We start from the raw sequence: 57,416 nt of genomic DNA on the forward strand, positions 1-57,416 counted from the left end.
AGAAATTCTCTGCGGGTAAAAAGACTGCGGTGATTTCAACTATCAATGGTGATTCCAATGTTCCTTTCTATCGTGAGTTAGGTAACCAAGGTATTAAGGCTGCTGATATTCCAGTGATGGCTTTCTCAGTTGGTGAAGAAGAGTTACGTGGTATTGATACCAAACCATTAGTGGGTCATTTAGCTTCATGGAACTATTTCATGTCAGTTAAAAATCCGAAAAATACCGAATTTGTCAATAAATTCAAACAGTATGCAGTGGAGTACAAGCTTCCAAATGCTGACAAAGTTGTGACCAACGATCCGATGGAAGCGACCTATGTTGGGATCAATATGTGGAAACAAGCAGTTGAAAAAGCGGGTACAACTGACGTTGATAAAGTTCGTGATGCAATGGCAGGTCAAACTTTTGCAGCACCATCGGGCTATACCCTCAAAATGGATGAAACCAATCACCATTTACATAAACCTGTGATGATCGGGCAAATCCGTGCTGATGGTCAATTTGATGTGGTTTATAAAACACCGCAGACCATCAAAGCTGAGCCTTGGAGCCCATATATTCCTAAATAATTGTTCCATGCAACCTGCTGTTTTGGCAGCAGGTTTTTCTTAGTTTTATTTCTGATTGATTGATTTAAATAGAAAATATAAGGGGAGTCTTATGGCGAAACACTATGTTTTGGCACTGCTCTGCATCATGGCACAGATCATTTTTAATCCTGCATGGGCAGAAGTTACCTCACCAACAACAGTGACGTCTACAACTTCTCAGGATGCCATCCAGACTTTTGTTAAATCCGACTTTACCGCTCGTCGTGCAATGTTGAATCAATGGCCAGCCAGTATTGAGCAATTGGATCAATTGGTCGCGTATATTGATCAAAATGAATTATATACCGATAGTTCTGGCAACACATATATTTTAGAAAATGATGAAAAATTATTAAGTTATCCGCAACAGCAAGTGATCGAAACTTGGCCATCTGACTTGTCTCAAGTGACACTGGTTAATACGCTGCGTAAGGCACTGAACTTTGGACAAGCCAAAGTTAAACTCAATTCAGACGATGCATCACAACGTTTAGCTGCGGTGGACATTTTAGAAAATAATTTAGATGAGCTCGATGTTGCCACAGTTAAGCAACTCTATCTCAATGAAAAAAGTGAAGCGGTTAAAGCACGTTTGGCACAACTGAAAGCACGTTTAGATTTTAATAGCTCGGATGAGTTTACTAAGATCGAAGCGGTAAAAGTTTTGGCAGATTCGAACCGTCCCGATGTATTGGCTTTAATCAGTCAAAGTTTAGAACAACCACAAAATAATCCTGTATTGAAAGCAGCTTTAGTTGAAGCACAAAATAAAATTAAAACGCGTATTCAAATCAGTGAATGGTCAGGGCATGTCTTTTCTGGTCTCAGTACCGCTAGTATTTTACTTTTAGCAGCGCTTGGTCTTGCGATCACATACGGTTTGCTTGGTGTCATCAATATGGCACATGGTGAACTCATCATGATCGGTGCTTATACCACTTACGTTATGCAAAGTTTTTTTAAAACGCACTTTGCAGGCTTGGTTGATTGGTATTTATTGGCTGCGATTCCTGCTGCATTTCTGGTGAGTGCGCTGATTGGCATGTTGATTGAACGCACAGTGATTCGTCCGTTGTATGGTCGCCAACTAGAAACATTATTGGCAACCTTTGGTGTCAGCTTAATCTTGATGCAATCGGTTCGCATGATCTTTGGTGCACAGAACGTTGAAGTGTCGAATGTCGCATGGCTTAGTGGTGGAATTGCCCTGACACCAAGCCTGATGTTGCCGTATAACCGTATTGCGATTATTGGTTTTACTGTGGCGGTCTTACTGCTTTTAGTTTTCTTATTAAATAAAACCCGTTTCGGATTATTTGTCCGTGCTGTTACACAAAACCGTCAAATGGCGCGTGCTGTGGGCATTCGATCTGCACGTATCGATATGCTGGCATTTGGCTTAGGTTCAGGCTTAGCTGGATTGGCAGGTTGTGCGTTGGCACAAGTGGGGAATGTCGGACCTGATCTTGGACAAAACTACATTATCGATGCCTTCCTTGTCGTTGTCGTCGGTGGTGTCGGTCAAGTATGGGGTGCGGTACTTGCAGCCTTAGGCTTAGGGATTAGCGGTACAGTTTTGGAGATTGGTTTAGGTGCGGTTTTAGCAAAAATTATTCTCTTGGTTCTTGTGATTTTGTTTATCCAAAAGCGTCCACAAGGTTTGTTTGCCATCAAAGGTCGTTTCGTGGAGTAAGCCAATGAAAATCACTTCTTTATTTGCAGATAAACCGTATAGCGCAATCGCGATTGCCATTTGTTTTGCAGTGTTATTGAGCTTACCGTGGTTGCATTTGTTATCACCTGATTCCGCATTTTATCTGTCAGCGTATTGGATTACGTTGATTGGCAAAATCATGTGCTTGGCTTTGGTCGCTTTGGCATTGGATTTGGTCTGGGGCTATGCAGGAATTTTAAGCTTGGGGCACGGTTTGTATTTCGCTCTCGGTGGTTATGCTTTTGGTATGTATTTGATGCGTGAATCCGCAGGCGATGGCTTACCTGATTTCATGCGCTTTCTCAGTTGGACAGAATTACCGTGGTATTGGGTCGGGACTGAACATTTTGCATGGGCAATCTGTTTGGTATTACTCATCCCTGCATTGGTTGCCTTTATTTTTGGCTTCTTTGCTTTTCGTTCCAAAATCAAGGGCGTGTATTTCTCAATTATTACTCAAGCCATGACCTTTGCAGCGGCACTCTTGTTCTTCCGCAATGAGACGGGTTTTGGTGGTAACAATGGCTTCACGGGTTTTAAAACCTTATTGGGTTTTGATATCACTTCTGCACCGATGCGTGCCACTTTATGTTTTGTCACTGCTTTGACTTTGATGCTGTGTTTTATTGGTTTACGTCAATTGATGAATCGTCCTTATGGCCGTGTGTTGGGGGCGATTCGTGACAGTGAAAACCGTTTGCAATATTTGGGTTATCGCACACTGTGGTACAAGCTGTCAGCATGGGTATTATCGGCAGTGATTGCAGGTATCGCAGGTGCGTTGTATGTGCCACAAGTGGGCATCATTAATCCAAGTGAAATGAATCCAGTCAACTCAATTGAAATGGCAGTGTGGGTTGCCGCAGGGGGTCGTGGCACTTTGATTGGGGCGATTTTAGGTGCAGGTTTGATTAATGCAGTGAAAACTTATTTCACTGTGGCTGCGCCCGAAGCGTGGTTACTGATCTTAGGTGCCTTATTTATCGTGGTGACGATTTTCTTACCTAAAGGCGTGATTGGTTTATTTGATCGTTTTAAAAAGGAGAGCAATTAAATGAGTGATTTATTCATAGACTCAGCTCAACATGGCGGTCAACTCGGTGAGGGTTATGGTCGTGCCAAAACCCAAGGTGCAGATTTTAGTCACGGGATTGCCTTGTATTTAGAAAAAGTCAGTGTGTGGTTTGATTCGTTTCGTGCCCTCAATGATTTATCGCTGTACATCGCCGAAGGTGAGTTACGCTGCATCATTGGACCAAATGGTGCGGGTAAAACTACCTTAATGGACGTGATCACAGGTAAAACGCGTCCAACCACAGGTACAGCATTTTTTGGACAAAACTATGATCTTGCCAAAATGAGTACCGAGGAAATCGCGGAAGCAGGGATTGGGCGCAAATTCCAAAAACCAACGGTATTTGAAAATTTCACAGTCATGGAAAATTTACTGCTCGCTGCACCACGCAATAAGCGAGTGAAAAAGAGCTTGTTTAGCCGACTTGATCCAGAAGCACAATTGGCATTGGAGGAAAGTTTAGAACAAATTCGCTTAAAGGAATTTGTGAAAAAACCCGCAGGATTATTATCGCATGGTCAAAAGCAGTGGTTAGAAATCGGTATGCTATTGATGCAACGTCCGAAGCTGATTTTATTGGATGAGCCTGTGGCAGGAATGACCGATGCGGAAACAGAACGGACGGCTGAACTGTGTTTGGAATTGAAAAAAAATCATACGCTTGTGGTCGTAGAACATGACATGAGCTTTATTGACACCATCAGCGAAAAAGTTACGGTATTAGCACAGGGCGCAATCTTGGCAGAAGGCACATTGGCAGAGGTACAAGCCAATGAAGATGTGATTGAAAAGTATTTAGGACGCTAGGAGACTGCTATGTTAGAAGTGAAAGAAATTAACCAGTTTTATGGTGGCAGTCATATTCTGCGTGACGTGTCTTTTCAAGCGCCTATAGGTGAATGCAGCGTCATTTTAGGGCGTAATGGCGTAGGTAAAACCACCTTGCTGAAATGCTTGATGGGGATTTTACCGATTAAATCAGGACAGATTTTGCTAGATGGCAAAGATATTGCCAAGATGTCGCCTGAGCAACGTGTGCGTGCTGGCTTGGCATATGTACCGCAAGGACGAGATATTTTTTCAACCTTGACGGTAGAGGAAAATATCTTAATTGGTATGGCGAAATTTTCAGGTGCAAAAACGCGGAAAGTACCGAGTTATCTCTACGAAATTTTTCCTATACTTGATGAAATGAAACATCGCCGTGGTGGAGATTTATCGGGTGGTCAGCAGCAGCAGCTTGCGATTGCTCGAGCGTTGGCTTCTGAGCCTAGTGTCTTGATTTTGGATGAGCCAACTGAGGGTATTCAGCCCTCGATTATTAAAGATATTGGTCGGGTCATTCGTAAATTAGCAGATCAGGGTGAAATGGCGATCGTTTTAGTTGAGCAGTTTTATGATTTTGCTGAAGAATTGGCGGATAACTATACCGTGATGGCTCGTGGACAGGTGATCGCACAGGGGCAAGGTGCGGAAATGCCTGAAAAGGGAATAAGGGAGTTGGTGGCGATTTAGTATCAACCCTATATATCTCATTTTACTATTTAGAGACTAGATATTAAAAAAATGATTATCTTTCGGAGTCATACCTAGTAGTCTTCTAATTTTTAAATACGCCTTTTGCTGTAGTTACTTTGGTTTTGCCCGTAGAAGCGTTTGAAGCTTCGTAAGGGCAAAGGCATTTTCACCTATACGATGAATGATTAAAACTTCTCAATCTTTATTTTGATTGCACTTTTCTTGCGCTTCGCTAAAGCTTTAGTCGCTTTAGCTTGCTCAGGTTGTGAATGACGTTTCCGAGACTCATAAGTTTTCTTAAATTTTTTGTTGAGTTTGAGGGTAAAGATCATTTATTTGCCTTCAACCTTATAGAACGTGCCGCCCGCATAGACGTTATGCCCAAAACCACATCCAGACTCGCCGTTATTTTGTTTCACCTCAATTTTTTGACCATTATTTGTATCATTCGTAAATTGAAGTTTAATCTGGCAGTCTTCATAGCGATAGTTTGCCTGTTTTGCCGTGATCGGCATGGTCGTTTCAAACTGCCCCATATTTGGACCATAAATCAGACCTCGAATCCCAAAGTAATAACCATCAAAAGCGATCTGATACTTATTTTGCTTTTTGCTGACCTTGATGTAATCCCATTGTCCAAAACCATTGGCTCGAACATAAGTGCCTTGTAGGTCTTTAGATATTTGGGGCTTTGCTAGCTGTTTCAGGTTGTATTGGCTAGTTTTAGAGTCTTTATCTTTTAGAAACCACACTCTTGCCCATTGCGGCTTGCCTAATTTTGTATAACTCAATCCCACATTATTATTGGCAATTTCAATGTCTCGGTCAGTCACCTGAATACCACTTTCCTCAGCATTCATTTGGCAGAACTGAGCCCATACAGCTTGATTTTCAAATTGTTTTACTGCTTGGGCATATTGCTTTTGATCATAAAACTTTTTACCTGCTTGGGCATATTGTTTTACTTTGCTACAGCCTTGTTGTAACTCTTGTTCAAATGAATCTTCAGCAAAACTTGAAGCTGAGCCAATTGCTGTTATAACCATTAGGCAAAGTTGCGTTGTTCTCATCATTTTAAATATTTCTAAAGCTGCTTGATACTCATTTTAAACAAGAAGTGAAAATATATGCTGTGAGCAAATTGTTAGCTTGAAAGTTGTAGCTGCATCCAAACCAAGTCACGCCATTGTCCAAATTTCTGTCCAACCTGTGGCATATAACCTGTTTGTACAAAACCAAGCTGTTCATGTAGCACAATTGAACCCGTATTTTCACTATCAATTGCAGCCACCATGATATGCATGTTTTGTTGTATCGCGAGATGGATCAGTTGTTGCATCAAGGCTTTGCCAAGACCTTGACGTGCGTAGCTTGGATCAACAAAGACAGAATGTTCGATACTCTGACGATAGCCGCTAATATTGCGGAATGTTGAATAATACGCATAACCTGCAATTTTATTATTTTGTTGATCTTCAACCACGATCATGGGGAAGTGCTGTTGTTGCATGTCCTGAAAACGTTGTTGATATTGCGCTAAAGTAATGGCCTGATCATTCCAGTTGGCTGTACCTGTCAGGATTTCATAATTATAAATGGCGAGAATCTGTTCCAAATCATCCATCATCGCAAAACGAATTTGATAAGGGGAATTCAGAGAATGTGCTGCAAGCTTAAGATCAAATGACATGAGAAAATAAAAGAAAGTTCACATATCCTGAATATGCGTGATTGCAAAAAAAACAGCAAGACAGAGCTTGCTGTTTTTCAATAGATTGACTGCTTAGAAATGGTATTTCACTAAAGCGCTGACATTGTTTTCGTCGCTGCCTTTAATACCAAACTTGTTATTCCAAACAGAATGTTCAATACCGAGGTATAAACGTGTTTCAGGTGAAATATGTTTACCGACATTCCACTTATATTGTGTTGTCCAGTTGAGTTCGCTCGCATGATCTTTTTCTGCTGTAGACCAGTCAAGGAAACCATCAACCACAAAATCTTCTGTAGAGACTTTAAATGGCAACGCATAAGCGATAGTCATTTGATAGTCATCAGCGGTTTTTTCATTATTGGCACGGTAGAAATTCACGTTTGCATATTGGAAATATGGAATTGCTAAATCAAAGCCTACGCCGTACAAGAAGTTGTCAAAGTTATTGCCATTGGCACTATTGCCTTCCCATGTCGTTGAGATCAACACATCTTTGACTGGGCCGAAAGCAAGTTTTTGACCAGAAATTTCGCCTAAGCTCAAACGAGGAGAAAGTTCGAAATAGGTACTTTTGTTGTCGTCACCACCACGCATACGATCCATAAAGAAGAATACGTCGGCATATTGTACTTTAGCAGCATATTCAACCGTTAAAGTCGTTTGTTTTTCGTCGACAACTTCGTAGTTTTCACCGTATAAACCTGTGAGGCTAAAATCTTGCCAAATAGGCTTTGCCTGAACGAAAGCTGCTGTAGATACCAATAAACAAGTCGCTGCAAGTTGCTTCAATTGCATTTAAAAAAATCCCCCAAAAATGGCGTGTAAATCATACAAGGAATTAAGCAAAAATAAAGCCAAATTTGACCAAATGCTCAAAAGAATTGGACTGAGCCGATCAAAAGAAAAAAGTTCATGAATTTAAAAATCTTTTTGATCAAGTTTTAATAAAAATGTCAAAAATCAGCTTGCATATTTGTTATGAAAGTCAGATATTGGAGTTATAGAAGATCTTCTTAATGACTGAAAAGCAACAGATGTAAGGCAAGGAGACTACACGTATTTACATAATCAAAATATACAACTGCACTGAATGAATGCATGCTCAAAGCGTGCTAAATAAAAAAGTTTCGTAGAACCGTCTCACAGAAAAGAGAGGAAGATATTTATGAATATTGAAATCCGTACAGATAAAAACATTCAAGGTAGCGAACGCTTAATCAGTTATATCCGTGCAGAACTTACGCAAGAATTTCAACGCTATAGCGAGCGTATTACACATTTTTCGGTTCATATTAGTGATGAAAATGGGGAGAAAACGGGCGATCATGATAAACGTTGTATGATCGAAGCTCGTCCAGCAGGTTTGAAGCCACTTGCCGTGACTCATAAAGCTGCGAATATCGATGCATCTATTCATGGTGCGATTGATAAACTAAAACGTAGTCTGGAACATTTATATGAGAAAAAAGAACATCATCGTGGTGGTTTACCAGAGTATGTTGACGTCGATGACGATGTAAAAATTGATGATGAAGCGTAAAATTAGCGCATAAAGAAAGCCCAATTGTGGGCTTTTTTTATGCGTGTATCAAATTTATACATGATTTTTAGATCGTTTTATAAAAACCTGTCGGGATATTCGGCATAATAGAAACATTCAATACAATGTGAGAATTGGTCATGTTAAGCAATCAGCAGCAAGCCTTGGTGCAAGCCATACAACAACTCGATTTAGACCAAGTGCAATCTTTACTTGCTGCAGGACTCGACCCGAACTTTATTGATCCTGAACATGGTTTTCCTGTATCTATTGTATGTGATGGTTTATTTGTGTGGTGGGAAAATGTGTGTGAAGCCTATGAAGCAGGCAAGCCATTGACCGACGTTGAAAAACAACAACAACTGCAAGTTTACCTACACATTTTAGATGCATTGATTCAAGCAAAAGCCAATTTACATTTATGGGATGCAGAAGAATTCTACGGCCCACTTTGGGATGCCGCTAGTGCAGCATGTGTACCTGTTGTACAGCGTTTACTCGATGAAAAAGTAGATCCGAACACACGTGACGAAGAAGGTTTAACGATTTTATCTTCAATCAGCCAACTGTTTTTTGATTGTGATTTCGATGAAATTGACTGGTCAGAATCTTTACCAGAAGAACGTGAAACTCTCGAGTTATTACGCAGCCATGGTGCGAAAATGTCAAAAGAGCTAACGGTATAAGTTCAGCCAATAGAATAGAAAGGGGATAATCATGAAAAAAATTGGAACATTGAGCTTGATTGCTGCATCAATGATGGCAAGCACTGCTTTTGCAGCAGATTTCTCTTTTGACCGCCCAGGCTCAGGTATAGGTACGGGTATTACACCTGTAGGTCACTTGGCGTGGGAGCAAGGACTACCGAGCGTAAGCTATCAAGAAGGGACGGTCGATGGCGTAAAAGATAAAACGCTTACATTGAACGGTGACATGCTGTTACGCACAGGTTTAGCTGATGGTCTAGAACTGCAACTGGGTTGGCAAGGTCCTGTTTGGCAGCAATATAAACATGCTGGCATTAAGAAAGAAACCAATGGTTTAGGTGATGTCAGTATTGGTTTGAAAAAGGCGATTAATTTAAAAGATGATCGTTTAACAATGGCATTGTTAGCAGAAGCGATTATTGCGACTGGCAATGATGAATTCACGAATCACGATGATATTTATAGCCTCACTTCAGCAGTTGCGTATAAGTTCAGCGATTTGGTGGGTACATCAATTACTATGCGTTATGAAGCACAAAACAGTGATTGGGCCGTGACAGCAATTCCAACCATTGATTATAAAATTGCGGGTAAATTATCTGGTTTTTCAGAGTTTGTTTATCGTAAAGCAGAAAGCCAAGACTATGAATATGGTTTAGGAACAGGTTTAGTCTATAGCTTAAATGATCGAGCTCAACTTGATGCCAGTATAGGTGTCGATTTGAATGGCGATCAAAAAAGCTATAACGGTGGTTTAGGTTTATCTGTTTTATTCTAGTCAAAATCTCCGCTAACTTTTGAAATCATTCTACAAAATGAGTCTTAAGTTATCGGGAGAGTTACAGTGAGATGAACATGAGAATGTCTGTTCAGGGTGGGTACCTTAGCCAATTAATGCGCTACTTTTTGGCTACTTTATTGTTGTTATGTACGTCTTTGGTTTACGCTCAAGACAATCTATCAGCACCGTTACTGACTCCTGAACAGGCATTTGCATTTTCAGTTGAATCGACCAAAACCAATCAAGCGCGGTTACACTGGACTATTCAGCCCAATTATTATCTCTATCAACACAAATTTGAGGTTCAACAAGGCAATCAACCTGTTACGTTGAAATTACCCAAAGCAGTTGAACAGTACGATGAAAACTATGGTCATAGCCAAGTTTATTATCAGCAAGCAGAGTTTGAGATTAGCACTCAAGCATCTCAACATTATCGTGTTACATGGCAGGGTTGTGCCAAAGACCGTATTTGCTATCCACCTCAAAATATTGAATTTCAAACCGATGCTGATGGGTTGGTCAGTGTCGAAAATGTCAGTTCTAATTCTCAAAAACGTTTTTTAGATGTTGCTCGTTCTGCGAATAGCTTAAATGCTCAGACCGCAGAGACGGATGAACTTACAACTGAAAAATCTAATGATGTAAAGTTGAATGATTCAACCAATATGGCGCAAGACCAACAGTGGTCAAGCACATTGGCACAGCACTCTCTTGCTTATAGCTTGTTATTATTTCTAGGTTTAGGAATTTTATTGGCATTTACGCCGTGTTCTTTACCAATGTTGCCGATTTTGACCTCATTGATTGTTCGTGAACATAAAGGCGTTAAAGCGTGGACGATTGCACTTACTTTTGTATTTAGTATGGCAATGGTCTATGCCGTATTGGGTTTAATTGCCTCTGTGGCAGGGCTAAATTTCCAACGATGGTTACAGCAACCTGCGACATTAGTTGCATTTAGTCTATTGTTCGTTGTATTCGCTTTAAATCTGTTTGGTTTATTTGAATTGAAACTGCCACAGAAATGGGTGAATCGCCTCGACCAAATGCAGTCAGTACAACAAGGTGGGACTTTGCTTGGTGCAAGTATCATGGGCATGATCTCCGCATTGTTAGTCGGTCCGTGTATGACAGCACCTCTAGCGGGTACATTACTCTTTATTTCACAAACGCAAAATCAGTGGCAAGGTGCTTTACTATTATTCACCTTGGGATTTGGTATGGGTATTCCATTACTGCTTGCCAGTGTTCTAGGTGCAAAGGCACTACCGAAAGCAGGAGAATGGATGCATCAAATTAAGGTTATTTTTGCCTTTTTGATGTTGGCTTTAAGTATTTATTTTATCCGTCCGTTGTTGCCTGAATTAGCGATTCAAATACTTAGTCTTGTATTGGGCATGGCATTTATTGGTTTCGCGATATATCGTCTGTTTGTGAAGAAAGGGCAATTACAGTGGTTATATGCATTGTTGCTGATGATCTCAGTTCCGTTTTTAGCTTTTAACCAATATCAACATATTCAAAATTTAAGCACAGTTCAGGCAGATAAATTAGCCGAGTGGCATGTCGCAACAACCGCTGCTGATTTTCAGCGGATTCTAGCCAACGCACCAAAAGATCGGGCCGTTGTGATTGATGTGTATGCAGACTGGTGTGTGGCTTGTCAGCCGATTGAGCATCGTGTATTAAAAGATGCGGAAGTTCAACAGGCATTATCTCGTTATTATTTGATTAAACTTGATTTAAGTCATTATGATGCGTCGCATCAGGCCTTATTAAATCAATGGGATATTTTAGGACCGCCAACCTATTTATTTTTAGATCAAAAACAACAAGAAGTACGTTCACTGCGTTTAACTGGTGCTTTTCAAAAATCAGAATTATTACAACAACTCACCTTGCTTAAAGGGAAATTATAATCATGTATCAACTGTTTATTGGCAATAAAAATTATTCAACTTGGTCGATGCGACCGTGGATTTTATTAAAACAACTTGGCATTCCATTTCAGGAGCATTTAATTCAATTTGATAGTTTTGAAGCTGATAGCCAATTTAAAACTGAGATTTTAAAATTGAATTCAACGGGCAAAGTTCCAACACTCATTCATGATGATTTGATTATTTGGGATAGTCTGGCGATTTGTGAATATATTGCTGAACAAAATCCAGAGAAGAATGCGCTACCTCAAGATAGAAAGCAACGAGCGAGAGCACGATGCATTAGTGCAGAAATGCATAGTAGTTTTCAAAGCTTACGTAATTTGTGTCCAATGAATGTTGAGGCTGATTTGTCCCAGATTGGAAAAGAACTTTGGGCTGACCATGAGCAATTACGGAATGACGTCGCTCGAATTGATCAAATTTGGTCAGAGCGACCAAGTGAAGAGCAGTTTTTATGTGGTGAGTTTAGTCTAGCCGATGCATTTTATGCGCCTGTGGCGATGCGTTTTGAATGTTATAAATTACCCATCTCTGCTGCTAGCCAAAGTTATATACACAACATATTATCTTTGGCATCAGTTCAAGAGTGGATCGCAGGAGCCAAACAAGAACAGATGTTTGTACCCTTTGATGAGCCTTATCGTAATCATCGTGAAGAATATTTAAAAGACTAAACAACAGATCAAAAATAAAGGCATCTTTGGATGCCTTTATTGAATTAATTTAAGAAAAGTTCAGTAAAAATTTTGACTTGATTTCGACCAGATGCTTTTACCGCATACAATGCTTGATCTGCCTGACTAATAATTAAGTGAGGTTCATCGGCACTGAGTGTGCTACTGATTCCAAAACTGGCACTGATAGAAAACTCTTGATGATCTTCTGAGGTAAATTTTAACTCACTAATCGCTAAGCGACAGCGCTCAGCCACATTTTGTGCTTGTGCAGGCGTAGTATTGGGCAATAATAAAATAAATTCCTCGCCCCCAAAGCGCCCAATCATATCTCGATCACGTAAATTATTCGCCAAACATTTTGCAACATTGACCAACACTTGATCCCCCACGCTATGCCCAAAATGATCGTTAATATTTTTAAAATGATCTAAATCAAGTAATACAATCGAGTACAGTTGATTGGGTTGCTGATGTAAGCGCTCTAAGTGATTGCTAATACTACGACGATTCATCACATTCGTGAGCGGATCTAAACGACTAAGTACTTGAATAGCTGTTTCTCGAATTCGCCATTGTTTGAGTAGACTTTCAAATAGCAGTAAACAAGCAATTAAAATTGGCAATAAGAAGAAAAACATGCTGCCAACCCAAAAAGGATGCATTTGAGCTTGATTCAGGACTTCTAGCTTAAATATCGGTGCATATTGTAGGACACCATACATACTTAAAAAGTTGCAAAACAGCAGTGCGATTGTTGCTGGCACCAGCGCACAATAAATCATTTTACGATCAAACAGAACCAGACCTACTCCCACGACACTGACATAGGCAACCATGGTTGCAGGACTAAAACTGCCAATCAGATAGCCTGTATGACAGAGTAAAACAGTAAAGATCTGTACGCTTAAAATCGGAATGATTTCTTTTACCCAAGATTTATCTTTATAAATAAAGCAGGGCACAATCAAACTTAAAAAGACAAAAAGCATGATTACATTGGTCCAAAGTTTAGATCGAACCAACGGTAAATTTACCCATTGCCATGTAAATGGATTGAGCAAGACAAAACTGTCCCAAATAATTCCAAATAGACTTATAAGTGAGGCTAAGATTAGCAACAAAATACATTTCTTTAACATGTTCCAATTAATTAATGGTTCATGTTCCCAGAACTGCGAGAAATTCCATTTTTCTCTGTCAACTAACCTCTTAAAATGAATCCTCATGATTGGCATGTTTCCTTATATGCAATGAGATTCCTAAGAAACGTTATTAGTGTAAATTCGTTATCAAAAATATTATTAAACGATTATTAAAATAACAATAGCACTTTTAGAATGAGAAGGAAGTCTAGCTATGTGCTTTTTAATGTAAATTAGGAGAGCAAAAATTCTTTAAAAAAGGAAGCTTAATCTAAATATTCGATCAGTTTGTTCTTATAATGACAAAAAGGAATTAAGAATGACAATGGTCAGACATAGCTGACCATTTTCTGCAAAATCATCACATTATGTTTTAATCACGATCAATTGCATGAGCAAAATCCGCAATATCTGCTAAAGCCTGTTTAGCTTCTGGAAACCAAGCATTAAACATTTGGAAGTTATGCCACATGCCTGTGTAAAGTTTAAAGTGTACTTTGACTCCAGCCTTTTCTGCTTTTTCTCTAAAGCGTTTTGAATCATCCAGTAAAATTTCTTTTGAACCGACTTGCACCAGTGTTGGCGGTAAGCCTTTAAGATCATCAAATAGAGGTGAAACACGCGGATCATCCGCTTGTACACCATCTTTTAAGTAATGATTAATTCCTGCTTGTAAGGCTTCAATAGAGAGCAGAGCATCATGTTTTTGGTTAAAGCGTAATGATTCACTGGTGAGGGTCAGGTCTAAATAGGGTGACATTAAAATTAAACCGCTTGGCATGAGGTCAGGTTGTGCTTTTAACCGTAAGCACAATGCTAAAGCGAGATTGGCACCACAAGAATCCCCCGAAATAATAATATCTTTGGGTTGGATACCTTGTACTAATAGTGCTTGATAAACGTCAAAAATCGCATCAATTGCTTCAGGGAAAGCATGTTCAGGAGCTAAAGGATAATCCACATGAACCACTTGCATTTGCGTGCGCGCAGCAATATCAGTCATGAGGGCACGATGAGTATTTAAACTCCCCAAGAAAAAAGCGCCGCCATGAATATGAAAAATAAGTTGTGTGGCAGAAACTTGTGCTTTGATTTCTTCACCACGCACGCCTGCTAAGCGCAATGGTCGAATTTGTACTGTTGGATTTTGGGGGAATAGACGACAAAGTTGGTCTAATAAAGGTCGCAAAGCATTCGGGGCTAAATTAAACTGACTCGGCGTACGAATGGTCGCTTTTAGTAATGATTCAGTAAAATAATATTTCCAAACAGTACCAAATTTCATAATTTTTCCATATTGTTAGGGCAGTATATAACTAAGAGAATTTTGACTCGTGTGCCTTGCGCTGTCATTACAGCAATGTTTTGTTGTTGCTCAGGCTATACCCAATAGTCATAATCAAGAATTGCAATATTGATAGAAATTCTCAATACTCTTAGTCTTGAAAAGACCCCTTAAGGATATTACAAAAATGAAGAAAATTGCTTTAGCATTTGGATTGCTCGGTTTAACAACTTTTGCCAATGCTGCAGATGCATTAAATGGCTCAGTATGGCAAACCATTGATGATGAAACAAAACAACCAAAAGCGATCGTGAAATTTACGGAGCTGAAGGATGGCACGCTTACAGCATCTATTCAAAAATATTTAGTTCCAGGCCAAGAGAATGCATGTTCAAAATGCGAAGGAACATTTCATAATAAGACATTAAAAGGGGTAACGATTGTTCATAGCCTTAAAAATGTTGGTGGCGTAAATTATGATGGTGGTTCGATTCTCGATCCTAAGACTGGCAAAACTTATAAATTGAAAGCTGAAATCATCGAAGGTGGTAAAAAGCTTAAATTACGCGGTTATATTGGTGTAGCGGCGCTTGGTCGTAACCAAACTTGGATTCGTGCAAACTAATTACATTTTAAGCGTAAAAAAACCGAGTCCTGTGACTCGGTTTTTTATTTTATTTCTTTAAGCGGAGAGGTTTTGATAGGTCGCTTCATCAAAGCCAATTACAAAGCCTTCAGGCGTTTGTAAAACGGGACGTTTAATTAAACTCGGCTGAGCAATTAAAGTTTCAATCAAATTTTCCTGATTACTTGTTGCATGAGCCTGTTCTGCTTCGGTTAATTTACGCCAAGTCGTACCTTTTTTATTGAGAACCTTATCTGCGCCAATCTCTTTTAGCCAAATTGCTAAAGTGTCGGCATCAATCCCTTGTTTTTTATAATCATGAAATTCGTAAGAAATTCCTTTTGCTTGTAGTGCATCAAAGGCTTTTTTCATCGAATTACAATTTTTAATTCCATAAATTTTAAACATACTGAAAACCATAACAACACAATGAAAGATATGCGTTAAAGCCTAACTTAAAAGGCAGGGAATGTACCAGTTGAAAATTTTTATCAAGTAAATCGATGTTATGTATTAAGCGTAGATTAAATGACTAAATCTTTCTAATTTTTTGAACTAAATGGCTAAATACAAAGCAGAGGAAAAATATTTAATATCTAAAAAAGAGAAAACCCGCATCTAATCATCCTGATCATGCGGGTCTCATTTCAACGTCCAATGTCTCATCCTTGCAAATAAACTTAATCTAAGTTTATTTTGTCTTCCTACGGCGTCCTATCCTTTTTTGGTCATCCTGACCGCTTCCCTGTGCCGTGGTGCTATAATGCCGTTACAGCTGGTAAATAAAAATACACAAAAAACGACATGTTATGTAAGCTAAAGAGGCGGTCAAAGTGAACATGCGTTCACTTATTCGTGTATTTTATAATCAATAATCACAGGTGCATGGTCACTAAACCATTGTTCTTTATACACCCAAGCATTTGCAGTGCGTGCTTTCCAATCTGGAGAGCAGGCTTGATAGTCGATACGCCAACCGACATTTTTCGCACGTGCTTGCCCACGATTTGACCACCATGAATACAATTCAGCTTCTTTTCGTACCTCACGGAAGGTATCTACATAGCCAAGTTCATCATAAATATGGTCGAGCCATGCACGTTCATGTGGCAAACAGCCAGATGATTTCTGATTGCCTGACCAGTTTTTAATATCAATACGCTTATGCACGATATTGTAATCACCACACACGATGATCGATTTATTTTCATCTCGCCATTGTTTGAGTATTTGGGCGTATTCTTGAAGAAATAAATCTTTACGTGCTTGTGCTTCATCACCGCTTGAACCTGATGGTAAGTATAAGGAAGCAATATGAACAGGGTGTGACAGACCTAAATCGAATTCCGCTGTGATAAAGCGTCCTTGCGAATCCGCCAATTCAAAACCTAAACCATTTTGTACAGAGACAAAGGGTAAGCGACTATAAATGGCTGTGCCTGCATAGCCCGCACGCTCAGCAGGGAATAGATGCGTGTACCAACCTTCTGGTTTAAATTTATGCGTCCATTGTTCATGGGTAATGCGGCTTTCTTGCATACACACCACATCGGCATCTGACTGTTCTAACCACTCAAGCAGACCTTTGGTCACAGATGAACGTAGACCATTTACGTTAATTGAAACCACTCGAAGAATTTTTACATCACTTGGATAGCTATCCTTTGGTATCATACGTCTGTCTAACCTCAATTAAAGAATTTGGAGCACCTTATATGACAACGCCTGTGTCATTTCATCCGCAAGCTTTTATCGAACTCGCATTATCACGTGGTGTGCTTAAATTTGGTGAGTTTACCTTAAAATCAGGTCGTGTCAGTCCTTATTTCTTTAACGCAGGTTTGCTCAATGATGGCGAAGCACTTTCTTTATTAGCAGAAGGCTATGCTGATAAATTAGTTCAGTGTGACAATGTCGGTGTGATTTTCGGTCCTGCTTATAAAGGTATTCCATTTGTTGCGGCAACTGCGGTGGCATTGTCTCAAGTGCATGGCAAGAGCGTTCCTTGGGGCTTTAACCGTAAAGAAGCCAAAGATCATGGTGAAGGCGGTGTGTTGGTTGGTGCATCGGTTGCAGGTCAAAAAGTCTGGATCATTGATGATGTGATCACTGCGGGGACTGCGATTCGTGAAGTTGTAACGATCTTAAAAAATGCGGGTGCGACGATTGCAGGAGTGTTGGTTGCGCTAGACCGTCAAGAACGTGGTCAAGGTGAGCTTTCTGCGATTCAGGAAGTACAAAAAGAACTCGAAATCCCTGTGCATGCTTTAATCACGATGAAAGATTTGATGGATTATTTGGATGCAAAAGGCGAGAAAGACGCTTTAGCCAATATGCAGGCTTATCGTGTGAAGTACGGTATCTAAATTATTCTTTCTTGTATAAAATAGGGTGTTTAATCACCCTTTCTTATTATGTCTGAATTAGAAAAGTATGCATACATACGTTGCCCTGAGTGTGGGCGTGATAATAGGTTAATCATTGACTCTCAAAAAACAGGTCGTTATCAATGCGGTGATTGCCAATCTCATTTAATGTTTTACGGTACAGAAAAACAACACAAGTATAAACATTTGATCTGGGCTACATTAATCGGATTACCAGTAGCTTTTATTGGATACAAAAGTTTGATGGATAACAATTCGTGGACGGATAAAAATTTTAAAAAATTCGAAAAAGCATGTGAGGCTAAAGTATTTCAAACGTCTAATTTAAGTTTGGCGGAAACAGAGCAGTATTGTGGGTGTGTAATGAACAAGCTTGTTCAAATTGATTATGATAAGGTGATTAAATCCACACAATACTATATGAATCGATCAAAAGGAGAATGTCGTAGTGGTATGCAGCAGTATAGGGGTTACTGATAAATTTAATAGTCTTCTAGAGCAATGTTATAAAGGTAATTTGAGAGAATTTTGTTCTGAATTTGATATAAAAGATCGAGGTAAGAGTTTCTACAAACGAGTACAAAAAGCTAGGCATCGTATGATGAGCCAGAGTGTAAATCAGGAAACCATTGATGAGTTTAAAAAATATATCGTATTCATGGAATCAAAATTATTAGAACGTGAATGCTCTTGGGAAGAGAAAAAAGCTCTTATGGAATTTAAGAGCTTTTTATGAAAAGTTACTAAATAATCCTGCTATAACGGGTTATAAATTTTTGGCAATCGAAGTTAATTTGCTGTAAAGCTTTTTCTGCTGATATTTCATGTAATGGTGAACTATAGTGATAACCTTGATCTAGACCATTTTGAAAAAATCTACCTAATGGGTCGATCATCAAATATGATTCGGTCATATCATCATTATTTTCTGCACTAATTATGCATTTAAAATTTGAGTGTTGGATTATAAATTTGGAAAATTCCTCATCCAAAATTTCTAATTTGCTCGAATAAATTGGCAATAGTTTAAAGATTTTCCACTTAGTTGGTTCTATTTGCTTTATAAAAGTACTTAAATCCTCTGAAAAATTTAGTTTACTTACAACAGTATTAATTTTGATTTCAATATTTGGATTGATATTTTTAATTTGACTAATGGCAGTTAGGACATTTGAAGGGTTAAAAATATTTCTTTTAGATGCGCGCCCTATTGATAAATTGGTTTGTTCATTTAAAGAGTCAACACTAACTCCTATAGAGGAAAAATTTTGAGCAATTAGTTCTATATTATTTGAATTAAAGAGACTGCCATTTGTAATAGCTGACAATTTAAAGCCATACTTTTTTGAAAGATTGATAATTGTTTTTAACTGTTTTTCATATAGAAAAGTTTCTCCTCCTACTAAATTTAAGCGTAATGTCTCAAATAAAACAGTGCTAGATTTTTGATTTAACAAATGTCTAATATTTTCAATTTGTCTAAGTAGAGCATCGATTTTCCACTCAGAGTGAATGATATCTTTATCATTACGATTCCATTTTGCAAAGCAATAGTCACATTTGTAGTTGCAGGCTTCCGTAATATGCCAATTGACAACAAGCTCTTTAACTGTATTCAGCATTTCAGTTTCCTTTTTAAATTGTTTCTGATAGAAAAAATTTAATTGAGAAAATTGAGTTATTAGGAGACACTTTGGAGACAATAATTTAGTTAAAATATTATTTCTTACATTCCAACATCACCCCTAACTTTTCTTTACGCCCTTGCTCCGTCAAAACCCAAGGGCGATTTTGCCACGGTGGATCATGGCGTACATGTTGCGTATGACCACATGCGAGATCAGCAACGAAATGTCCTTCGTCATCGAGATGAAAACCAACAATGGCTTGCTGCATTTATTCACTCAAACTTTCGAGTTTAGAATCCTCTAAACCCTTTAAAAAACGATGGCATAGATTATGAATTGCCACCAAATCATTCGGATCAACGCCCAAAGAACAGGCGAGTTTAAAAGGAATTAAGGTAATTTCATCTTTTGCAGCAAGTGCCTTTTCCAGCAAGATCACCTTTTTCATACGCTCATCTTCTTTGACTGCAATGCGCTTTAAAAACTGTTTTTCTTCAAGTTTTTTAATAATTGGCGTCAGCGTGCCCGAATCAAAAAAGGTTTTTTGACCAATTTCAGACAACGTTACATTGTCCTTTTCATACAAAGCCAGTAACACAATAAACTGCGGATAGGTCAGATCGTATTCCTGAAGCAAAGGACGATATTGGCGAATCATTGCATTGGTCGCGGAATACATCGCAAAACACACTTTGTTTTCTAAAAGAGAAAATTCGCTCATGATTCTGTCCTTAACATCGTAATTGCTCATAAGCAGTATAAGTTGAAAAGCCCCAAAAGTATATTGTGCATAATTAACTTGCACACAATATAATTGTGTGCAATATTAATTCGCATAGCTGAACAAATAGACAAAGCTATTAAGCAAATAAGATTGATTGAATCAGAGCGAGATGTTGTATGACCACAATTTATGATTTTCAGGCTGAACTTTTAGAAGGTGAGCAAAAGAACTTTGCAGATTATCAAGGCAAAGTTTTATTGGTGGTGAACACGGCAAGTCAATGTGGCTTAACCCCACAATTCGAAGGACTTGAGAAGCTATATCAGGACTATCAACAACAAGGTTTAGTGATTTTAGGCTTTCCATGTAACCAGTTTGCTAACCAAGACCCATCAAGCAATGAAGAAATTGGCAGCTTCTGTCAGCGCAACTATGGGGTGTCATTTCCAATGTTTGCCAAAGTTGATGTGAATGGCTCAAATGCACATCCGATTTATAAATATCTCACTTCAGAAGCCAAAGGTATTTTAGGTAGTGAAAGCATCAAATGGAATTTCACCAAGTTTTTGATTAACCAAAATGGTGAAGTCATCAAACGCTATTCACCAACCACCAAACCTGAAAAAATTAGCAAAGATATTCAGAAACTCTTGGCATAAGTTGAATATAAAATTGAATGCTTTAGAAATTACTGGTATCGAAATCATCTACCAGTAATTTTTTAATTTTTATCACTCAGAAAGTCATCTATTTAAATAAATCGAATCTAGTGATTTGAATAAATTAGAATTTTTTACATTTAATAATTACATAACTTGTTTAAACATCACCATTAAACTTCGCTATACTTTTTGCCAAGATTAAAAATATGAGCGTCAAACTATGCGTGTACTTGTGGTGATGGACCCAATTGAAACGGTGAATCTCAAGAAAGATTCCACGATGGCAATGTTATGGGCGGCAAGCCGTCGCGGTCATGAATTGGGTTATGCATTACAACACGATTTATATATTGATCAAGGCAAAGCTTTTGGCTTGATTTCACCACTCCAAGTTTTTGAAGATTACGATCATTATTATGAGTTGGGCGAGAAGCGCAAAGAGTCATTGGCGGATTACGATGTGGTGTTGATGCGCAAAGACCCACCTTTTGATATGAATTTTGTTTATACCACTTATATTCTGGAACAAGCAGAGCGTGAAGGGGCGTGGATTATCAATAAACCACAATCGCTACGCGACTGTAATGAAAAGTTGTTCGCGACTCAATTCCCAGAGTTACAAGTACCTACTTTGGTGACTTCACAACAAAGCTTGATTCGTGAATTCATCAAAGAACATGGTGATGTGATTGTGAAACCTTTGGATGGGATGGGTGGGATGGGTATTTTCCGTTTATACCAAGATGGGGTAAATATTGGTTCAACTTTGGAAATGCTCACCGAAATGGGTACATGTCCAATCATGGCACAACGCTATATTCCTGAAATTGTTGAAGGTGATAAGCGTATCTTGATGGTCAATGGTGAACCGATTCCATATTGTTTAGCGCGTATTCCGCAAAATGGTGAAGTACGAGGTAATTTGGCGGCAGGTGGTCTAGGTCAGGCACGTCCACTCACTGAAAATGACAAAATGATTGCGGCGAAAGTTGGACCTTTCCTGCGTGAAAAAGGTTTGGTTTTTGTCGGTCTTGATGTGATTGGCAATTATGTCACTGAAATTAATGTCACCAGTCCGACCTGTATCCGTGAGATTGATGCACAATTTGGAACCTCGATTGCAGACGATTTATTTGATGTGCTAGAAGTGGGGCGAAACAGCTAAGATTACGCTATTTTTTGACCAAACTGCCCGTTTGTATTTCGATTAAATTTATGTGCAAATGGGCGTTTGGATATTGGCAGAACCTTGTTTTCAACAAAGAATTAAAAAAAGCTTAGCTTTCTGTTGTAAACAGGTGAAATTCGCTTTTCGTGAATGAAGCTTTAGGATTAGAATAACTCCCGAAAACAATAGACGATAACCTTCTTTTGAGTTGAAGAATTAGACCGTGACCAATTCACCACAGAACAAAGCTAAACATGTCATGATGATGGCCGCTGGTACAGGTGGGCATGTTTTCCCTGCGCTTGCTGTTGCCAAACAACTGCAACAAGAAGGCTGCCAAGTCTCTTGGTTAGCGACGCCTACAGGAATGGAAAATCGGTTACTTAAAGATCAAAATATTCCGATTTATCAAATTGATATTCAGGGTGTGCGTGGTAATGGTATTTTACGTAAGCTGAGTGCGCCATTTAAAATTCTAAAAGCAACATTAAGCGCGATGCGCTATATGAAGCAATTAAACATTGATGCTGTGGCGGGTTTCGGTGGTTATGTCGCTGGACCAGGTGGCTTGGCTGCACGTTTACTCGGTATTCCTGTGTTAATCCATGAACAGAATGCCATTGCAGGATTTACCAACACCCAATTGGCGCGTATTGCCAAGACCGTGTGTCAGGCTTTTCCAAATACATTTGCAAACAGTGATAAAGTCGTGACCACAGGCAATCCTGTGCGTGCTGAAATTACTGCGATTTTGAACCCATCATGGCGTTATCAAACCCGTGAGCAAGAACGATTACCACTGAATATTTTGATTGTTGGTGGTTCACTGGGTGCACAAGCACTGAATGAGCGTTTGCCTGAAGCTCTGAAAAAGGTCAATGTTCCATTGAATGTGTTTCATCAATGTGGCCAAAATCAGCAAGATACAACGCGTGAGCGTTATCAGGGTGCGCCTGCAAGTTTGAATATTCAAGTTGAGCCATTTATTCATGATATGGCAAAAGCCTACAGTGACGCTGATTTAATTATTTGCCGTGCTGGCGCATTAACGGTTACAGAAGTCGCAACTGCAGGTCTTGCTGCAGTGTTTGTTCCGCTGCCTATCGCAGTGGATGATCACCAGACCGCAAATGCGAAATTTTTAGCAAATGTCGGTGCTGCGAAGATTTGTCAACAAGCAGACATGACACCCGCTGTTTTAGATGAGTTGTTAGCCACATTATTAAATCGCCAACTACTGTCTGAAATGGCAATTAAAGCACGTCAACAAGCACAACCGAATGCAACTCAGCATGTGGTTGATCTGATTAAAAAATTGTAATTCGAGTTTATTTATGTCTCCAAAAAATCCAAACCAAGCCAAAAAGCTCATCAAAGTGCCGGAAATGCGCCGTATTAAACATATCCACTTTGTTGGGATTGGTGGTGCGGGGATGTGTGGTATCGCCGAGGTATTGGCCAATCAAGGTTATAAAATTTCTGGTTCAGACATTAAAGCCTCAAAGACCACAGCGCAACTCGAAAGCAATGGTATTAAAGTTTATATTGGGCATTCGGCTGAAAATATTAAAAATGCCAATGTGCTAGTAGTATCAACTGCGATTGATCCTGAAAATCCAGAAATTAAAGCCGCGATTGAACAACGCACACCGATTGTGCGCCGTGCAGAAATGCTAGGTGAGTTGATGCGTTATCGTCACGGTATTGCAGTTGCAGGGACACATGGTAAAACCACAACAACCAGTTTATTAACGACGATGTTGGCAGAAGAAAATCTAGATCCAACTTACGTGATTGGTGGTTTGCTGAATAGCACAGGTGTCAATGCTGCACTGGGTGAAAGCCGTTTTATCGTTGCAGAAGCCGATGAGTCAGATGCATCTTTCTTGTATTTGCAACCGATGGCTGCGATCGTGACCAATATTGATGCAGATCATATGGATACTTATGAAGGTAGCTTTGATAAGTTAAAAGACACCTTTATTCAGTTCTTACATAATTTACCATTCTATGGTTTGGCAGTCGTCTGTGGTGATGATGCTAATATTCGTGAAATTCTTCCTCGTATTGGTCGTCCAACTTTGACTTACGGTTTTGGTGAAGATAACGATATTCGTGCAGTCGATGTGGTACAAGAAGGTATGCAATCGCACTTTACTGTACTGCGTAAAGATCGTGAGCCATTACGCGTCACTATCAATCAACCAGGTCTGCATAATGTCTTGAATGCATTGGCTGCGATTGGTGTGGCAACTGATGAAGGTGTTTCTGATGGTGCGATTTGCCGTGCTTTAGAAGGCTTCAGTGGAGTGGGTCGTCGCTTCCAAGTTCAAGGTGAATTTGAAGTGGGCGAAGGCTTGGTGAAATTGGTCGATGACTATGGTCACCATCCGAAAGAGGTAGAAGCCACCATTAAAGCAGCGCGTGCCAGCCATCCCGACCGTCGTTTGGTAATGTTGTTCCAACCACACCGTTATAGTCGTACCCGTGATTGTTTTGATGATTTCGTCGATGTGTTATCGCAAGTGGATCAACTGTTATTACTGGAAGTCTATCCAGCAGGTGAAAAACCGATTGTGGGTGCGGATAGCCGTGCTTTGGCACGCAGTATTCGTTTACGTGGTGAAGTTGAACCGATTCTAGTTGATCCAGTTGATGGCAATTTGCCGAATGTTTTACAAAAAGTGTTACAAGCGAATGACTTGCTATTAACACAAGGCGCGGGTAACGTGGGCGCAATTTCGGTAGAATTGGCTCAGCATCGTTTGTATGCCAAATCCCCCTAACCCCCTTTGTTAAAGGGGGAACTCCTCCCTTTGAAAAGGGAGATGGAGAGGAATTTAATAGAATATATGAAGTTTTTTTAAGGATATAAACGTGTCAAATGCTGCAAAATTCGGCAAAGTTGCTGTGTTGTTTGGTGGGAAGTCGGCTGAACGTGCTGTGTCATTGGATAGTGGTCAAGCCGTTTTAGAGGCTTTGTTGCGCTCAGGTGTGCAAGCAGAAGCATTTGATCCACAAGAGCGAAGCGTGACTGAGTTAGTCGGTTATGATCGTGCTTTTATCGTATTGCATGGTCGTGGTGGTGAAGATGGTCAGATCCAAGGTGTGTTGGAGTGGTTAAACCTTCCATACACAGGCACGGGTGTGCAGGGTTCTGCGATTGGGATGGACAAAGTCAAAACCAAACAAATTTGGCAAGGGAGCGATTTACCGACCGCACCATATCGCATTATTACCAAAGATTCTGACCTAGATGCTGTCGTGGCAGACTTAGGATTACCTGTCATTATCAAGCCAGTACATGAGGGCTCAAGTGTTGGCATGAGTAAGGTTGAAAAAGCAGAAGATTTTGCGGCTGCGATTGAGAAAGCGACACAGCATGACGCTATCGTGATGGCGGAAAAGTGGATTACAGGTCGTGAATTCACCATTTCATTCTTGAATGGTCAGCCGTTGCCGGTGATTCGTTTACAACCACCAGCAGACGTTGCTTTCTATGACTATGAGGCAAAGTATCAACGCAATGACGTGGAATATGGCATTCCTTGTGGTTTAAGCGAAGATGAAGAGAAAAGCTTACAAGCATTGTGTCTACGTGCTTTTCAAGCAGTCGGTGCGGAAGGTTGGGGGCGTATTGATGCAATGCAGGATGAGCAAGGCAATTTCTGGTTGTTAGAAGTCAATACCGTACCGGGAATGACCAGTCATTCTTTAGTGCCTAAAGCAGCTCAAGCCGTAGGTTATAGTTTCGATCAGCTCTGTGTTGCAATTTTAGAGCAAACTTTAACCCAATCGGCTTAATGATATATGGCTCAACTCCCTGCTTCTATGCGCCGTAAAATACGGCCAGCCATTAGCTCGATTCATGAGAAACCGCCTTCACAGAAACAAAAAATGATGAATGCGGGTGGCTGGGCGTTGTTGATCATTGCTTTTATTGTATTGGCAATTGGTCTCTATGGCTTATATAAAGTGATGACTGATGCAAAAGTCGCACAATTACAGGTGGTTGGGACTAACTCGGATATTGAAAATCAGCAGTTAGTGCAATATCTAAGTCCAATTATCAAAGATAACTATTTCACTTCCGATTTAGAGCAAATTCGAGATCAGGCGCTAAAAGTGTCTTGGGTTGACCGTGTCGTGGTATCACGAGCTTGGCCGAATGGGATTCGTGTAAGAGTTATGCCGCGTCACGCAATTGCGCGTTGGGGAACAGGGCGTTTGCTCAGTGATAATGGTGATGTCTTTAGTGAAGCTATATTAAAAGTACATCCAAACTTACCACTTTTACATGGGCCAGTCAGCCAATCCAAAATGATGATGCGTCGCTATAATGAAATTAATCAACTGTTTCATCCAGCGAATTTAAGATTAAAAGAATTGTATTTAACAGAGCGAATGACGTGGTTTATGCAGTTTGATTCGGGTCTACGGATTATTGTGGATCAAGATCAAACCATGAACAAGCTTCAACGCTTAAGCCATTTGGCACAAACGGATCTCAAACCTGTATGGTCGAAAATCTCAGCAATTGATTTGCGTTATCGGAATGGCTTGGCCATTCAATGGAAAAACGCAATCCCGCCAAAGATTGTCAACGGTCAGTTAGTTGTAACGATTGATGACACAAGCCTTGCAGGGGCAATTCAGGCAAAGCCATAATACGTGGCTTGAAAATAACAGGCAGTTTGCCCGTACTAAACAACAAAAGATATGGTAATGAAGTAATGAGTGAAGCTGTTTCCTCAGTTGTTGCGATTGATATTGGGACGCATAAAGTCTCAGTTTTGATTGGTAAGGTCCATGCACCGGATAAGATCCAAGTGATTGGCATGGCAACTGCTCGCAACCGAGGCATGGTTAAAGGCAAAATTGTGAGCTTGGATAAGGTGATTGCTGCGATTAAAAATGCAGTCTCTGAAGCCGAAGATATGGCGGAGTGTCGTATCCATAGCGCATGGGTGTCAATTCCAAGTACTGAATTGCAAAGTTTTTATGCATCAGGCCGTACACCAGTAGCTAATCATGATCATATTATTACGACAAATGAAGTGGTTAGAGCATTAGAGTTAGCCAAGGCGAGCCATGTATCGCCAGATTATTATCTTGCGAGTGCTGTTCCATTAGGCTTCGAGTTGGGTGATTCGGCTGAATGGGTGCAGAACCCAGTCAATATGTCGGCTCATAGCATGACCGGGCATTATCAATTGATGATGATGCCGATTAGTACCATGCAAAACCTTGATCGTGCCATGAAAGGTGCGAATATCGGGGTAGAGAAAATGGTGGTATCTAGTTTAGCTACGGCTGAAGCTAGTTTGCTCAAAGATGAAAAAGAATATGGCGTATGCTTAGTTGATATTGGTGCAGGGATTACTAATATCGCAGTATATTTAGATGGTCGTTTAGCTTTAGTACGTACCTTGCAACGTGGTGGTGAAAATGTGACCCGCGATATTGCAGCGGTTTTACAAACGACCACTGAAGAAGCTGAACGTATTAAAATTTTACATGGTTGTGTTGATCTCAGTGTAGTGAAACCTGACCATATGATCCAAGTGCAAGCGATTGATGGACAACAGACCATTAGTCGTATTGAGCTTGCAGAAATTATTATTGCGCGCTATGAAGAAATCTTTACATTAATTCGTGAAGAATTGGAGCATAGTGGGGCAATACATGGTTTATATCATGGGGTTGTACTCACAGGTGATGCTTGTCAAATTGAAGGTATGGTGAATTTGGCACGTCGTATGCTTGGTGTATCTGCACATTTGGGTAATCCACCTTTACAGGTTTATGCTGAAGACCAGCATCTTGCGGCCTTACGTCGTTCAATGTATGCGACAGCTTCAGGATTATTGATGTTTAGCCAAAGTGATTTGCAGGATGCAGTAGAAGAGCCGGAAGAAGCCAATGATCGTAGTTTCATGGATCGTGTTACGAATGGTTGGAATGCATTAAATAGCAAATTAAAAGCCATATTTTAAGTTGTACTTATTTTGGGGAAAATTGTTAGGAAGTTGTAATAGTGAGTCGTTGTACTTGACAAGCTATGTATTATTGAACAGCATCCTAAACATCGGTTGTTTTAAAAATCAGGGCAGTAACGGGCTGAAGTGACTGCCACTTAATATATTAGGAAATTTAAAGGTCATGGCCTCATTTGAATTTATAGAAGATGAACTAGACGATGGCAACGGTCAAGCCCGTTTCACAGTATTTGGTGTTGGTGGTGGTGGTGGTAATGCTGTCCAACATATGGTGCAATCCGATATTCAAGGTGTAAAGTTTGTTTGTGCCAATACTGACAAACAGGCACTTGATAGCATGAATGCCCCTTTTAAAATCCAATTAGGTGAGCAAAGTACGCGTGGATTAGGTGCAGGTGCAAACCCTGAAGTTGGACAAATCGCAGCTGAAGAAAGCCGCGAAGTGATTCGCCAACATCTTGAAGGTACGGATATGGTATTCGTAACCGCGGGGATGGGTGGTGGTACTGGAACAGGTGCTGCGCCAGTTGTGGCTGAAGTTGCTAAAGAAATGGGCATCTTGACCGTAGGTGTAGTAACGACCCCGTTTAATTTCGAAGGTCGTCGCCGTCAAAAATCAGCTGAAAAAGGGATAGATGCATTAGAGGCTCATGTTGACTCACTGATTATCATTCCAAACCAACGCTTACTCAGCGTTTATGGCGATATTTCAATGAAAGATGCCTATAAAAAGGCAGATGACGTATTATTAAATGCCGTTCGTAGTATCTTTGACTTGGTTGTAAATCGTGGTCATATTAACCTCGACTTTGCAGACTTGAAAACAGCCATGAGTACTCGTGGTTATGCTATGATGGGTGCGGGTTTGGGTCGTGGTGAAGACCGTGCGCGCCAAGCTGCTGAACAAGCGATTCGTAGCCCGTTATTGGATAATGTGAATATTATCAATGCGAAAGGTGTATTGATCAATATCACGGGTGGTGATGATATTACCTTGCGTGAAACTGAAATTATTACCGATGTGGTCAACCAAATCGTTGATTTGGATGAAGGTGAAATCTTCTACGGTACGGTATTTGATCCTGATGCACGTGATGAACTTCGTGTCACTGTGATTGCGACTGGTTTGACCCGTAATGCATCTGAAGTTGAACATAAGAAACGTACAGTGACTGCACATCATGCACCTGTTCAAGCAGTTGCTCAGCAGCCAGTTGATGAAGATGATGTTCCAGCGATCAGTAAACGTGCAAATGTAGACGTACCTGCTACAGCAGCGCCAAGTTCTACACCACGTTCATCGCCAATGAGTATTCAAGACTATCTGAAAAATCAGCAGCGTAAATAATAAAATCATATGTTTAGAGAGAGGGGGCAAGTAATTGCTCCCTTTTTTATTTTTTTAAAATGGCAAAATATGCTAACTTATATCGGTTTTTGCAAATGAAGTTGTCATGGTATGGTGAAACAACGTACTCTCAAGCGTGTGGTGAAAGCGAGCGGTATTGGTCTGCATAGTGGTCAAAAGGTGCTGATTAATTTTGTTCCTCACCATATTGATGGAGGTATTATCTTTCGCCGTATTGACCTCAATCCTCCTGTAGAAATTCCTGCGAATGCTTTACTCATTCAAGAAGCATTTATGTGTTCCAATCTTGTGCGAGAAGATATAAAAGTCGGTACGATTGAGCATGTGATGAGTGCTATAGCAGGATTAGGCATTGATAATTTAATCATCGAAGTCTCTGCTTCAGAAGTCCCGATTATGGATGGCAGCGCAGGGCCATTTATTTATTTACTCATGCAAGGTGAGTTAGCGGAACAAGATGCACCAAAGAAATTTATTAGAATTCTAAAACCTGTTGAAGCACTCATTGAAGATAAGCGTGCTATTTTCACCCCGCATTCAGGTTTTCAACTCAACTTTACGATTGATTTTGATCATCCCGCATTTGCTAAAGAATACCAATCCGTGTCGATTGATTTTTCAACGGAAACTTTTGTATACGAAGTCAGTGAAGCGCGAACTTTTGGCTTTATGAAAGATCTTGATTATTTAAAGGCGAATAATCTGGCTTTAGGGGCGAGCTTAGAGAACGCGATTGGTGTTGATGATACAGGTGTGGTTAATGAAGAGGGATTACGCTTTGCTGATGAGTTCGTGCGTCATAAGATTTTAGATGCTGTTGGTGATTTATATTTATTAGGTCATCAGGTAATTGCTAAGTTTGATGGCTATAAATCAGGGCATGCACTCAATAATCAGCTGTTACGCAATGTTCAAAATGATCCGAGCAGTTATGAAATTGTAACATTTAATAACGATAATGATTGTCCGATTTCTTATGTGAGTGTGACATAAGTCATTGTCTTTTATTGGGTATGTTATATTATAACAATAAAAGTTGAGATTTAGTTCACATAAAATAAGTGTATATTTCAATACCTAAGGTAAGTGGTTTACTTTTTATTGCTTGCCAAACGTAGTAAAGCTTGGCTAAGCTTAGGGTCGCTCACATATTCAGCGGCGCTGCGTAACTGCTCTTGGGTTTCTGAAGAAAGTGTTTTAGATGGGGGAGAAGGTTCACGAGGAACATTCATTTTGTTTCTTAGACGAACTTGGATTTTTCGTAAGTCTTTGAGTCCTTCTAATTGAGCTAACTGCGCAACATAGTTGCTTTGTAAATAGCTGAGTTGACTAATCATCGCTTGATTTTCACCAGTTATGATCAAAACACCATGTTGATAACAAACAACCTGCCATTGCTCTGGTTGGGGCAGTATAGGTTGAATAATTTTCGTAAGTTGTTTCCATTGAGTCACTTGCGTAGTCAGAAACGTTAAGTTTCCAGTTTTTATGTGTTGTCCTTTCTGTTGAAAAACGTTGCTAGGTTCAGACATGTTAACTTCCTTCGAGGTTATCTGCTCATCTTAAGCGTTCATTTTAACTGTTATCAAGGAAGAGATGATAAAGGAACTATTTAAGGACGGTTTCAAGAGGTTTTTTATGCATACGCGTCGTATTTTACTTGCATTCTCACTCGCTGCTTCAGCCGCTTCGGTTGCTTTTGCAGATTATCAAAATATTGGTCAAGCAACAGATGGTGACCGCCTAGAGCAATTATCTAAAACCTTAGCACAAGGTTCTTATACCCATCCTGATGATATTGATTTGCCTGCCGTATCGAATGTATCAGTTAAATTGCGCGAAAAAACCATTGAATTGAATAATGCTACGATCGAAAGAAAATATGGTCGTTCAGCGATTTCATCGACTGCCGAAGATAATGCACCATCTTTTTCAGCAAATACAGGTTATTCGTGGCTAGTTAATCATCCACTTCAAGAAGGGCGAGTAAGTTCAACATGGGGCAATCGCACCTTATTAGGAACGACACGTCATCATTCGGGTGTTGATTTAGCAGCACCATCAGGTACACCTATTTATTCAACGGGTTCTGGTGTTGTAACCAAATCAGGTTGGGGGTCAGGTTATGGTCAATATGTTGAAATCGATCATGGCAACGGTTATATCACTCGTTATGCACATGCTTCACGCTTAATGGTGAATGCGGGTGATCGCGTTAGTGCAGGCGAACATATTGCCAATGTAGGCTGTACTGGACGTTGTACAGGACCACATTTGCATTTTGAAGTTGTCAAAGATGGTCAACGTAAAAATCCAACAACTTATCTTGCCATGTTGCCTTAAGCTAATTTGTTAACAGTTGTATATTAATTTTTAAAAGAAAGCGCCTTAATTGGCGTTTTTTTATATTTTTTGTTTCATTTAAGTCAATGACTATTTAGCAAGAAAATATTAAGGGATTTTGTATTCATTTGGGGCGATACCTCCATAGCGCCAAAACATGATAAATATATAAGGTCAAAATAACTTAAGGGAAAAGGTGAATTGTATGGCGTTTTATGGCGACTCAGACGCGCAGGAAACCCAAGAATGGCAAGAAGCATTTGATTCAGTATTACAACATATGGGCACGGAACGCGCCGCATTCTTATTAGAAAAACTTTATCAACAGGCTATTGCAAAACATGTTCCGATCCAACGCTTAAATACACCTTATCTCAATACGATTTCTGTTGAAGAACAACCCGCGATGCCAGGCGACCAAGATATGGAGCGTCGTATCCGCGCATTGATCCGCTGGAATGCTTTGGCAATGGTATTACGTGCGAATAAAACGGGCGATGACCTCGGTGGTCACCTTGCGAGTTTCGCATCGTCTGCAACCTTATATGATGTTGGTTTTAACCATTTCTTCCGCGCAAACAGCAATAACTTTGGCGGCGACATGATTTATTACCAAGGTCACTGTGCCCCTGGTATCTATGCACGTTCATTCTTGGAAGGACGTTTAACTGAAGATCAATTGAATAATTTCCGCCGTGAAGTCGGTGGTAATGGTCTTCCGAGTTATCCACATCCCTATTTAATGCCGGACTATTGGCAGTTCCCAACCGTGTCCATGGGTTTAGGTCCAATTATGTCGATTTACCAAGCACACATTCAAAAGTACTTGATGAATCGTGGTTTGATTAAAGAAGAAAATCGTAAAGTCTGGGCATATCTGGGCGATGGTGAGATGGATGAGCCAGAAAGTACGGGTGCAATTTCACTTGCTGGTCGTGAAAAACTTGATAACTTGATCTGGGTTGTTAACTGTAACTTACAGCGTCTCGATGGTCCTGTACGTGGTAACGGTAAAATTATTCAAGAATTAGAATCTTTATTCCGTGGTGCGGGCTGGCGCGTGATTAAAGTAGTGTGGGGCCGTCATTGGGATCCATTGCTTGCTCAAGATGCTTCAGGCGCTTTAAAAGCGGTGATGGAAGAAACAGTGGATGGTGAATATCAACGCTATCAAGTGAAAGGTGGTGCATATACCCGTGAAAAATTCTTTGGCAAGTATCCAGAAGCTGCGGAACTTGTCAAAGATTTAAGCGATGAAGACATCGATAATCTTAACCGTGGTGGTCATGATCCGTACAAAGTTTTTGCTGCCTATGCAGAAGCAATGAAAGCCAAAGGTCAACCAACTGTTATCCTTGCAAAAACGGTTAAAGGTTACGGTTTGTCTGAAGAAATTGAAGCGGTGAATAAAACGCACCAAATCAAAAAAATGCAGATCGACTCTTTGAAATATGTACGTGACCGTTTTAATTTACCATTTACAGATGACAAGTTAGAAGAGCTTCCATTCTATCGCCCAAGTGAAAACTCTCCAGAAATGAAGTATATGAAAGCGCGTCGTGAAGCATTAGGTGGCTACCTACCTGCACGTCGTCGTGAGAGCGAAACTTTAGCGATTCCTGAATTATCAGTATTTGATGCTGTATTAAATGGTTCTGGCGGTAAAGAGCAATCGACCACCATGCTGATGGTTCGTTTAATTGCTGCGTTACTGAAAGAAAAAGCAATTAAAGATCGCGTCGTGCCAATCGTTCCAGATGAAGCACGTACTTTTGGTTTAGAAGGGATGTTCCGTCAGCTTGGTATTTATGCGGCTCACGGTCAAAAATATACCCCAGAAGACCAAGAACAGTTAATGCATTACCGTGAAGCAAGTGACGGTCACATGCTGCAAGAAGGAATTAACGAAGCGGGTGCGATGAGCGCATGGGCTGCGTTGGCAACCAGTTATTCAACCAATAACTTGCCGATGATTCCAATGTACATGTACTACTCAATGTTTGGTTTCCAACGCATTGGTGATATTGCGTGGGCTGCGGGCGATGCACAAGCTCAAGGTTTCTTGTTGGGTGCAACTGCTGGTCGTACCACATTGAACGGTGAAGGTTTACAGCATCAAGATGGTCATTCACATATCTTGGCGAACACGATTCCAAACTGTGTATCTTATGATCCATGTTTTGGCTATGAGTTAGCTGTAATCGTTCATGACGGTTTACAACGTATGTATGTGAACCAAGAGCGTGTGTTCTACTACCTCACTGTAATGAACGAAAACTACGAGCATCCTGCAATGCCAGAAGGCGCTGAGGAAGGCATTAAACGTGGTATGTACTTGTTCGAAAAAGATGAAAAAGCAACTGTTCAATTAATGGGTTCAGGTGTCATTCTTCGTGAGGTGATCAAAGCTGCGAAAATCTTACGTGATGAATATCAAATCCACTCAAATGTTTGGAGTGTAACGAGCTTCAATGAGTTGTCACGTGATGGGATGGCATGTGAAGAATATAACCGCCTACACCCGCTTGCGCTTGCTGAAGAAGTGAAAGAATCTTGGGTATCTAAACAGTTACGTGGTACTGAAGGTATTGTCGTTTCTGCCACAGATCATATGCGTGCGTATAGCGAGCAAATTCGTGCATATCTTCCGGATGGTCGTCCATTTGTTGCATTAGGTACAGATGGTTACGGGCGTTCAGATACACGCGCGAACTTACGTAGTTTCTTTGGTGTTGATGCTGCACATATCGTGGTTGCGACTTTGAAAAAACTAGCGGACGAAGGCGAAGTAGATGCACGGTTAGTGAAAGATGCAATTTCTAACTTTGAGTTAGATACGGATCGTCCAGTGGCATGGGCGCCACAAGCGCATCCAGAAGTTCAGGCAGTTGCTGAATACAATGAAACACAAACAGGTGAGGGGAAATAATTATGCAAATCCAAGCACCTGATATTGGCGTAGATAAAGCACTGGTTGCAGAAATTTTGGTGAAAGTCGGCGACCATGTTGCTGTTGACGATAGCATTTTGGTTTTAGAGTCTGATAAAGCAACCGTTGAAGTGCCGAGCACTTCAGCAGGTATTGTGAAAAGTATTTTAGTTCAACAAGGTGATGAAGTGTCCGAAGGGGTTGCTTTGGTTGAACTAGAGCCTGAGTCTGCTACTGAAGCACCTGCGAAAGAAGCACCGAAGTCAGAAGCGCCAAAAGTAGAAACACAAGCTGAGAAAGCTGAAACTCAACCAGCACCGGTTGCAAAACCAGCTGCTACTACTTCGCAAGTTGTGGATGTCAAAGTACCAGATATTGGTGTTGAAAAAGCATTGGTTGCTGAAGTCCTTGTGAAAGTTGGGGATGAAATTGATGCAGAACAAAGTATTGTTGTGGTTGAATCGGACAAAGCGACTGTAGAAGTACCAAGCTCGGTTGCGGGGATTGTTGAATCAATCCAAATCAAAGAAGGTGATAGTGTTAAAGAAGGGGTGGTATTGATTCAGGTCAAGACTGCGAGCGCTGCAACGTCATCTGAACCGCAAGCAGCTCCAGCTCAACCAGAAGCGCCAGTCGCAACTACAGAAGTATCAGCCGCAAGCAATACATCAACAGGTAATGTTGAAATTGAAGTACCTGATCTAGGTGTAGAAAAAGCATTGGTTTCAGAAATTCTGGTCAATGTTGGTGATCGCGTTGAAGCTCAACAAAGCTTATGCGTGGTTGAGTCAGATAAGGCTTCGGTTGAAGTGCCAAGTTCAGTAGCAGGGATTGTGAAAGCGATCCATGTCTCTGCCAATCAAGAAGTGCGTCAAGGCGTGGCTTTGGCTACGATTGAGGTCAGTGGTCAGGCCGGTGCACCAGCATCTGCACCAAAAGCTCAACCAGCTGCTACTCAACCTGCACCAGCAAAACCACAGGCAGTAGCACCAAGTGAACCTGCACAAGCTGAGAAGTTGACTAAACAGCAAGAAGCTGACAATGCGAAAGTCTATGCGGGTCCAGCCGTGCGTAAACTGGCACGTGAGTTAGGTGTGGTTCTTGGACAGGTGAAAGCATCAGGTGAACATGGTCGTGTGATGAAAGACGATGTCTTTGCCTATGTGAAAACACGTCTGACCGCACCACAACCCACCGCTGTACCACAAGCGGCAGCAGTGGCTTCAGGCTTACCGAAGTTACCAGACTTTAGTGCATTTGGTGGCGGTGAAGTGAAAACAATGACGCGTTTACAGCAAGTGTCTGTACCGCAATTGTCATTGAACAATTTCATTCCGCAAGTGACGCAGTTTGACTTGGCGGATATTACCGAGCTTGAAGCATGGCGCGGTGAACTGAAAGATGGCTTTAAAAAGCAAGGTTTGAGCTTAACCATCTTGGCCTTTATTGCTAAGGCGGTTGCGCACTTGTTAAAAGAAGAGCCGTATTTTGCTGGGCATTTGGCGGATGATCAAAAATCGGTATTGTTACGTAACGAAATCCATATGGGAATCGCGGTGGCAACACCAGATGGTTTAACCGTTCCTGTATTGCGTAATCCTGATCAAAAGTCGATTAAGCAAATTGCAGCTGAATTGGCTGAATTGAGTCAAAAAGCACGTGATCGTAAATTGTCGCCGAAAGATTTACAAGGTGCCAATTTTACCATTACCAGCTTAGGTAGTATTGGTGGAACTGCATTTACGCCATTGGTGAATTGGCCGCAAGTCGCGATTTTGGGTATTTCACCAGCAACCATGCAACCTGTATGGAATGGTAAAGACTTTGAACCGCGCTTAATGTTGCCATTGTCATTGTCTTATGATCACCGTGTGATTAATGGTGCTGATGCTGCACGTTTTACCAATAAGTTGACCAAGCTTTTAAAAGATATTCGTAGCTTATTGCTTTAGTGCTTTTAAACGATGGAAACCTCGCATATGCGAGGTTTTCTATTTATAGCATTAAAAAATCGACTTTATTTATGCAAGCTTTTGTCTAAAATTAATATAGTTGAAAGAAGTATTTATTTGGAATAAGGAGCAAGGATGTTAATCATTTATCGAGTTGTATTACCGATATTACTTATTATTTTTGTATTAATGGGCTTGTGGGTCAATTTTCTACATTTTGCATCAGATTGGGTGATGTACATCGTCATGGGTTTGGAAGTGTTAGCTGCAACAATTGTGGTTAGCATGGAATATCAAGCCCAAAATGTTGGTGGTGCAAGTGGTTGGGGGATTTTTGGTTTTTTTGGTTTGAGTGTGAATTTAGCTTTGTTATTGGGGGTTGCTCGTTTACTGATTTGGGGTTACCAAAAATTTTGGGCATAGTGATTTAAAAAAATTAAAGAGTTTGATAGACTAATAACACTTCATTGGGGAGTAGCCGCTCTTTACGCAAAGTAAAGAGGTGATGGTCAACATAATTGTTCCACAGAACATGGTCATCATAGCAAAGAACCAAGAACAGCTGTTTAGCTGTGCTTTTGTTGGCAAGACCTTTGATTTACCACTTTGCATCAATCTATTTGATTTTGGCTAGCAGGAGGGGTAGGTCATCGGTATATTTTGCTAGCCAGAGCATTCAACTATGTATGAATTCCTCATCTCCACATCAATTGTTGCCCTTGCTGAAATGGGCGATAAAACGCAATTGTTGGCATTATTACTCGCCGCACGTTTCCGTAAACCTGTTCCGATTTTAATTGCAATTTTACTGGCTACTACGATTAATCATGGTATCTCTGCAGTATTAGGTCAGTGGATTACAACCGTCCTGAGTCCTGAAATTCTATTATGGATTTTGGCACTTGGTTTTATCGGTATGGCGGTTTGGATGCTCATTCCTGATGAATTAGGGGATGAAACTGAAAGCATTAATAAATGGCAAAAGTTTGGCGTGTTTGGTGCAACTTTTATTCTATTTTTCTTGGCTGAAATTGGTGATAAAACCCAAATTGCTACAGTTGCTTTAGCTGCACGTTTTGACAGTATTTTTTGGGTCATGTGTGGTACAACGCTTGGCATGATGTTAGCGAATGCACCAGCAGTATTTATCGGCGATAAGTTAGCTGATAAGTTACCAATTTCACTTATTCATAAAATTGGTGCTGCCATTTTCTTAGTCGTTGGTATTTCAACCTTGGTACAGCATTATTTCTTCTAATTAAATTTAAATCGCAAAAAAGATCCATCATTTATGCATGGATCTTTTTTTATAAATTATGATAAAAGTACAATATTTGATTGAAACAATAATAAAATCCCATTATTTTATTAAGGAATTAAAATATTTCATATTTAAAGAATTTTTATGGGGTTGATATGAGTTTTGAGCGGACTACATCGCAAATACTATTTGATAATGGTACGCATAAATGCATTAGTTTTACCAGTTTAGTCAAAGGTGAAGGCATTCAAGCCAATCAATTTTTAATTATTGATCACGATCGTGCAGCGGTTCTAGATCCAGGTGGTGATCTGACGTATGTTCCTTTAACAATGGAGCTGAATCGATATACTAAATTGAAAAATTTGGATTATGTGATGGCATCCCATCAAGACCCCGATATTATTACTTCGATGCCGCGTTGGTTAGTTTATACCGATGCGAAAGTAGTGGCGTCTAAATTATGGGCACGCTTTTTACCGCATTTAAACTCAGCATTTATGAGTGATCGAATGAAAGGGAATTGGGAAGACCGCTTAATTGAGCTTGCCGATACGGGACAAGTGATTCCTTTAGGTGAATCAGCAATCGTAGCGATTCCTGCTCACTTTTTGCATTCGGTGGGTAATTTCCAGTTCTACGATCCAACGGCCAAGATTCTATTTTCAGGCGATATGGGCGCATCTATAGTGGATGATGCAAGTCAGCCTATTACCGATTTTGAAGCGCATATTAAAAAGATGAAAGGCTTTCATCAACGTTATATGTGTTCCAACAAAGTCATTCGTTTGTGGGTCAATATGGTTCGTCAAATGGATATTGATATGATCGTGCCTCAGCACGGTACAGCATTTGTCGGTAAAGAGATGATCAAGCAATTTTTGGATTGGATTGAGCAACTAGAGTGCGGCGTAGATTTAATGAATGAATATGTTTTTAGTTGCCCTGCTTAAATTGAAATTATAGGCAATCAACTTGGGTAAACCCTGATGAGTGAATCAGTGAAGGGACTTCACTTTGGAAAAGTGATGATATTGAGCGATATCAGCACAGCAAACCGAGTATATAAATCATCTGATAGCTTGTCATGGGATCTAATCAAAAGCAGTCATTATTTTGGTCGAGTTCGTTAGAGTAATTTTACCGACGTACATAGAACCTATGTTGTGTAAAACATACTCTAGCGACTTATAAAATTATTTTCATCATAGAAAATGAAAATCACATCGAAATTTGTTTATAATAGCTCACGGAAATTACCAGTGAGATTGTTATGCTGACCATCGTTCAAGAAGCGTTAACCTTCGATGATGTCTTATTACTTCCTGCCTACTCAACTGTTCTCCCAAAAGATGTCTCCTTAAAGACACGTTTAACTCGCGGAATTCAACTGAATATCCCTCTCGTTTCTGCTGCAATGGATACGGTGACTGAGTCTCGTATGGCGATTGCAATGGCGCAAAATGGTGGTATTGGTATTTTGCATAAAAACATGGATATCGCCGCACAAGCTGCGGAAGTACGCCGTGTAAAAAAATTCGAAGCTGGAATGGTGAAAGACCCAATCACAGTAACGCCTGAAACGACAGTACGTGAACTTATTGCAATTACCCAAGCGAATAATATTAGTGGTGTACCTGTTGTAAAAGATGGCAAAGTTGTGGGTATTGTCACAGGTCGTGATACTCGTTTTGAAACCAATCTTGAACAACCAGTAAGCAATATCATGACAGGTCAAGACCGTTTAGTGACTGTTCGTGAAGGTGAGTCGAAAGAAAATATTCAAGCATTGCTACAAAAGCATCGTATTGAAAAAGTTCTAGTTGTTGGTGAACACAATGAACTCAAAGGTTTAATTACAGTCACTGACTTCCGTAAAGCGGAAAGCTATCCAAGCAGCTGTAAAGATGATCTTGGTCGTTTACGTGTGGGTGCTGCGGTCGGTACAGGTGTAGAAACACCAAGCCGTGTGGAAGCATTAGTCGATGCGGGTGTGGATGTGATTGTCGTAGATACAGCACATGGTCACTCAGCGGGCGTAATTGAACGTGTACGTTGGGTAAAAACAAATTATCCACAAGTTCAAGTGATTGGTGGAAACATTGCAACAGGCGATGCAGCTTTAGCATTGTTAGATGCAGGTGCAGATGCCGTTAAAGTGGGTATTGGCCCTGGTTCGATCTGTACCACTCGTATTGTGGCAGGTATCGGTATGCCGCAAATTTCGGCAATTGATAGTGTTGCCAATGCACTAAAAGATCAAATTCCATTGATCGCAGATGGCGGTATTCGTTTCTCTGGCGATATGGCGAAAGCGATTGGCGCAGGTGCGAGCACGATCATGGTCGGTTCACTCCTTGCTGGTACTGAAGAAGCGCCAGGTGAAGTTGAGTTTTTCCAAGGTCGTTACTATAAAGCGTATCGTGGTATGGGTTCGTTAGGTGCAATGGCGGGAGCAACAGGTTCTGCTGACCGTTATTTCCAAGACTCTAAAGCAGGTGCTGAAAAGTTGGTACCAGAAGGCATCGAGGGTCGTGTTCCATACAAAGGTCCAATGGGGAATATCATCCATCAAATGATGGGTGGTTTGCGTTCTTCTATGGGCTATACAGGTTCATCTGTGATTGAAGATCTTCGTCAAAATGCAAAATTTGTGAAAATTACTTCGGCAGGCATGTCTGAATCACATGTTCATGATGTGACAATCACTAAAGAAGCACCAAACTATCGTGTAGGTTGATCTTTAGTTATTTTGGCAATAAAAAAAACCGTCAGTCCACTGACGGTTTTTTTTGTTTTGGTGTAAAGTAAAACAGATGAAAAATGATATGACGATACGTCATATAAAGATAAGAAAGCGAGTAAAGAATGAGCTATTTTGGAACTGATGGAATTCGTGGCAAATTTGGACAAATGCCGATTACCCCTGAATTTGCATTAAAATTAGGATTTGCAGCAGGAAAAGTATTAAAAAGAAATAGTCCTAAAAACAAACCAAATGTGGTTATGGGTAAAGATACGCGTTTATCAGGCTATATTCTGGAAGCGGCTTTACAAGCAGGCCTAAATGCCGCAGGTGTGTATGTGCATTTACTTGGGCCATTGCCGACCCCTGCGATTGCCCATTTAACCCGTGCTTTGCATGCACATGCAGGTATTGTGATTTCAGCATCACATAACCCTTACTTTGATAATGGGATTAAATTTTTCTCAGGTGAAGGTAAAAAACTCCCAGATGCCTTACAAAATGAGATCAATCAAGAATTAGAAAAAGATTTAGTGATTGATGATACGGCGAATCTAGGTAAAAGTGTTCGTGTAAAAGATGCAAATGGCCGATACATCGAATTCTGTAAATCAACATTTCCATATCACTTCGATCTTAGTAATCTCAAAATTGTAGTGGATTGTGCTAACGGCGCAGCCTACAGCGTTGGGCCATCGGTATTCCGTGAGTTGGGTGCGAAAGTGATTCCGCTTTATAACGATCCAGATGGTTTAAATATCAATGAAAATTGTGGCTCAACCCATCCTGAATTTTTACAAAAGGCCGTGGTTGATCACCAAGCCGATTTAGGTATTGCCTTTGATGGTGATGCAGACCGTGTGGTGATGGTGGATAAAAATGGTCAGCTGGTAGATGGTGATCATATTCTGTATATCCTTGCAACTCAGGCCAAAAATAAACCAACAGGTATTGTTGGAACTGTCATGAGTAATATGGCACTTGAGTTAGCATTACAGAAAGCGGATGTCGGTTTTGTACGCGCAAAAGTCGGTGACCGCTATGTATTACAGGCATTAGAAGAAAATGGTTGGGTCACAGGTGGTGAGCCTTCAGGTCATATCTTAACGTTGGATAAGAGCACAACTGGTGATGCGATTATTGCCGCTCTACAAGTATTAACCGTGATGGTTGAGCAAGAGAAAGCATTACATGAATTAGTTGCAGACTTTGAATTATTTCCACAGGTGTTAATCAATGTTCGTTTACAGCATATGATTGATCCATATGCTGTTCCTGCTCTTGTTGCTGAATTTGAAAAAGCTGAACAACAATTGACTGGGCGTGGACGTATTTTGATTCGTAAATCAGGTACTGAACCTGTGATTCGAGTTATGGTAGAAGGAGATCAACAGCAGGAAGTGGATGCCATCGCAAATCATTTAGCCGATGCAGTCAGAGCTCATGCTCAAGCTGCTTAAAGGAGAGTAATAATGAATGATGTCATTAAAGACCTGAGTGAACTTCGTTTAAGTTATGAACAAGGTGAGTTACACGAATCCCAGATCAGTGTAAATCCCCATGAGCAATTCTTGAGTTGGTTCAATCATGCACTCACTGCTCAATTACATGAACCGTATGCGATGTCTTTGGCGACAGCAAATGCTCAAGGTCGCCCACACGTGCGAACTGTTTTGTTACGTGGTGCGACAGAAGCTGGTTATGACTTCTACACCAATTATGATAGTCAGAAAGGCATTGATCTTGCCGAGAATCCTTATGCTGAACTTTTATTTTACTGGCCGAGTTTAGAGCGTCAGGTACGTATCGGTGGTCAGGTTTCCAAGATTCCAGAACAGGAATCGACGGATTATTACCATAAGCGTCCACGTGATAGTCAGATTGCAGCACATATTAGTACGCCACAAAGTGGTGTCATTGAAAGCCGTGAGTTATTACAACAGCGTTTTCAAAACTTACAAAACCAGGTACATGAAGCTGAGTTGGATAAACCCGAATTTTGGGGTGGTTATCGCTTAGATGCAGATTATTATGAATTTTGGCAAGGACGACCAAACCGTTTACATGACCGTTTAAGTTATGAAAAACAAAATGGTGCTTGGGTTGTGCAGAGATTGATGCCATAAATGACCATGATTCAAATTCAACAAAGACCATTTTTGACACGCCCTGAACAATTTCAGGGCGTGCCTATGTTTATTGCTGAGATATTGGCAAGACGTGGAGTGCAATCGGAACAAGAGCTTGAGCTAAAACTCAAGCATTTATTGCCACCTGATCTCGAAGGATTATATCAAGCCGTTGAATTAATTGATCAAGCCATTGATCAAGAAAAACAGATCGTAATTGTTGGTGACTATGATGCGGATGGTGCGACCAGTACTGCATTGATGATCTTGGTTCTTAAAGAAATGGGGGCGAACGTTGAATATTTAGTGCCTGATCGCTTTAAGTATGGTTATGGCTTAACCCCTAAAATTGCTGAGTTGGCAAAGCAAAGCTATCAGCCAGATCTTTTGATTACTGTAGATAATGGTATATCGAGTCATGCAGGTGTTGAAACCGCACAGGCGTTGGGGATGCAGGTCATTATTACCGACCACCACCTGACCACCAAACCAACTCCATCCGCAGAGGCGGTGGTGAATCCTAACCAGTTGGGCTGTGACTTTCCAAGCAAAGCATTGGCTGGGGTTGGAGTGGCATTTTATGTGCTGGCAAAATTAGCCAGTTACCGCGCTCAGCAGGGAAAAAGTACAAGTAAAGTCACTCAGTATTTAGATTTGGTTGCGTTGGGAACTTATGCTGATGTTGCATCGCTTGATTATAATAACCGTATTTTAGTGGATGCTGGCTTAAAACGAATTCAGCAATATCAATGTCGTGCAGGAATTTTAGCATTATTGGATATTGCAAAACGAGACGCTGCAAGTTTACGCGCTCAAGATTTAGGTTTCGTGATCGGCCCTCGAATTAATGCGGCTGGTCGTATGGAGAGCATGCGAATAGGTATTGAGTGTTTATTGGCTCCAGATCTAGAAACAGCCTATCCAATTGCACAGCAGCTCAATCAACTGAATGTAGAACGTCGTCAAGTTGAAGCTGAGATGAAACAGCAAGCGATCAGTGCATTACAGCATGTACAGCTACAAGCAGATTCTTTACCTGCCGCATTGGTGATGTTTGATGAACAGTGGCATCAAGGGGTAATAGGGATTGTAGCTGGGCGTCTAAAGGAACAGTTTCACCGACCAAGTTTAGTATTTGCTCCTGATGAAGATGGGATACATATTAAAGGCTCTGCACGTTCGATTGAAGGTATTCATATTCGCGATACTATTGAGCAAGTCGCAGAACAATACCCACATTTAGTTAGCCATTTTGGTGGTCATGCCGCAGCAGCAGGTTTGACCTTAAAAAAAGATAATTTTGATGAATTTAAAACAGTTTTTATTCAATCAATTGCTGAAATGGATGAAAATTTATTCCAAGCGACTCTATGGACAGATGGTGAGTTAACTGATGCTAGTTTACATCTTGAAACGCTAGACTGGATTGATCGGCTAGGCCCTTGGGGACAAAAATTTCCAATTCCCCAATTTCAGGGAAGATTTAAAGTGATGGATTATCGCTGGCTTAAAGATCAGCATTTAAAACTGAAAGTATCTTTAGGACAGCAAATTATCGATGCAATCGCTTTTAATGCGGCAGACCGTTTTGAGTTCAACCCGATGCTGGGTTATGTTGATCTCGTTTATACATTGGAACGCAATGTCTTTAATGGCATCACCAGCCTGCAACTTCAGGTTGTATATTTAAGCCAATAAAAAAACCCACCCATAAAGGGTGGATTCCTTAGGGTCTGTTAAAGATCAACAGACCCTATATTCTCTCTGGAGAGAATTAGAAGCGGAATGTACCATTCAGACCGAAAGAATCAGCACCGTCCGTTGTTGTGTAGCTTACGCCAGCAGCAATTTGAGGTGTAAAGAATTTTTTGGCATGAAGACTAAAGATAGTATCGGAGTCTTCAACAGTTGAATCAGCAAATGATACACCTACACCCAAAGTCGGATCGATATAAAGATCAGCACCTAATTTGTATGCAGTTTCATCACCAATTGCTGTTTGAGCTTCAAAGTTAGTATTGAAACCACCAATTTGGGTAACATATTTAGCACGCAAGGTCGCGGCAGTATCTTCACCAACGGTTGTTATATAACCTGCCGAGGTCGCAAAACCATGATTTGCAACAAAGGTAGGATCAAGACTTTCTTTGGATGCGCCAACTGCAAATAGAAGACCATCAATAGGTAAGAAACCTACTTCTACTGCATAGCCAGTATTCTTATCACCCGCGAATTTGACCTGATTTAATGCACCAGATACATAGAATTGAGTATCTGGAATGAAAAATTCACCTGATACACCGTAAACATCAATATCTTCAGGACCATCACCACTCGCATTTGCGTAACCTGCACCGATATTAGAAGCTTTGTTTGAGAATGCAGCTTCAGCTAAGGGCGCATTTTTAGTATTTACTGGATTTAAATAGTATTTACCTGAGACAGTGACTGTATCAAGATCAGCATCTAAACCATCAAAATCAGTATTTTCATAGCTCGCATTAGCTTCAAATTGGTAAGCTTGAGCATTCATGGCAAAAACAGAAGCAAGAAGTGCGATAGCAAAACTTAATTTTTTCATGGTTAACCCCTTTTTGAGATAATATACCAATTTATAAGTGATTACATTTTTTGTTACATTTTCAGTTTAGTAGAAAAAAACCGTGAGTCAATCTTGAGAACGTAACCAAACTGTAGCAATGTTGTTTTTTTGTAAGTTATTGGGCGTATCTATTTGATATTTATTGTTTAATATAAATGTGAGCTTTTGTTAAAACGGCTAGATAAATTGTTTATCTAGATGGCTTTGGTGTGTTTTTTGCGAATTTTTATTAGCAAATGTGTCTAACAGAAATCAAGTTGAAGGGCATTTTTGCCTTATATTCTCACAAAAAAAGACACGGCTGTGTCCTGAAAATAGTTATGTTAAAATATGAGATTGAGTGAAAAATATTGTGAGAAAATACGCGTGGAAATTAATCCGTACTTAGTCCAATTGAAAGATTTATCTGATCGTAGCCAGACACTACGGGGGTATCTTTGACTACGATCTAAAGGCTGAGCGTTTAGAAGAAGTATTGAGAGAACTAGAAGACCCAACGATTTGGAATGATCAGAGTCGTGCGCAAGCGATTGCGAAAGAAAAGGGCAGTTTGGAAAATACTTTAGGTGTGTTTGATCGTCTTGCAGAGCAGCTAGATGATGCCAAAGCCATGCTTGATCTGGCTGTAGAAGCCGATGATGAAACTTTACTAGAAGATGTTCAGGCTGAACTTGATAGTGCTGAACAGGCTTTAGGTAATTTAGAATTCCGCCGCATGTTTAGTAATCCAATGGATCCAAATCCATGTTTCCTTGAAATCCAATCAGGTTCTGGTGGTACGGAAGCACAAGACTGGGCATCGATGTTACTGCGGATGTATCTGCGTTGGATCGAACGTCATGGCTTTAAAGCTGAATTGATGGAAGTGTCTGATGGTGACGTGGCAGGCATTAAATCCGCAACCATCCGTGTCGATGGCGAGTTTGCTTATGGCTGGTTACGTACCGAAAGTGGCGTACACCGTTTAGTACGTAAGTCACCATTTGACAGTAATAACAACCGTCATACCTCATTCTCTGCGGTATTTATCTCACCTGAGATTGATGACAATATCGAAATTGATATTAATCCATCGGATGTCCGTACCGATACTTACCGTGCTTCAGGTGCGGGTGGTCAGCACATTAACAAAACCGATTCGGCAGTTCGTCTCACTCACGCACCAACAGGTATCGTGGTGGCATGTCAGAACCAACGTTCACAGCATGCGAACCGTGACCATGCATGGAAACAGTTACGTGCCAAACTCTATGAGTTAGAGATGAGCAAACGTAATGAAGCAGCTCAAGCATTGGAAGACTCGAAGTCAGATATTGGTTGGGGCAGTCAGATTCGTTCTTATGTCCTAGATGATTCACGTATTAAAGATTTGCGTACTGGTATTGAAAATTCAAATACTAAAGCAGTCTTAGATGGTGATTTGGATAAGTTCATTGAAGCAAGTTTAAAGCAAGGTCTATAAGTTTCAATTAACTTAAAACGGCAATCTCGTTCAGCATTTGATAGTTAATCGAAAAAATATGATATTAATATCGTAAAATATAGATATTAATATTTATAAAAATCGATATACTGGTTTCAGATGCTGAACAAAGCTTTGCCTGTTGAGAAACGTGGTGAGTCTATGGATATTGATGTTATAAGCAAGGCCTTAGCCAATCCATTACGTCGACAGATTTTGCAATGGCTGAAAGAGCCTGAGCAATTTTTACCGGTGCAGGAATGTGGTGGCAGTTTTGAACGAGGCGTATGTGCAGGTCATATTGAACGTCTAGGCAAAGTTGCACAATCAACCATGTCAAACCATTTGTCTGTGTTACAGCAGGCAGGTTTGATTCAAGTTGAGAAATACGGGCAGTGGTCCTATTTCACCAGAAACGAAGCTTTGATTCAGCAATACATCGAACATTTAAAACAAACACTTTAAGTGAATAAGTGTAAGTTGAGGCGATCATGGCTGAACTAAATTCTGCATTACAAGTAGGTGATTTTACGATTAAAAACCGTTTGGTTTTAGCACCTTTGACGAGATCTCGTAGTGGTGCTGAGCGTATTCCGAACGATTTAATGGTGGAATACTATCAACAACGTGCCAATGCGGGCTTAATTATTACCGAAGCGACGGTGATTAGTCCGAAAGCGGTTGGTTATGCCAATACGCCAGGTTTATGGTCGCAAGAGCAAGCTCAAGCGTGGAACAAAATTGTTGAAGCTGTACATGCTCAGGGTTCAAAGATTGTTGTTCAGCTCTGGCATGTTGGTCGTATTTCACATCCTGATTTATTGGATGGCGATATTCCTGTCGCACCAAGTGCGATTCAACCCGCAGGTGAAGTGAGTTTACTGCGTCCAAAACGTCCTTTCGTTACCCCTCGTGCTTTATCGCATGAAGAAATCCAAGAAATCGTCGCACAATATAAACATGCGGCTGAATTGGCAAAAGTGGCGGGTTTTGATGGTGTTGAATTGCATGCAGCCAATGGTTATTTGATTGACCAATTTCTACAAAGTACCACCAACCATCGTGATGATGAATATGGTGGTTCGATTGAAAATCGCGCACGTTTATTATTACAAGTGGTCGATGCATTTATAGAAGTTTGGGGTGCTGGGCGTGTGGGTGTCCACCTTGCACCACGTGCAGATTCGCACGATATGGGCGATGCAGATCCATTAGCGACTTTTGGTTATGTGGTTGAACAATTAGATCAACGCAATATTGGTTTTATTTTCACGCGTGAATATGCAGCAGCAGATAGTTTACAACCACAACTCCGCCCTAAATTTAAAGGGGTGTGGATTGCCAATGAGAAATTAACACCAGCTTCTGCAAAACAGATTTTAGAAACTGAGCAAGCAGATGCCGTGGCATTTGGTTTGGCTTATATTGCCAATCCTGATTTATTAGAACGTTTGGAACATGATTTAGCTTTAAATCAGGTTCAATTTGATACTTTATATGGCGCTGGTGCAGCGGGTTATACCGATTATCCTGTATTGGAAAAGTTAGAAGCTTAAGTAAAGCAAAAAACCTCCTAGCAGGTTGAATCTGCTAGGAGGTTTTTGACAATTTAAGTTTGGGGTGTCTGGATGGCCTGTTCACTTCTATTTTTGTAGAAATCCAGAATCACATTGGAAAAATCATGCACCATCAATTGTGCAATCTGATTGGCATAAAAATTGACTTCGGTGCTAATTCGATAATCAATTTTTAGCGTGAGCTTAGTTTGCTGATCATTGATGGGTGTCAGTTCAAATGAGGTATATCGAAGATCAAAATATTTTCCTCCAATGCTGACATGATCATCTAGCGCACCTTGAGGAATAGACGTTGGAGAGAAACGATAGGTCCAACTGAGATATTGATTAGGTTTGGATTGTTGAATGATTTCTTCAAAATGAATATTTTTTTGCCATGTTGAATAACGGATCAATCCTTCACTCGTCGGTTGAGTCAGCCCAGAAACAGGATAAGGCACACCAATGCTGTATAACACGCTCGGTTTAAATTCATGTGGTTGAATATTGTCGGCATGATTGAGTTGTTGCCAAATGACCTTGGCAGGGGCATTGATGAGAATACTTTGATCAACATGATCATAATGTAGTTGGGTTTTCTCAGGGAGAGGCAGTAGAATAAATGGTAATAATACGAGGCTGTAAATGCCCTTATTGGGTTTCCATATTTTGTAACACAGCCCTTTCATGAATAACGCGCCCGTCAGCATACCGATCAATAAAATCGGGGTCATAATTACAACGCAAATGGCACCTTCACGTAGCACAACAATGGAAAACAATAAGAGAAAAATGAGAAAAATAATAATCACTTTAAAACTATGTATAAATGAAACAGCTTTTCGGTAATTCTGGATATATACAATGAGCGCACCAATAATAAAGGGAACCGCAAGTAAAAAACTGGCTTTCATTAATGCGCCTAAGTGACTGGCTAGAAGCGCCCATAAGCAGCACAGTAACGCTAGAATTAAAAAAGGAAGAATAATTTGAAATGGATGACGGGGTAGATATGCTGGTGTCGTTTCTTCAGGAGGTTGCTTTATTTGTTTGAACCAATCAGGTTGCATCGTTTTTCTCAAAATGGATTATTCTTTGTTCTAAGATATCATTTTTCTTTATAAAGAAATATTTAATCAAAGTGCAACATACAATAATCAATTGTCAATGCATAGGAAACTTCCGCATAATGAGCTGAAATCAAATTCTAAATTATGGTCTAGGATGGCACAGCAAAACGCAGTACAGCAAACACCATTTTGGTATAACTTTTTACTGATATGTCTCAAGCCTTTATATCGTTGGAAAATCAAACAACGGGCTGAAAGCGATGCGCTATTTCAACAAGAATGTCTAGAACGTTTTGGACCGTTTCAAGCGCCTAAAAATTTAAATACGATTTGGTTTCATGTGGTATCGGTTGGAGAAACCAATGCTGCTCAACCTTTGATTGAGCACTATCTAAAACTTGGACACACAGTTTTAGTGACTAACACCACCAAGACAGGACAAGCCAGAGCCAAGAGCTTATTTTCCCAAAAATATCCTGCACTTTTTCAGGCTGTGTATTTGCCTGTTGATCAAAAGCCATTACTGAAACAATTTTTTGAGCTGTATCAACCGAAACTTCTTGCTCTAGTTGAAACTGAAATTTGGCCAAATTTGATTGCGCAAGCCAAACAGAAGCAAATCCCATGTATCTTATTGAATGCTCGTCTTTCAGCAAAATCAGCGAAAGGTTATGGCAAAGTTCGCCGTTTGACACAGCCAATGTTGCAGCAACTCACATGGTTATTGGCTCAAGACATTGCGACACAACAGCGTTATGTGGATTTAGGTTTAGATCAAGCCAAGAGTCAGGTTGTTGGTAATATTAAATTTGATATCGCTGCGCCAGAGCAGTACGTGCAGCAAGCTGAACAGTTAAAACAAGATTGGCAATTGGCAGATCGGCAGATTATCGTACTTGCAAGTACACATGCACCTGAAGAAGAAAGTTTGCTGAAACAATTACAACCACATTTAAATTCAAATCCTAATTTACTCTGCATTGTCGTACCACGTCATCCTGAGCGTTTTGATGAGGTGTATAAAGTCTGCCAAAGTTTGAACTTAAATACGCAACGCCGTAGTCTTAAACAGCCAATTCAAACTGATACACAGGTTTTTCTAGCGGATAGTATGGGCGAAATGTGGCTGTGGTATGCACTCAGCCAAGCTTGTTTTGTTGGTGGTTCATTGAATGAGCCGGGTGGCGGACACAATATTTTAGAACCGATGGTTTTAAATGTACCGACTGTGATTGGTCCACGCTATTTTAATTTCCAAAGTATCGTGGATGAGTTTGTGGCTGAACACGGAATTTTGATTGGAACAGATGCGGCACAAGTGGTACAGCAACTTTTGAGTTGTTTAGATGACCGAATACAGGCTCAGCAATTGATTGAACAGGCCGAATTGGTTCTGCAACGAAATAAAGGCTCTCTCCAAAAGCATATTCAATTGATTAATCATTATTTAGAATTCAAAGCTTTGTCATGAATATTGTTTTACTTGAAGCTAATCACATCACGACAGCGGATGATGTCTGGCAGATTGAAAATCCGCGTCAATTACAACATTTACGACAGCATATTCAGTTGAATTGTGGAGATACTTTAAAAGTCGGCGTGCGTAACGGTCAACGCTATCTTACGGAAGTAATATCTGTTTCTGAACAACAGATTTGCATAAGACCGATTCAACTGGAAGCCATTCCTGAAAAGCTGCCTGTGCATTTAATTCTAGCTTTACCACGTCCTAAAGTATTGCGCCGTATCATCATGGATGCGGTGACTTTAGGCGTGGAACGGATCAGTTTGATTCATAGTTATCGAGTGGATAAAAGCTATTGGCAAAGCCCATTTTTACAGCAGCTTGATGATTATGTGACTTTAGGTTTAGAGCAGGCAGGTGATACGATTGCACCTGAAATTCAATTGTATAAACGCTTTAAACCTTTTGTTGAAGATGTTTTGCCTACATTTATTTCAGATGAAAAACCTGCTTATGTCGCACACCCTTATGCAGAACAGCAGATGCCATCTGCGATTCAGCATTCATGTAGTCTGATCGTTGGTCCAGAAGGTGGATTTATTCCGTATGAGGTGGATTTGCTCAAAAAAAATGGCTGCCAAGCAATGAGCTTAGGCAACCGAATTTTACGAACTGAAACGGCGGTATCGCATATTTTAGGGCGATTATTTATCTAGGTTGATCGGCTCTGATTGATCACCACGATAGACTTTAACTTCCTGTACTGGATAAGGAATCGAAATTCCTTTCTCATCGAAGGCTGTTACAACCAGTTCTTGAATTTCACTAATTGATGCAGATGTGGTGGTTTCTGTGGTATTCACCCACCAACGCACGGTTAAATTAATTGAGAAATCTGCAAGTGCGGTGACATTGACCGAGAAGCTGGGTTGACTCAGTACATTAAGATTACGATCAAGAATATCGAGAATAATTTTCTTGGCTTTTTGCATATCATCTTCATAACCAATACCAACGACAAACTCACAACGACGACGCTGATAGGCATTGTTCACTGTTACGGCACTGGTATAGACCGTTGCATTGGGAATCACGATACGGCGACCATCAGGTGAGCGTAAAAAGGTTGCACGAATCTGGATATCCTCAACATTGCCTTCAAAACCATTCACAACAATATCATCGCCGATGCGGAAAGGTTCACTGAGTAAAATTAAGATACCTGATAGCAAGTTTTGGAAAATATCTTTGAAAGCGAAACCGATTGCAACAGAACCGATTCCCAATGCTCCGATTAACTGGCTTGGGGTGAAACCGGGAATAGCGATGACCAATGCAATTAAAAAACCAAAGAATAGAATAAAAGTACTTCCGACACGGTTGAGCACCAATACCAAGTTTTGTCGGGTGTAGCTACGGTTTTCCAAAGTTTTGCGAATAAAGAATTTAAATAGCTTAGTCAGTAGCCAAAAAATGACAAATACTGTGATCGCAATACAGATATACGGTACACGCTCCCAAAAGCTGTCCATGATTTTATCGATGGTGGTATAGGCATCATGATATTTTTCAGTATGTGCCAATACCGTTTGCGTGGTTTTTGCACCTGCTTGATGAATCAATTCACCAGTATCTTTAGCGACCTCGGTTAATGTCGTTTGCTCATTTGCCACGGGAAAATCTCTATTTCGCAACGTAAGGAATTTATTAGGGGAGCTATCATAATGAATTTATGCTGATCATGCATGATAAATTCCGTAACGGTTTTATTTATTGAGTAGTTCAAATTTGGCTGTTCGATAAAGTATTAAAAATACTCAGTTGTATTTTGTAAGATCTGGGTTGGTGTACCCCAGAAGTCAGGGCTAGCAAAATAATAGCTAAAGATAAACATGCCAAATATCATCATTAAACTCAATATAATCATGATCCATGCAAATAGTTTTTCCCATGTGGTGGATGGGCGAATATCGCCATAATCATTGCGATGAGGTGTGCCTTTGGCAAGCAGGACATAAAGAATGAAAAAGAACTGAATCATCGGAACCAATAATAATAGGCAGAGCCATCCTGTTTTATTTAGATCGTGTAAACGTCTTGTTAAAAACACAATCTGAAAATAAAAGCCTGCAAACCATAGTGCAATCAGAGCAATTCCTCCGATTCCTGAAAATGCAGATAAGATTGGTTCATGAATCTGTACATTATTTACACTTAGACTCGCCGAAATTGTGGCAATAAGAATGAAAAGAACCGTCCAACTGATACTCAGTAAACCATACCAACCTAGATAGCTTAAGCGATTAAAACGTCCTTTAGCAGATAAAGGGTGATCGTATTGAGGCTGAATTGAGGCAGATAACGTTTGATCGAACATGATGAATTCCTATTTTTTGATTATTAAATCTTTTAAGGTCTTAGCAATGATCAAAATAATCACTTATTTTAAAAGTAAAAAGCATAGACAAGCAGTTCAAATTTAAATTATTTTGAGTAAATTTTTGAAAACAATTTGGTCGTCAAAACATAACATTCTTACGACCAAAGCCGCATTGTTTGCTCTTGTAAATGGTGACCATACTGCAAGAGAAAACAAAACATACCCGAAAAATAGATGTGTATATCTAAGGTATGAAATAAAAAACAAAGGAAGTGAGCTATGAAAGAAATCTACCCAGTGCCTGATAAATTCAAAGAAATGGCAAGAACCTCGGAAGCAGACTATTTCAAACGTTATCAGGATTCAATCGAGCAGCCTGAAGCATTTTGGGCAGCAGAAGCACAAAACATTGACTGGATTAAGCCATTTACACAGGTTAAAAATACAAGTTTTAACGCAGATAATTTCAAAATTGAGTGGTTCGCCGATGGTGAACTGAATGTTTCAGCCAACTGTTTAGATCGTCATCTCAAAGATAATCCTTTAAAGCCCGCGATTATCTGGGAAGGTGATCATCCTTCACGTCATAAAATCATTTCATTTTCTGAACTACACGATGAAGTCTGTCGTTTTGCCAATGTGCTAAAGAAGCAAGGTATTCGCAAGGGTGATCGTGTGGTGCTATATATGCCAATGGTGCCTGAAGCAGCAATTGCTATGTTGGCCTGCGCACGAATTGGTGCTGTGCATTGTGTGGTATTTGGTGGGTTTTCACCAGACTCATTGGCCAGTCGTATCGAAGATAGTCAAGCAAAATTAGTGATTACCGCTGACGCAGGCATGCGCGGCGGCAAGCTCATTCCACTGAAAGAAAATGTAGATGCCGCATTAGAAATTGATGGAACCAGTAGTGTCGAAAATGTGATTGTGGTGCATCGTACAGGGAATCCGATTCAGTTCAATGCTGAGCGTGATGTTTGGTATCACCTTGCCATTATGGAAGTAGACGAACACTGCCCACCAGAACCGATGAAAGCAGAAGACCCGCTATTCATTTTGTACACCTCGGGTTCAACAGGTAAACCGAAAGGCGTGTTACATACTACAGGTGGTTATCTGGTTTATGTCAACACCACCTTTAGAGAAGTCTTTGATCTCAAAGAAGATGATGTATATTGGTGTACCGCCGATGTGGGCTGGATTACGGGACATAGTTATTTACTTTATGGTCCGTTGAGTAATGCCACTACTACGGTCATGTTTGAGGGAATACCACAATATCCAACTTGGGCACGTATTGGTCATGTGATTGATAAACATAACATCACGATTTTATATACTGCACCAACGGCAATTCGCGCGATGATGCGTGAAGGTGATGCTTATGTACGTGAAAGTGATCGCAGTAGCTTACGTTTACTGGGTTCAGTCGGTGAACCGATTAACCCTGAGGCATGGAATTGGTATCACGAGGTCGTAGGTGAAGGCCGTTGTCCAATTGTCGATACATGGTGGCAAACAGAAACAGGTGGCATTTTAATTTCACCATTGCCGGGTGCAACTGCACTCAAACCGGGTTCAGCAACACGTCCATTCTTTGGAGTACAACCTGCGTTAGTCGATGGCGAAGGCAATGAATTGGATGGAGCAACCGAAGGTAATTTGGTCATTAAAGACTCATGGCCGGGTCAAATGAGAACGATTTGGGGCGATCCAGAGCGCTTTATTGAAGCTTATTTCTCAACTTTTAAAGGCTATTATTTTACTGGCGATGGCGCACGTCGAGATGCTGATGGTTACTATTGGATCACTGGGCGTGTCGATGATGTACTGAACGTTTCAGGGCATCGTTTAGGGACGGCCGAGATTGAAAGTGCCTTGGTCTCGCATGTCGCAGTTGCAGAGGCTGCGGTAGTGGGTATGCCGCATGATATTAAAGGACAGGGGATTTGTACTTTTGTCACTTTACAGGCCGATGTGGCTGAATCTGAGGAGCTACGTAAGGAGTTGGTGAATTGGGTACGTAAAGTACTTGGCCCTGTGGCTACACCTGATGCCTTGCATTGGGCACCTGCTTTGCCAAAAACACGTTCAGGTAAAATCATGCGTCGTATCTTGAGAAAGATTGCGGCTAATGAATTGGATAGCTTAGGCGATACGTCAACACTGGCTGAGCCGGCTGTGGTTGAACATCTGATTGCCACAGTTTATCCAAACCGATAAATCTAATTCAAATTTAAAAAGAGCGTTCGATTCAACGCTCTTTTTTCTGCATGATTTAATTCTGTGCTAAAAAATCAGCAGTGTTTTGTACCGTGGCAAAGAAACTGAGTGCAGATAAAAATGCTGTTTGTACATCGGCTGCTTTGGCGATCTTAGCATCATGTTCAAGATCACGGGTTGCAGTCGCGTCGGCGATCACAATCGGTTGGTAGCCAAGTTCTTTCGCTGCACGTGTACCTGAATCAATACAGACATGGGTCATCATGCCAGTTATCACTAACTGCTCAACTTGATGCTGCTGTAACAACGCCTGAAGATTGGTTTCCAGAAAGCTATTGGGAAAATGTTTTTCAACAATCAGTGAGCGATCTGTGACTTTAAGTTGTGGATGTAATGCAACACCCACAGTATTTTCTTGAAAGAAACTGGCAGAGGCAGGGTTTATGTGTTGAATGTAAATAATGGGTAAATTGTTTTGAATAAAATGATCTTCTAATAGATTGGTTTTCGCCAGAGCAAGGTCTGGATTAACCAATTCCATTTTGCCATTTTTAAAATAATCGTTTTGGACATCAATAATCAGTAAGGCTTGTTTCATCATTTTTTCTTCCAGCGTTAAGATAAAATAAGAGTAGGGTGAAATACAGAAATCGGCTATATTCAGATGAAAGCATTGTTGCTGGTTTTCTTTCGTAATGAAAAATGAATATTGAACTTGATCCGATTGACCTAAAAATTATTGAGTTGCTAAAACAAGATTCGCGTTTAAGTCATAAAGAAATAGGACAGCGAGTGCATCGTACTGGGCAAGCTGTTGGCGCTCGTATTGCACAGTTAATGGATGCAGGAATCATCAAAAATTACACCGTTGCGATCAACTACGAACATAAGCAGTTTATTCAATTGTTTATGAATGATCAGCAAGCGTTTGTCGAAGTTGAATTACTGGTTAAACAATACGAGCAGGTGGATGAGTGTTTTAAAATTCTCGGCAATGCCTGCTATATGATTGTTAGCCATTTTAATCCATCACAATTAAATGAGTTTATTGAGCAACTGTCGCAGTGGTGCCGATATTCGGTTGAAACGGTCATGCGGGAAATTGAGACTGCTTAAATTAAAAATCCCCAAGCCGAGTCTTGGGGAGAAATATTCAATCGCTTTTATTTTTCTTCTTATCTAATCCCAAGCTTATGCTGATTTTGCCTCCAATTGAATTTCCTGTTGTTGTTCAAGCTGACGAACCAGCGGTAGAACTTTTTCTCCAAAATATTCAACTTCCTCAATAAAGTGAAGAAAGCCTGATAAAACAAGATCAACGCCTACATTTTTTAAGTCCACAATCCGTTCTGCAATTTGCTGTGGTGTACCGATCAGATTGGTTTTAAAACCATCGTTATATTGAACCAGATCATCAAAGGTGGATGTTGCCCAATTACCCGCACGCTCAGGGGCGGCTGCACCTGATTCACGGGTCGCATCTCCGAAGGCATTCACGGCTTCGACATTGGCTTGTGCAATGATGTCATTCAATACGGTTTTGGCTTCTTCCTCAGTATCACGGGCGATAATAAAGGCATTCACGCCAATTTTGACCTGTCGATTGACCAGTCTGGCTTTACTGCGAACATCATCGACTTGTTTTTTAATTTCTTCGACACTATTACCATTGGTAAAATACCAATCTGATACACGTGCAGCCATATCACGTGCGGCACGAGAACTGCCGCCTTGAAACACTTCGATGTAAGGTTTTTGCAAAGGTTTTGGTTTAAGCGTGTAATTCTGGAATTGATAATATTTGCCGCCAAAGCTGTAATTGTCAGTGGTCCAGATGCCTTTGAGTGTACGAATAAATTCTTCGGAACGAACATAACGTTCATCATGCTCAGGCCAAGGTTCGCCAATCGCATCAAATTCGCCACGGAACCAGCCGCTGACGACATTAATCGCAATACGCCCTTGCGTAAGGTAGTCAATGGTTGCCAGCTGTTTAGCCGCGAGTACAGGCTTCCAAGGACCAGGTAGAATGGCTGCAATCACC

General features: G+C 40.4%; 58 protein-coding genes and 1 riboswitch (2 of these 59 running past the window's edge). Of the genes, 40 read left to right on the forward strand and 18 right to left on the reverse strand.

Going from position 1 to position 57,416, the window contains the following annotated elements; all coding sequences use genetic code 11:
- The 5 genes from urtA to urtE form a co-directional block, all read left to right on the forward strand.
- On the forward strand, positions 1-572 hold the final stretch of the coding sequence (urtA, locus tag ACN19N_RS00525) for an urea ABC transporter substrate-binding protein (RefSeq protein WP_420001774.1). It extends 709 nt beyond the left edge of the window; 572 of the gene's 1,281 nt are visible here — the last part of the coding sequence; its start codon lies beyond the left edge, outside the window; its stop codon occupies positions 570-572.
- A gap of 91 nt (positions 573-663) precedes the next feature.
- Entirely contained in the window at positions 664-2,286 is a 1,623-nt protein-coding gene (urtB, locus tag ACN19N_RS00530) for an urea ABC transporter permease subunit UrtB (protein WP_420001775.1), read from the forward strand.
- A 4-nt stretch (positions 2,287-2,290) separates the two neighbouring features.
- Entirely contained in the window at positions 2,291-3,361 is a 1,071-nt protein-coding gene (gene urtC / locus ACN19N_RS00535; protein WP_420001776.1) for an urea ABC transporter permease subunit UrtC, read from the forward strand.
- On the forward strand, positions 3,362-4,189 hold the full coding sequence (urtD, locus tag ACN19N_RS00540) for an urea ABC transporter ATP-binding protein UrtD (protein WP_293743805.1): 828 nt from the start codon (positions 3,362-3,364) through the stop codon (positions 4,187-4,189).
- A gap of 9 nt (positions 4,190-4,198) precedes the next feature.
- A complete protein-coding gene (urtE, locus tag ACN19N_RS00545) occupies positions 4,199-4,897 on the forward strand; it encodes an urea ABC transporter ATP-binding subunit UrtE (RefSeq protein WP_269238716.1) in 699 nt (232 codons plus the stop codon).
- Positions 4,898-5,085: 188 nt separating this feature from the next.
- On the opposite strand, the gene ACN19N_RS00550 is transcribed toward urtE, so the two are convergent.
- The 4 genes from ACN19N_RS00550 to ACN19N_RS00565 form a co-directional block, all read right to left on the reverse strand.
- Entirely contained in the window at positions 5,086-5,232 is a 147-nt protein-coding gene (locus ACN19N_RS00550) for a hypothetical protein (protein WP_420001777.1), read from the reverse strand.
- Positions 5,233-5,973, reverse strand: a complete 741-nt coding sequence (locus tag ACN19N_RS00555) for a hypothetical protein (protein ID WP_420001778.1) — start codon at positions 5,971-5,973, stop codon at positions 5,233-5,235.
- Positions 5,974-6,044: 71 nt separating this feature from the next.
- Positions 6,045-6,590, reverse strand: a complete 546-nt coding sequence (locus tag ACN19N_RS00560; protein ID WP_269238713.1) for a GNAT family N-acetyltransferase — start codon at positions 6,588-6,590, stop codon at positions 6,045-6,047.
- A 93-nt stretch (positions 6,591-6,683) separates the two neighbouring features.
- Positions 6,684-7,409: an outer membrane protein OmpK gene (locus tag ACN19N_RS00565; RefSeq protein WP_269229330.1), complete on the reverse strand. Its 726-nt coding sequence runs from the start codon at positions 7,407-7,409 to the stop codon at positions 6,684-6,686.
- Positions 7,410-7,779: 370 nt separating this feature from the next.
- On the opposite strand from ACN19N_RS00565, the gene ACN19N_RS00570 reads away from it, so the two are divergent.
- From ACN19N_RS00570 to ACN19N_RS00590, 5 genes are all read left to right on the forward strand, one after another.
- Positions 7,780-8,154: an HPF/RaiA family ribosome-associated protein gene (locus ACN19N_RS00570; protein ID WP_241334492.1), complete on the forward strand. Its 375-nt coding sequence runs from the start codon at positions 7,780-7,782 to the stop codon at positions 8,152-8,154.
- A 140-nt stretch (positions 8,155-8,294) separates the two neighbouring features.
- On the forward strand, positions 8,295-8,840 hold the full coding sequence (locus tag ACN19N_RS00575; RefSeq protein WP_269229331.1) for an ankyrin repeat domain-containing protein: 546 nt from the start codon (positions 8,295-8,297) through the stop codon (positions 8,838-8,840).
- Positions 8,841-8,871: 31 nt separating this feature from the next.
- Positions 8,872-9,639, forward strand: a complete 768-nt coding sequence (locus ACN19N_RS00580; RefSeq protein WP_269229332.1) for a transporter — start codon at positions 8,872-8,874, stop codon at positions 9,637-9,639.
- Between the two features lie 77 nt (positions 9,640-9,716).
- A complete protein-coding gene (gene dsbD, locus ACN19N_RS00585; RefSeq protein ID WP_269229333.1) occupies positions 9,717-11,564 on the forward strand; it encodes a protein-disulfide reductase DsbD in 1,848 nt (615 codons plus the stop codon).
- A gap of 2 nt (positions 11,565-11,566) precedes the next feature.
- Positions 11,567-12,262: a glutathione S-transferase family protein gene (locus tag ACN19N_RS00590; protein WP_269229334.1), complete on the forward strand. Its 696-nt coding sequence runs from the start codon at positions 11,567-11,569 to the stop codon at positions 12,260-12,262.
- A gap of 44 nt (positions 12,263-12,306) precedes the next feature.
- On the opposite strand, the gene ACN19N_RS00595 is transcribed toward ACN19N_RS00590, so the two are convergent.
- Positions 12,307-13,491 (reverse strand): GGDEF domain-containing protein, encoded by a 1,185-nt coding sequence (locus ACN19N_RS00595; RefSeq protein ID WP_420001779.1) that lies wholly within the window; start codon positions 13,489-13,491, stop codon positions 12,307-12,309.
- Positions 13,492-13,780: 289 nt separating this feature from the next.
- Positions 13,781-14,692 (reverse strand): alpha/beta hydrolase, encoded by a 912-nt coding sequence (locus tag ACN19N_RS00600; protein ID WP_420001780.1) that lies wholly within the window; start codon positions 14,690-14,692, stop codon positions 13,781-13,783.
- Positions 14,693-14,879: 187 nt separating this feature from the next.
- Between ACN19N_RS00600 and ACN19N_RS00605 the strand changes: the two genes are divergently transcribed.
- On the forward strand, positions 14,880-15,317 hold the full coding sequence (locus tag ACN19N_RS00605) for a DUF2147 domain-containing protein (RefSeq protein WP_420001781.1): 438 nt from the start codon (positions 14,880-14,882) through the stop codon (positions 15,315-15,317).
- A 57-nt stretch (positions 15,318-15,374) separates the two neighbouring features.
- Here the strand turns inward: ACN19N_RS00605 and ACN19N_RS00610 are convergent, their stop codons facing one another.
- Complete coding sequence (locus ACN19N_RS00610) at positions 15,375-15,725, reverse strand: arsenate reductase (RefSeq protein ID WP_087537239.1); 351 nt, start codon at positions 15,723-15,725, stop codon at positions 15,375-15,377.
- 441 nt (positions 15,726-16,166) lie between these two features.
- Positions 16,167-16,991 (reverse strand): exodeoxyribonuclease III, encoded by an 825-nt coding sequence (locus tag ACN19N_RS00615; protein WP_005219243.1) that lies wholly within the window; start codon positions 16,989-16,991, stop codon positions 16,167-16,169.
- 41 nt (positions 16,992-17,032) lie between these two features.
- Between ACN19N_RS00615 and pyrE the strand changes: the two genes are divergently transcribed.
- From pyrE to ACN19N_RS00630, 3 genes are read left to right on the forward strand one after another with little or no spacing between them, the layout of a single operon-like run.
- Positions 17,033-17,683 carry an orotate phosphoribosyltransferase gene (pyrE, locus tag ACN19N_RS00620; RefSeq protein WP_420001782.1) on the forward strand — a complete coding sequence of 217 codons (651 nt, stop codon included), beginning with the start codon at positions 17,033-17,035 and terminating at the stop codon, positions 17,681-17,683.
- A 48-nt stretch (positions 17,684-17,731) separates the two neighbouring features.
- On the forward strand, positions 17,732-18,181 hold the full coding sequence (locus tag ACN19N_RS00625) for a hypothetical protein (protein WP_420001783.1): 450 nt from the start codon (positions 17,732-17,734) through the stop codon (positions 18,179-18,181).
- Entirely contained in the window at positions 18,153-18,440 is a 288-nt protein-coding gene (locus ACN19N_RS00630; RefSeq protein WP_420001784.1) for a hypothetical protein, read from the forward strand. Before ACN19N_RS00625 ends, ACN19N_RS00630 begins: the two co-directional genes overlap by 29 nt.
- A 7-nt stretch (positions 18,441-18,447) precedes the next feature.
- Here the strand turns inward: ACN19N_RS00630 and ACN19N_RS00635 are convergent, their stop codons facing one another.
- The 3 genes from ACN19N_RS00635 to ACN19N_RS00645 form a co-directional block, all read right to left on the reverse strand.
- Positions 18,448-19,326: a viperin family antiviral radical SAM protein gene (locus ACN19N_RS00635; RefSeq protein ID WP_420001785.1), complete on the reverse strand. Its 879-nt coding sequence runs from the start codon at positions 19,324-19,326 to the stop codon at positions 18,448-18,450.
- Between the two features lie 97 nt (positions 19,327-19,423).
- A complete protein-coding gene (locus ACN19N_RS00640) occupies positions 19,424-19,600 on the reverse strand; it encodes a DUF3565 domain-containing protein (RefSeq protein ID WP_420001786.1) in 177 nt (58 codons plus the stop codon).
- On the reverse strand, positions 19,601-20,053 hold the full coding sequence (locus ACN19N_RS00645; RefSeq protein WP_293741629.1) for a MarR family winged helix-turn-helix transcriptional regulator: 453 nt from the start codon (positions 20,051-20,053) through the stop codon (positions 19,601-19,603).
- Between the two features lie 179 nt (positions 20,054-20,232).
- Here ACN19N_RS00645 and ACN19N_RS00650 point away from each other — a divergent pair, with 179 nt between their 5' ends.
- The 9 genes from ACN19N_RS00650 (at position 20,233) to lpxC (ending at position 30,247) form a co-directional block, all read left to right on the forward strand.
- On the forward strand, positions 20,233-20,715 hold the full coding sequence (locus ACN19N_RS00650) for a glutathione peroxidase (RefSeq protein WP_005052532.1): 483 nt from the start codon (positions 20,233-20,235) through the stop codon (positions 20,713-20,715).
- Positions 20,716-20,938: 223 nt separating this feature from the next.
- On the forward strand, positions 20,939-21,883 hold the full coding sequence (gshB, locus tag ACN19N_RS00655; RefSeq protein WP_269238703.1) for a glutathione synthase: 945 nt from the start codon (positions 20,939-20,941) through the stop codon (positions 21,881-21,883).
- Positions 21,884-22,109: 226 nt separating this feature from the next.
- Positions 22,110-23,207 (forward strand): undecaprenyldiphospho-muramoylpentapeptide beta-N-acetylglucosaminyltransferase, encoded by a 1,098-nt coding sequence (murG, locus tag ACN19N_RS00660; RefSeq protein WP_269238702.1) that lies wholly within the window; start codon positions 22,110-22,112, stop codon positions 23,205-23,207.
- 13 nt (positions 23,208-23,220) lie between these two features.
- Complete coding sequence (murC, locus tag ACN19N_RS00665) at positions 23,221-24,672, forward strand: UDP-N-acetylmuramate--L-alanine ligase (RefSeq protein ID WP_269229345.1); 1,452 nt, start codon at positions 23,221-23,223, stop codon at positions 24,670-24,672.
- Between the two features lie 91 nt (positions 24,673-24,763).
- Positions 24,764-25,690: a D-alanine--D-alanine ligase gene (locus tag ACN19N_RS00670; protein WP_269229346.1), complete on the forward strand. Its 927-nt coding sequence runs from the start codon at positions 24,764-24,766 to the stop codon at positions 25,688-25,690.
- A gap of 6 nt (positions 25,691-25,696) precedes the next feature.
- Positions 25,697-26,554 (forward strand): cell division protein FtsQ/DivIB, encoded by an 858-nt coding sequence (locus ACN19N_RS00675; protein ID WP_269229347.1) that lies wholly within the window; start codon positions 25,697-25,699, stop codon positions 26,552-26,554.
- 65 nt (positions 26,555-26,619) lie between these two features.
- Entirely contained in the window at positions 26,620-27,882 is a 1,263-nt protein-coding gene (gene ftsA / locus ACN19N_RS00680) for a cell division protein FtsA (protein WP_269229348.1), read from the forward strand.
- A gap of 166 nt (positions 27,883-28,048) precedes the next feature.
- Complete coding sequence (ftsZ, locus tag ACN19N_RS00685; protein WP_269229349.1) at positions 28,049-29,233, forward strand: cell division protein FtsZ; 1,185 nt, start codon at positions 28,049-28,051, stop codon at positions 29,231-29,233.
- 111 nt (positions 29,234-29,344) lie between these two features.
- Positions 29,345-30,247: a UDP-3-O-acyl-N-acetylglucosamine deacetylase gene (gene lpxC, locus ACN19N_RS00690; protein WP_046739818.1), complete on the forward strand. Its 903-nt coding sequence runs from the start codon at positions 29,345-29,347 to the stop codon at positions 30,245-30,247.
- Positions 30,248-30,345: 98 nt separating this feature from the next.
- On the opposite strand, the gene ACN19N_RS00695 is transcribed toward lpxC, so the two are convergent.
- A complete protein-coding gene (locus ACN19N_RS00695; protein ID WP_004659883.1) occupies positions 30,346-30,786 on the reverse strand; it encodes a hypothetical protein in 441 nt (146 codons plus the stop codon).
- 106 nt (positions 30,787-30,892) lie between these two features.
- On the opposite strand from ACN19N_RS00695, the gene ACN19N_RS00700 reads away from it, so the two are divergent.
- The 10 genes from ACN19N_RS00700 to recJ all read left to right on the forward strand — a co-directional run bounded on the left by ACN19N_RS00700 (position 30,893) and on the right by recJ (position 44,312).
- Positions 30,893-31,597 carry a M23 family metallopeptidase gene (locus ACN19N_RS00700; protein WP_420001787.1) on the forward strand — a complete coding sequence of 235 codons (705 nt, stop codon included), beginning with the start codon at positions 30,893-30,895 and terminating at the stop codon, positions 31,595-31,597.
- Positions 31,598-31,802: 205 nt separating this feature from the next.
- Positions 31,803-34,526 (forward strand): pyruvate dehydrogenase (acetyl-transferring), homodimeric type, encoded by a 2,724-nt coding sequence (aceE, locus tag ACN19N_RS00705; RefSeq protein WP_420001788.1) that lies wholly within the window; start codon positions 31,803-31,805, stop codon positions 34,524-34,526.
- Positions 34,527-34,528: 2 nt separating this feature from the next.
- Positions 34,529-36,478, forward strand: coding sequence for a 2-oxo acid dehydrogenase subunit E2 (locus ACN19N_RS00710; RefSeq protein WP_269229351.1), 1,950 nt, complete (start codon positions 34,529-34,531; stop codon positions 36,476-36,478).
- 135 nt (positions 36,479-36,613) lie between these two features.
- Positions 36,614-36,901 (forward strand): hypothetical protein, encoded by a 288-nt coding sequence (locus ACN19N_RS00715; protein ID WP_269229352.1) that lies wholly within the window; start codon positions 36,614-36,616, stop codon positions 36,899-36,901.
- Positions 36,902-36,935: 34 nt separating this feature from the next.
- A riboswitch (yybP-ykoY riboswitch) is annotated at positions 36,936-37,076 on the forward strand.
- An 84-nt stretch (positions 37,077-37,160) separates the two neighbouring features.
- Entirely contained in the window at positions 37,161-37,736 is a 576-nt protein-coding gene (locus ACN19N_RS00720) for a TMEM165/GDT1 family protein (RefSeq protein ID WP_269238699.1), read from the forward strand.
- 158 nt (positions 37,737-37,894) lie between these two features.
- On the forward strand, positions 37,895-38,692 hold the full coding sequence (locus ACN19N_RS00725; protein ID WP_269229353.1) for an MBL fold metallo-hydrolase: 798 nt from the start codon (positions 37,895-37,897) through the stop codon (positions 38,690-38,692).
- Positions 38,693-39,012: 320 nt separating this feature from the next.
- Positions 39,013-40,479, forward strand: coding sequence for an IMP dehydrogenase (guaB, locus tag ACN19N_RS00730; RefSeq protein ID WP_004659900.1), 1,467 nt, complete (start codon positions 39,013-39,015; stop codon positions 40,477-40,479).
- 128 nt (positions 40,480-40,607) lie between these two features.
- Positions 40,608-41,945, forward strand: coding sequence for a phosphoglucosamine mutase (glmM, locus tag ACN19N_RS00735; RefSeq protein WP_420001789.1), 1,338 nt, complete (start codon positions 40,608-40,610; stop codon positions 41,943-41,945).
- A gap of 12 nt (positions 41,946-41,957) precedes the next feature.
- Entirely contained in the window at positions 41,958-42,611 is a 654-nt protein-coding gene (pdxH, locus tag ACN19N_RS00740) for a pyridoxamine 5'-phosphate oxidase (RefSeq protein WP_420001790.1), read from the forward strand.
- The gene (recJ, locus tag ACN19N_RS00745) at positions 42,612-44,312 is read left to right on the forward strand and encodes a single-stranded-DNA-specific exonuclease RecJ (RefSeq protein WP_420001791.1); all 1,701 of its coding nucleotides are present in this window, start codon (positions 42,612-42,614) and stop codon (positions 44,310-44,312) included. It begins immediately after the preceding gene.
- A gap of 76 nt (positions 44,313-44,388) precedes the next feature.
- Here recJ and ACN19N_RS00750 read toward each other — a convergent pair whose 3' ends face one another.
- Positions 44,389-45,195 (reverse strand): putative porin, encoded by an 807-nt coding sequence (locus ACN19N_RS00750; protein ID WP_420001792.1) that lies wholly within the window; start codon positions 45,193-45,195, stop codon positions 44,389-44,391.
- 387 nt (positions 45,196-45,582) lie between these two features.
- Between ACN19N_RS00750 and prfB the strand changes: the two genes are divergently transcribed.
- The 3 genes from prfB to ACN19N_RS00765 all read left to right on the forward strand — a co-directional run bounded on the left by prfB (position 45,583) and on the right by ACN19N_RS00765 (position 48,234).
- Positions 45,583-46,678 (forward strand): peptide chain release factor 2 gene (gene prfB / locus ACN19N_RS00755; protein WP_111313900.1). Its coding sequence is split into 2 segments (ribosomal slippage): positions 45,583-45,654 and positions 45,656-46,678, totalling 1,095 coding nucleotides; the frame shifts between segments, so codons are not numbered across the junction.
- Between the two features lie 162 nt (positions 46,679-46,840).
- Positions 46,841-47,143, forward strand: coding sequence for an ArsR/SmtB family transcription factor (locus ACN19N_RS00760; protein WP_034601002.1), 303 nt, complete (start codon positions 46,841-46,843; stop codon positions 47,141-47,143).
- Between the two features lie 26 nt (positions 47,144-47,169).
- Entirely contained in the window at positions 47,170-48,234 is a 1,065-nt protein-coding gene (locus ACN19N_RS00765) for an alkene reductase (protein WP_420001793.1), read from the forward strand.
- Between the two features lie 53 nt (positions 48,235-48,287).
- Here ACN19N_RS00765 and ACN19N_RS00770 read toward each other — a convergent pair whose 3' ends face one another.
- Positions 48,288-49,304 (reverse strand): hypothetical protein, encoded by a 1,017-nt coding sequence (locus ACN19N_RS00770; RefSeq protein WP_269238692.1) that lies wholly within the window; start codon positions 49,302-49,304, stop codon positions 48,288-48,290.
- A gap of 154 nt (positions 49,305-49,458) precedes the next feature.
- On the opposite strand from ACN19N_RS00770, the gene ACN19N_RS00775 reads away from it, so the two are divergent.
- Positions 49,459-50,775, forward strand: coding sequence for a 3-deoxy-D-manno-octulosonic acid transferase (locus ACN19N_RS00775; RefSeq protein ID WP_420001794.1), 1,317 nt, complete (start codon positions 49,459-49,461; stop codon positions 50,773-50,775).
- Positions 50,772-51,485, forward strand: coding sequence for a 16S rRNA (uracil(1498)-N(3))-methyltransferase (locus tag ACN19N_RS00780; protein WP_269238690.1), 714 nt, complete (start codon positions 50,772-50,774; stop codon positions 51,483-51,485). Before ACN19N_RS00775 ends, ACN19N_RS00780 begins: the two co-directional genes overlap by 4 nt.
- Here the strand turns inward: ACN19N_RS00780 and ACN19N_RS00785 are convergent.
- Entirely contained in the window at positions 51,474-52,442 is a 969-nt protein-coding gene (locus ACN19N_RS00785) for a mechanosensitive ion channel family protein (RefSeq protein ID WP_420001795.1), read from the reverse strand. The genes ACN19N_RS00780 and ACN19N_RS00785 overlap by 12 nt on opposite strands.
- A gap of 134 nt (positions 52,443-52,576) precedes the next feature.
- Positions 52,577-53,146 (reverse strand): DUF805 domain-containing protein, encoded by a 570-nt coding sequence (locus tag ACN19N_RS00790; RefSeq protein WP_420001796.1) that lies wholly within the window; start codon positions 53,144-53,146, stop codon positions 52,577-52,579.
- Positions 53,147-53,428: 282 nt separating this feature from the next.
- On the opposite strand from ACN19N_RS00790, the gene acs reads away from it, so the two are divergent.
- A complete protein-coding gene (acs, locus tag ACN19N_RS00795) occupies positions 53,429-55,372 on the forward strand; it encodes an acetate--CoA ligase (RefSeq protein WP_420001797.1) in 1,944 nt (647 codons plus the stop codon).
- A 55-nt stretch (positions 55,373-55,427) separates the two neighbouring features.
- Here acs and ACN19N_RS00800 read toward each other — a convergent pair whose 3' ends face one another.
- On the reverse strand, positions 55,428-55,970 hold the full coding sequence (locus tag ACN19N_RS00800) for a cysteine hydrolase family protein (RefSeq protein ID WP_269239722.1): 543 nt from the start codon (positions 55,968-55,970) through the stop codon (positions 55,428-55,430).
- Positions 55,971-56,074: 104 nt separating this feature from the next.
- Between ACN19N_RS00800 and ACN19N_RS00805 the strand changes: the two genes are divergently transcribed.
- A complete protein-coding gene (locus tag ACN19N_RS00805; RefSeq protein WP_269238687.1) occupies positions 56,075-56,488 on the forward strand; it encodes a winged helix-turn-helix transcriptional regulator in 414 nt (137 codons plus the stop codon).
- Positions 56,489-56,563: 75 nt separating this feature from the next.
- Here the strand turns inward: ACN19N_RS00805 and sfnG are convergent, their stop codons facing one another.
- Positions 56,564-57,416: the 3' portion of a dimethylsulfone monooxygenase SfnG gene (gene sfnG, locus ACN19N_RS00810; protein ID WP_293746283.1), read on the reverse strand. It continues 254 nt past the right edge of the window; only the last 853 of its 1,107 coding nucleotides appear in the window; its start codon lies off the right edge, out of view; it ends in the stop codon at positions 56,564-56,566.

Source organism: Acinetobacter sp. LF10 (genome assembly GCF_048585715.1).
Classification (GTDB): Bacteria; Pseudomonadota; Gammaproteobacteria; order Pseudomonadales; family Moraxellaceae; genus Acinetobacter.

Bases quoted from the DNA above. Each gene is read 5' to 3' on its own strand.
- ACN19N_RS00695 (WP_004659883.1), bottom strand. From the start codon at position 30,786: ATGTCTGAACCTAGCAACGTTTTTCAACAGAAAGGACAACACATAAAA.
- ACN19N_RS00605 (WP_420001781.1), top strand. From the start codon at position 14,880: ATGAAGAAAATTGCTTTAGCATTTGGATTGCTCGGTTTAACAACTTTT.
- ACN19N_RS00750 (WP_420001792.1), bottom strand. From the start codon at position 45,195: ATGAAAAAATTAAGTTTTGCTATCGCACTTCTTGCTTCTGTTTTTGCC.
- ACN19N_RS00575 (WP_269229331.1), top strand. From the start codon at position 8,295: ATGTTAAGCAATCAGCAGCAAGCCTTGGTGCAAGCCATACAACAACTC.
- urtB (WP_420001775.1), top strand. From the start codon at position 664: ATGGCGAAACACTATGTTTTGGCACTGCTCTGCATCATGGCACAGATC.
- pyrE (WP_420001782.1), top strand. From the start codon at position 17,033: ATGACAACGCCTGTGTCATTTCATCCGCAAGCTTTTATCGAACTCGCA.
- ACN19N_RS00715 (WP_269229352.1), top strand. From the start codon at position 36,614: ATGTTAATCATTTATCGAGTTGTATTACCGATATTACTTATTATTTTT.
- ACN19N_RS00780 (WP_269238690.1), top strand. From the start codon at position 50,772: ATGAATATTGTTTTACTTGAAGCTAATCACATCACGACAGCGGATGAT.
- urtE (WP_269238716.1), top strand. From the start codon at position 4,199: ATGTTAGAAGTGAAAGAAATTAACCAGTTTTATGGTGGCAGTCATATT.
- ACN19N_RS00635 (WP_420001785.1), bottom strand. From the start codon at position 19,326: ATGCTGAATACAGTTAAAGAGCTTGTTGTCAATTGGCATATTACGGAA.
- ACN19N_RS00570 (WP_241334492.1), top strand. From the start codon at position 7,780: ATGAATATTGAAATCCGTACAGATAAAAACATTCAAGGTAGCGAACGC.
- ACN19N_RS00580 (WP_269229332.1), top strand. From the start codon at position 8,872: ATGAAAAAAATTGGAACATTGAGCTTGATTGCTGCATCAATGATGGCA.
- urtC (WP_420001776.1), top strand. From the start codon at position 2,291: ATGAAAATCACTTCTTTATTTGCAGATAAACCGTATAGCGCAATCGCG.
- guaB (WP_004659900.1), top strand. From the start codon at position 39,013: ATGCTGACCATCGTTCAAGAAGCGTTAACCTTCGATGATGTCTTATTA.
- recJ (WP_420001791.1), top strand. From the start codon at position 42,612: ATGACCATGATTCAAATTCAACAAAGACCATTTTTGACACGCCCTGAA.
- ACN19N_RS00590 (WP_269229334.1), top strand. From the start codon at position 11,567: ATGTATCAACTGTTTATTGGCAATAAAAATTATTCAACTTGGTCGATG.
- ACN19N_RS00565 (WP_269229330.1), bottom strand. From the start codon at position 7,409: ATGCAATTGAAGCAACTTGCAGCGACTTGTTTATTGGTATCTACAGCA.
- ACN19N_RS00760 (WP_034601002.1), top strand. From the start codon at position 46,841: ATGGATATTGATGTTATAAGCAAGGCCTTAGCCAATCCATTACGTCGA.
- ACN19N_RS00595 (WP_420001779.1), bottom strand. From the start codon at position 13,491: ATGAGGATTCATTTTAAGAGGTTAGTTGACAGAGAAAAATGGAATTTC.
- acs (WP_420001797.1), top strand. From the start codon at position 53,429: ATGAAAGAAATCTACCCAGTGCCTGATAAATTCAAAGAAATGGCAAGA.
- ACN19N_RS00550 (WP_420001777.1), bottom strand. From the start codon at position 5,232: ATGATCTTTACCCTCAAACTCAACAAAAAATTTAAGAAAACTTATGAG.
- ACN19N_RS00650 (WP_005052532.1), top strand. From the start codon at position 20,233: ATGACCACAATTTATGATTTTCAGGCTGAACTTTTAGAAGGTGAGCAA.
- ACN19N_RS00700 (WP_420001787.1), top strand. From the start codon at position 30,893: ATGCATACGCGTCGTATTTTACTTGCATTCTCACTCGCTGCTTCAGCC.
- ACN19N_RS00625 (WP_420001783.1), top strand. From the start codon at position 17,732: ATGTCTGAATTAGAAAAGTATGCATACATACGTTGCCCTGAGTGTGGG.
- ACN19N_RS00805 (WP_269238687.1), top strand. From the start codon at position 56,075: ATGAATATTGAACTTGATCCGATTGACCTAAAAATTATTGAGTTGCTA.
- pdxH (WP_420001790.1), top strand. From the start codon at position 41,958: ATGAATGATGTCATTAAAGACCTGAGTGAACTTCGTTTAAGTTATGAA.
- urtD (WP_293743805.1), top strand. From the start codon at position 3,362: ATGAGTGATTTATTCATAGACTCAGCTCAACATGGCGGTCAACTCGGT.
- ACN19N_RS00800 (WP_269239722.1), bottom strand. From the start codon at position 55,970: ATGAAACAAGCCTTACTGATTATTGATGTCCAAAACGATTATTTTAAA.
- ACN19N_RS00790 (WP_420001796.1), bottom strand. From the start codon at position 53,146: ATGTTCGATCAAACGTTATCTGCCTCAATTCAGCCTCAATACGATCAC.
- ftsA (WP_269229348.1), top strand. From the start codon at position 26,620: ATGAGTGAAGCTGTTTCCTCAGTTGTTGCGATTGATATTGGGACGCAT.
- ACN19N_RS00640 (WP_420001786.1), bottom strand. From the start codon at position 19,600: ATGCAGCAAGCCATTGTTGGTTTTCATCTCGATGACGAAGGACATTTC.
- ACN19N_RS00610 (WP_087537239.1), bottom strand. From the start codon at position 15,725: ATGTTTAAAATTTATGGAATTAAAAATTGTAATTCGATGAAAAAAGCC.
- ACN19N_RS00600 (WP_420001780.1), bottom strand. From the start codon at position 14,692: ATGAAATTTGGTACTGTTTGGAAATATTATTTTACTGAATCATTACTA.
- ACN19N_RS00775 (WP_420001794.1), top strand. From the start codon at position 49,459: ATGGCACAGCAAAACGCAGTACAGCAAACACCATTTTGGTATAACTTT.
- aceE (WP_420001788.1), top strand. From the start codon at position 31,803: ATGGCGTTTTATGGCGACTCAGACGCGCAGGAAACCCAAGAATGGCAA.
- ACN19N_RS00615 (WP_005219243.1), bottom strand. From the start codon at position 16,991: ATGATACCAAAGGATAGCTATCCAAGTGATGTAAAAATTCTTCGAGTG.
- lpxC (WP_046739818.1), top strand. From the start codon at position 29,345: ATGGTGAAACAACGTACTCTCAAGCGTGTGGTGAAAGCGAGCGGTATT.
- ACN19N_RS00770 (WP_269238692.1), bottom strand. From the start codon at position 49,304: ATGCAACCTGATTGGTTCAAACAAATAAAGCAACCTCCTGAAGAAACG.
- ftsZ (WP_269229349.1), top strand. From the start codon at position 28,049: ATGGCCTCATTTGAATTTATAGAAGATGAACTAGACGATGGCAACGGT.
- ACN19N_RS00675 (WP_269229347.1), top strand. From the start codon at position 25,697: ATGGCTCAACTCCCTGCTTCTATGCGCCGTAAAATACGGCCAGCCATT.
- murC (WP_269229345.1), top strand. From the start codon at position 23,221: ATGTCTCCAAAAAATCCAAACCAAGCCAAAAAGCTCATCAAAGTGCCG.
- ACN19N_RS00765 (WP_420001793.1), top strand. From the start codon at position 47,170: ATGGCTGAACTAAATTCTGCATTACAAGTAGGTGATTTTACGATTAAA.
- ACN19N_RS00645 (WP_293741629.1), bottom strand. From the start codon at position 20,053: ATGAGCGAATTTTCTCTTTTAGAAAACAAAGTGTGTTTTGCGATGTAT.
- glmM (WP_420001789.1), top strand. From the start codon at position 40,608: ATGAGCTATTTTGGAACTGATGGAATTCGTGGCAAATTTGGACAAATG.
- gshB (WP_269238703.1), top strand. From the start codon at position 20,939: ATGCGTGTACTTGTGGTGATGGACCCAATTGAAACGGTGAATCTCAAG.
- dsbD (WP_269229333.1), top strand. From the start codon at position 9,717: ATGAGAATGTCTGTTCAGGGTGGGTACCTTAGCCAATTAATGCGCTAC.
- ACN19N_RS00710 (WP_269229351.1), top strand. From the start codon at position 34,529: ATGCAAATCCAAGCACCTGATATTGGCGTAGATAAAGCACTGGTTGCA.
- ACN19N_RS00555 (WP_420001778.1), bottom strand. From the start codon at position 5,973: ATGATGAGAACAACGCAACTTTGCCTAATGGTTATAACAGCAATTGGC.
- ACN19N_RS00720 (WP_269238699.1), top strand. From the start codon at position 37,161: ATGTATGAATTCCTCATCTCCACATCAATTGTTGCCCTTGCTGAAATG.
- ACN19N_RS00560 (WP_269238713.1), bottom strand. From the start codon at position 6,590: ATGTCATTTGATCTTAAGCTTGCAGCACATTCTCTGAATTCCCCTTAT.
- ACN19N_RS00725 (WP_269229353.1), top strand. From the start codon at position 37,895: ATGAGTTTTGAGCGGACTACATCGCAAATACTATTTGATAATGGTACG.